Source organism: Streptomyces marincola (assembly GCF_020410765.1).
GTDB lineage: Bacteria > Actinomycetota > Actinomycetes > Streptomycetales > Streptomycetaceae > Streptomyces > Streptomyces marincola.
The window spans coordinates 3925001-3982197 of sequence record NZ_CP084541.1 but is presented as its reverse complement, the minus strand read 5'-3'; the positions used below and the strand labels follow the sequence as shown (position 1 = coordinate 3982197).

Annotated in this window: 52 protein-coding genes and 2 rRNA genes (1 of these 54 cut by a window edge); 21 read left to right on the top strand and 33 right to left on the bottom strand. The window is 73.1% G+C overall.

The annotated features are described in order from the left end of the window. Positions 1-57: 57 nt before the first annotated feature. Together LC193_RS17465 and LC193_RS17460 are read right to left on the bottom strand one after the other, a co-directional pair. Positions 58-1242 carry a GDSL-type esterase/lipase family protein gene (locus LC193_RS17465; protein WP_226075298.1) on the bottom strand — a complete coding sequence of 395 codons (1185 nt, stop codon included), beginning with the start codon at positions 1240-1242 and terminating at the stop codon, positions 58-60. A gap of 92 nt (positions 1243-1334) precedes the next feature. After that, a complete protein-coding gene (locus LC193_RS17460) occupies positions 1335-1904 on the bottom strand; it encodes a TetR/AcrR family transcriptional regulator (RefSeq protein ID WP_226075296.1) in 570 nt (189 codons plus the stop codon). A gap of 148 nt (positions 1905-2052) precedes the next feature. Here LC193_RS17460 and LC193_RS17455 point away from each other — a divergent pair, with 148 nt between their 5' ends. The 7 genes from LC193_RS17455 to LC193_RS17425 all read left to right on the top strand — a co-directional run bounded on the left by LC193_RS17455 (position 2053) and on the right by LC193_RS17425 (position 10890). Beyond that, complete coding sequence (locus tag LC193_RS17455) at positions 2053-2412, top strand: helix-turn-helix domain-containing protein (RefSeq protein ID WP_226075294.1); 360 nt, start codon at positions 2053-2055, stop codon at positions 2410-2412. 1 nt (position 2413) lies between these two features. Then, entirely contained in the window at positions 2414-2959 is a 546-nt protein-coding gene (locus LC193_RS17450; protein WP_226075292.1) for a hypothetical protein, read from the top strand. Between the two features lie 106 nt (positions 2960-3065). Further along, positions 3066-3398 carry a DUF2516 family protein gene (locus tag LC193_RS17445; RefSeq protein ID WP_226078699.1) on the top strand — a complete coding sequence of 111 codons (333 nt, stop codon included), beginning with the start codon at positions 3066-3068 and terminating at the stop codon, positions 3396-3398. Between the two features lie 109 nt (positions 3399-3507). After that, positions 3508-4128, top strand: coding sequence for a DUF47 domain-containing protein (locus LC193_RS17440; protein WP_086159113.1), 621 nt, complete (start codon positions 3508-3510; stop codon positions 4126-4128). A gap of 7 nt (positions 4129-4135) precedes the next feature. Next, positions 4136-5134: an inorganic phosphate transporter gene (locus tag LC193_RS17435; protein WP_226075290.1), complete on the top strand. Its 999-nt coding sequence runs from the start codon at positions 4136-4138 to the stop codon at positions 5132-5134. 173 nt (positions 5135-5307) lie between these two features. After that, positions 5308-7392 (top strand): hypothetical protein, encoded by a 2085-nt coding sequence (locus LC193_RS17430; RefSeq protein WP_226075288.1) that lies wholly within the window; start codon positions 5308-5310, stop codon positions 7390-7392. A gap of 192 nt (positions 7393-7584) precedes the next feature. After that, entirely contained in the window at positions 7585-10890 is a 3306-nt protein-coding gene (locus LC193_RS17425) for a S8 family serine peptidase (protein WP_226075286.1), read from the top strand. Between the two features lie 36 nt (positions 10891-10926). Here LC193_RS17425 and pstB read toward each other — a convergent pair whose 3' ends face one another. Genes pstB through pstS form a run of 4 tightly spaced genes read right to left on the bottom strand, consistent with a single transcriptional unit; the run spans position 10927 to position 14948 of the window. Continuing rightward, positions 10927-11706, bottom strand: coding sequence for a phosphate ABC transporter ATP-binding protein PstB (pstB, locus tag LC193_RS17420; RefSeq protein ID WP_086159116.1), 780 nt, complete (start codon positions 11704-11706; stop codon positions 10927-10929). Positions 11707-11755: 49 nt separating this feature from the next. After that, positions 11756-12886 carry a phosphate ABC transporter permease PstA gene (gene pstA / locus LC193_RS17415; RefSeq protein WP_404819432.1) on the bottom strand — a complete coding sequence of 377 codons (1131 nt, stop codon included), beginning with the start codon at positions 12884-12886 and terminating at the stop codon, positions 11756-11758. Beyond that, a complete protein-coding gene (gene pstC, locus LC193_RS17410; protein ID WP_226075282.1) occupies positions 12883-13827 on the bottom strand; it encodes a phosphate ABC transporter permease subunit PstC in 945 nt (314 codons plus the stop codon). Before pstC ends, pstA begins: the two co-directional genes overlap by 4 nt. Positions 13828-13847: 20 nt before the next feature. Continuing rightward, a complete protein-coding gene (gene pstS, locus LC193_RS17405; RefSeq protein WP_226075280.1) occupies positions 13848-14948 on the bottom strand; it encodes a phosphate ABC transporter substrate-binding protein PstS in 1101 nt (366 codons plus the stop codon). A gap of 195 nt (positions 14949-15143) precedes the next feature. On the opposite strand from pstS, the gene LC193_RS17400 reads away from it, so the two are divergent. Further along, entirely contained in the window at positions 15144-15503 is a 360-nt protein-coding gene (locus tag LC193_RS17400) for a metal-sensitive transcriptional regulator (RefSeq protein WP_226075278.1), read from the top strand. A gap of 21 nt (positions 15504-15524) precedes the next feature. Here LC193_RS17400 and LC193_RS17395 read toward each other — a convergent pair whose 3' ends face one another. Next, on the bottom strand, positions 15525-16355 hold the full coding sequence (locus LC193_RS17395; protein WP_226075276.1) for a hypothetical protein: 831 nt from the start codon (positions 16353-16355) through the stop codon (positions 15525-15527). 66 nt (positions 16356-16421) lie between these two features. On the opposite strand from LC193_RS17395, the gene LC193_RS17390 reads away from it, so the two are divergent. Further along, entirely contained in the window at positions 16422-16592 is a 171-nt protein-coding gene (locus LC193_RS17390; protein ID WP_226075273.1) for a hypothetical protein, read from the top strand. 29 nt (positions 16593-16621) lie between these two features. On the opposite strand, the gene LC193_RS17385 is transcribed toward LC193_RS17390, so the two are convergent. Both LC193_RS17385 and LC193_RS17380 read right to left on the bottom strand, forming a co-directional pair. Then, positions 16622-17416: a phosphatase PAP2 family protein gene (locus tag LC193_RS17385; protein ID WP_226075271.1), complete on the bottom strand. Its 795-nt coding sequence runs from the start codon at positions 17414-17416 to the stop codon at positions 16622-16624. Positions 17417-17626: 210 nt separating this feature from the next. Beyond that, complete coding sequence (locus tag LC193_RS17380; RefSeq protein WP_226075269.1) at positions 17627-18610, bottom strand: C40 family peptidase; 984 nt, start codon at positions 18608-18610, stop codon at positions 17627-17629. Between the two features lie 358 nt (positions 18611-18968). Between LC193_RS17380 and LC193_RS17375 the strand changes: the two genes are divergently transcribed. The 3 genes from LC193_RS17375 to LC193_RS17365 all read left to right on the top strand — a co-directional run bounded on the left by LC193_RS17375 (position 18969) and on the right by LC193_RS17365 (position 20885). Further along, on the top strand, positions 18969-19277 hold the full coding sequence (locus tag LC193_RS17375; protein ID WP_086162132.1) for a hypothetical protein: 309 nt from the start codon (positions 18969-18971) through the stop codon (positions 19275-19277). A 10-nt stretch (positions 19278-19287) separates the two neighbouring features. After that, on the top strand, positions 19288-20373 hold the full coding sequence (locus LC193_RS17370; protein ID WP_226075267.1) for a PQQ-dependent sugar dehydrogenase: 1086 nt from the start codon (positions 19288-19290) through the stop codon (positions 20371-20373). A gap of 266 nt (positions 20374-20639) precedes the next feature. Next, the gene (locus tag LC193_RS17365; protein ID WP_226075265.1) at positions 20640-20885 is read left to right on the top strand and encodes a DUF397 domain-containing protein; all 246 of its coding nucleotides are present in this window, start codon (positions 20640-20642) and stop codon (positions 20883-20885) included. A 60-nt stretch (positions 20886-20945) separates the two neighbouring features. On the opposite strand, the gene mqnP is transcribed toward LC193_RS17365, so the two are convergent. Further along, on the bottom strand, positions 20946-21866 hold the full coding sequence (gene mqnP / locus LC193_RS17360; protein ID WP_226075263.1) for a menaquinone biosynthesis prenyltransferase MqnP: 921 nt from the start codon (positions 21864-21866) through the stop codon (positions 20946-20948). Beyond that, positions 21863-23314 carry a menaquinone biosynthesis decarboxylase gene (locus LC193_RS17355; protein WP_226075261.1) on the bottom strand — a complete coding sequence of 484 codons (1452 nt, stop codon included), beginning with the start codon at positions 23312-23314 and terminating at the stop codon, positions 21863-21865. The genes mqnP and LC193_RS17355 overlap by 4 nt, the downstream gene beginning before the upstream one ends. An 88-nt stretch (positions 23315-23402) precedes the next feature. On the opposite strand from LC193_RS17355, the gene LC193_RS17350 reads away from it, so the two are divergent. Beyond that, positions 23403-23837, top strand: coding sequence for a PLD nuclease N-terminal domain-containing protein (locus LC193_RS17350; protein WP_226075259.1), 435 nt, complete (start codon positions 23403-23405; stop codon positions 23835-23837). Between the two features lie 216 nt (positions 23838-24053). Here LC193_RS17350 and ccsB read toward each other — a convergent pair whose 3' ends face one another. From ccsB to hemL, 6 genes are all read right to left on the bottom strand, one after another. After that, complete coding sequence (gene ccsB / locus LC193_RS17345; protein WP_226075257.1) at positions 24054-25154, bottom strand: c-type cytochrome biogenesis protein CcsB; 1101 nt, start codon at positions 25152-25154, stop codon at positions 24054-24056. Beyond that, positions 25151-27160 carry a cytochrome c biogenesis protein ResB gene (gene resB / locus LC193_RS17340; protein ID WP_226075255.1) on the bottom strand — a complete coding sequence of 670 codons (2010 nt, stop codon included), beginning with the start codon at positions 27158-27160 and terminating at the stop codon, positions 25151-25153. The genes ccsB and resB overlap by 4 nt, the downstream gene beginning before the upstream one ends. Positions 27161-27165: 5 nt before the next feature. After that, the gene (locus tag LC193_RS17335; protein ID WP_404819539.1) at positions 27166-27918 is read right to left on the bottom strand and encodes a cytochrome c biogenesis CcdA family protein; all 753 of its coding nucleotides are present in this window, start codon (positions 27916-27918) and stop codon (positions 27166-27168) included. Position 27919: 1 nt separating this feature from the next. Continuing rightward, positions 27920-28510: a TlpA family protein disulfide reductase gene (locus LC193_RS17330; protein ID WP_226075253.1), complete on the bottom strand. Its 591-nt coding sequence runs from the start codon at positions 28508-28510 to the stop codon at positions 27920-27922. Positions 28511-28621: 111 nt separating this feature from the next. Beyond that, a complete protein-coding gene (locus LC193_RS17325) occupies positions 28622-29299 on the bottom strand; it encodes a histidine phosphatase family protein (RefSeq protein ID WP_226075251.1) in 678 nt (225 codons plus the stop codon). A 35-nt stretch (positions 29300-29334) separates the two neighbouring features. Next, entirely contained in the window at positions 29335-30651 is a 1317-nt protein-coding gene (gene hemL / locus LC193_RS17320; protein ID WP_226075250.1) for a glutamate-1-semialdehyde 2,1-aminomutase, read from the bottom strand. A 118-nt stretch (positions 30652-30769) separates the two neighbouring features. Between hemL and LC193_RS17315 the strand changes: the two genes are divergently transcribed. From LC193_RS17315 to LC193_RS17300, 4 genes are all read left to right on the top strand, one after another. Continuing rightward, the gene (locus LC193_RS17315; protein ID WP_226075249.1) at positions 30770-31342 is read left to right on the top strand and encodes a hypothetical protein; all 573 of its coding nucleotides are present in this window, start codon (positions 30770-30772) and stop codon (positions 31340-31342) included. Positions 31343-31485: 143 nt separating this feature from the next. Beyond that, positions 31486-32169, top strand: coding sequence for a hypothetical protein (locus LC193_RS17310; protein WP_226075248.1), 684 nt, complete (start codon positions 31486-31488; stop codon positions 32167-32169). An 80-nt stretch (positions 32170-32249) separates the two neighbouring features. Beyond that, the gene (locus tag LC193_RS17305; RefSeq protein ID WP_226075247.1) at positions 32250-33068 is read left to right on the top strand and encodes a DUF3558 domain-containing protein; all 819 of its coding nucleotides are present in this window, start codon (positions 32250-32252) and stop codon (positions 33066-33068) included. A 181-nt stretch (positions 33069-33249) separates the two neighbouring features. Continuing rightward, entirely contained in the window at positions 33250-34752 is a 1503-nt protein-coding gene (locus tag LC193_RS17300) for a DUF2637 domain-containing protein (protein WP_226075246.1), read from the top strand. A 71-nt stretch (positions 34753-34823) separates the two neighbouring features. Here the strand turns inward: LC193_RS17300 and lysS are convergent, their stop codons facing one another. Then, positions 34824-36548: a lysine--tRNA ligase gene (gene lysS / locus LC193_RS17295; RefSeq protein ID WP_226075245.1), complete on the bottom strand. Its 1725-nt coding sequence runs from the start codon at positions 36546-36548 to the stop codon at positions 34824-34826. Between the two features lie 688 nt (positions 36549-37236). Here lysS and LC193_RS17290 point away from each other — a divergent pair. Continuing rightward, positions 37237-38442, top strand: coding sequence for a S8 family peptidase (locus LC193_RS17290; protein ID WP_404819431.1), 1206 nt, complete (start codon positions 37237-37239; stop codon positions 38440-38442). Between the two features lie 104 nt (positions 38443-38546). On the opposite strand, the gene LC193_RS17285 is transcribed toward LC193_RS17290, so the two are convergent. From LC193_RS17285 to LC193_RS17250, 8 genes are all read right to left on the bottom strand, one after another. Next, positions 38547-39671 (bottom strand): serine hydrolase domain-containing protein, encoded by a 1125-nt coding sequence (locus LC193_RS17285; protein WP_226075243.1) that lies wholly within the window; start codon positions 39669-39671, stop codon positions 38547-38549. Then, complete coding sequence (locus tag LC193_RS17280) at positions 39668-40447, bottom strand: SDR family NAD(P)-dependent oxidoreductase (RefSeq protein WP_226075241.1); 780 nt, start codon at positions 40445-40447, stop codon at positions 39668-39670. Before LC193_RS17280 ends, LC193_RS17285 begins: the two co-directional genes overlap by 4 nt. Positions 40448-40616: 169 nt before the next feature. Then, positions 40617-41609 (bottom strand): porphobilinogen synthase, encoded by a 993-nt coding sequence (hemB, locus tag LC193_RS17275; protein WP_226075239.1) that lies wholly within the window; start codon positions 41607-41609, stop codon positions 40617-40619. After that, complete coding sequence (locus LC193_RS17270; RefSeq protein WP_226075238.1) at positions 41606-43327, bottom strand: bifunctional uroporphyrinogen-III C-methyltransferase/uroporphyrinogen-III synthase; 1722 nt, start codon at positions 43325-43327, stop codon at positions 41606-41608. The genes hemB and LC193_RS17270 overlap by 4 nt, the downstream gene beginning before the upstream one ends. After that, entirely contained in the window at positions 43324-44283 is a 960-nt protein-coding gene (gene hemC, locus LC193_RS17265; protein WP_226075237.1) for a hydroxymethylbilane synthase, read from the bottom strand. The genes LC193_RS17270 and hemC overlap by 4 nt, the downstream gene beginning before the upstream one ends. Continuing rightward, positions 44280-45632, bottom strand: coding sequence for a glutamyl-tRNA reductase (locus LC193_RS17260; RefSeq protein ID WP_226075236.1), 1353 nt, complete (start codon positions 45630-45632; stop codon positions 44280-44282). Before LC193_RS17260 ends, hemC begins: the two co-directional genes overlap by 4 nt. Continuing rightward, on the bottom strand, positions 45629-46411 hold the full coding sequence (locus LC193_RS17255; RefSeq protein ID WP_226075235.1) for a redox-sensing transcriptional repressor Rex: 783 nt from the start codon (positions 46409-46411) through the stop codon (positions 45629-45631). Before LC193_RS17255 ends, LC193_RS17260 begins: the two co-directional genes overlap by 4 nt. Before the next feature lie 285 nt (positions 46412-46696). Then, entirely contained in the window at positions 46697-46996 is a 300-nt protein-coding gene (locus tag LC193_RS17250) for a glutaredoxin family protein (protein ID WP_086162134.1), read from the bottom strand. 84 nt (positions 46997-47080) lie between these two features. Here LC193_RS17250 and LC193_RS17245 point away from each other — a divergent pair, with 84 nt between their 5' ends. The 3 genes from LC193_RS17245 (at position 47081) to LC193_RS17235 (ending at position 50617) form a co-directional block, all read left to right on the top strand. Continuing rightward, entirely contained in the window at positions 47081-48016 is a 936-nt protein-coding gene (locus LC193_RS17245; RefSeq protein WP_226075234.1) for an HAD family hydrolase, read from the top strand. 258 nt (positions 48017-48274) lie between these two features. Further along, complete coding sequence (locus LC193_RS17240) at positions 48275-49057, top strand: ECF subfamily RNA polymerase sigma factor, BldN family (protein WP_086159171.1); 783 nt, start codon at positions 48275-48277, stop codon at positions 49055-49057. A gap of 219 nt (positions 49058-49276) precedes the next feature. Then, on the top strand, positions 49277-50617 hold the full coding sequence (locus LC193_RS17235) for a DUF5667 domain-containing protein (protein ID WP_226075232.1): 1341 nt from the start codon (positions 49277-49279) through the stop codon (positions 50615-50617). 132 nt (positions 50618-50749) lie between these two features. On the opposite strand, the gene LC193_RS17230 is transcribed toward LC193_RS17235, so the two are convergent. The 7 genes from LC193_RS17230 to LC193_RS17200 all read right to left on the bottom strand — a co-directional run. Continuing rightward, on the bottom strand, positions 50750-51721 hold the full coding sequence (locus tag LC193_RS17230) for a lysophospholipid acyltransferase family protein (protein WP_226075230.1): 972 nt from the start codon (positions 51719-51721) through the stop codon (positions 50750-50752). After that, positions 51714-52751 (bottom strand): NAD-dependent epimerase/dehydratase family protein, encoded by a 1038-nt coding sequence (locus LC193_RS17225; protein WP_226075228.1) that lies wholly within the window; start codon positions 52749-52751, stop codon positions 51714-51716. The genes LC193_RS17230 and LC193_RS17225 overlap by 8 nt, the downstream gene beginning before the upstream one ends. A 71-nt stretch (positions 52752-52822) precedes the next feature. Further along, on the bottom strand, positions 52823-52912 hold the full coding sequence (locus tag LC193_RS17220; protein WP_438363660.1) for a 30S ribosomal protein bS22: 90 nt from the start codon (positions 52910-52912) through the stop codon (positions 52823-52825). 138 nt (positions 52913-53050) lie between these two features. Beyond that, the gene (locus LC193_RS17215) at positions 53051-53260 is read right to left on the bottom strand and encodes a helix-turn-helix domain-containing protein (RefSeq protein WP_019431885.1); all 210 of its coding nucleotides are present in this window, start codon (positions 53258-53260) and stop codon (positions 53051-53053) included. A gap of 636 nt (positions 53261-53896) precedes the next feature. After that, complete coding sequence (locus tag LC193_RS17210) at positions 53897-55066, bottom strand: acetoin utilization protein AcuC (RefSeq protein WP_226075226.1); 1170 nt, start codon at positions 55064-55066, stop codon at positions 53897-53899. An 80-nt stretch (positions 55067-55146) separates the two neighbouring features. Then, positions 55147-55263 (bottom strand): 5S ribosomal RNA (gene rrf, locus LC193_RS17205). A gap of 54 nt (positions 55264-55317) precedes the next feature. After that, positions 55318-57197 (bottom strand): 23S ribosomal RNA (locus tag LC193_RS17200); it runs 1233 nt beyond the window's last position.

Genomic DNA, 57197 nt, shown 5'->3' with positions numbered 1-57197 from the left:
CGGGCGTTTTCCGGCCACCGGGCGGGCGGCCCGCCGGGCGGACCGGCCGCGGCCGGGTCAGGCGCCGGGAACGGCGAGGGCGCCGTTCGCCCCGAACGCCAGCCGCGCGAAGCGCTCTCCCACGCGCCGGTGCGCCGCCGCGTCCGGGTGCAGCTGGTCGGGCAGGGGCAGCTCCGCGAAGTCGGCCGGCCCGTACAGCTCGCGGCCGTCGAGGTGGTGCAGGTGCGGGTCCTCGGCCGCGCGCCGCTCCACCACGCGGGACAGCTCCTCGCGGATGACGGCCAGCGTGAGCTTGCCGGCCGCGCGTTCCGACGGGTCGCCGGCCGCGCGGAACTCCAGCCGCCCGGCGCTCAGACCTGCGGGGTCCGGCTCGCTGGGGCCCGGTGTGTCCTCGTGGATCGGGCAGTACAGCGGGGAGACGACCAGGAGCGGGGCGGTCGGGTGGCCCTCGCGGACGGTGTCGAGGAAGCCGTGCACGGCCGGGCCGAAGGCACGCAGCCGCATCAGGTCGGCGTTGACCAGGTTGATGCCGATCTTGAGGCTGATCAGGTCGGCCGGGGCGTCCCGCATGGCGCGTGCGGTGAACGGGTCGAGCAGGGCGCCGCCGCCGAACCCGAGGTTGACCAGTTCGACGCCGCCGAGCGAGGCGGCCAGCGCGGGCCACGTGCCCGCGGGGCTCTGCGCGCCCGAGCCGTGGCTGATGGAACTCCCGTGGTGCAGCCACACCGCGCGGCCCCGGTCCGGCGCGGGCCCGACCGGGGCGTCGGTGCGCAGGGCGAGGAGTTCCGTCGTCTCGTCGTGCGGCAGCCAGATCTCCACGTCCTTGTCCCGGGCGGGCAGGCCGGTGAAACGGAGGGTGCCGGGCGGGCCGGGTTCGCGCGCCATGGCCCAGGTCGCCATGTCGATGGTCAGGGTGTCACCGCCCGGCACGGTGCCCCGGCCCGCCGGCCGCCCGTCGACGAACAGCTCGTACACGCCGTCAGGGCGTGGCGGCCCGCCGGCGTACACGCGCTTGACCGGCAGCGCGTCGAGTGCGACGACCGTGGCCCGGGTGCGGAACGCCAGCCGGACCCCCGAGGGTTGGGATTCGGCCATGGCGAGCTGCCCGTCGTCGCACTGCGCGCGGGCCCGGGCGGGCAGCCGGTGCGGCAGCAGGCCGCGCCCGGTGTGCTCCGCGTCGAGCGCGCCGCGCAGCAGGTCCCGGGTGACGGGGGTGGTGATGAGGTCGTGGTCGGTGCGCATCGTTCTCGCCTGTCGTCGGTGTGGCCGGAACGGTCCTGGGCCGTCGAACGCGCCCCCGGAAGGTCCCGGCCGGTCGGGGGCGCGCGGCCGGGTCAGGGCGCGGGCCAGGTGCGGAGCAGGGCGTCGAGGGCGTCGATGACCCGCTCCCACGTCTCCTGCGAGTCGGGGGCGCTGTGGCTGAAGCCGCCGCGCGACTCCAGGTCGACGTAGCCGCGCAGGACGCTGCCCAGGAGCCGGACGGCGTGCGTCCGGTCCGGCTCGGGCAGGTCGTAGCCGCGCAGGAGCGCGCGCGTCATCCGCGCGTGCCTGCCGCCCGCGCTCGCCGCCGCCTCCTCCGGGTCGAGCCTGATGTTGGCGGCGGCCCAGCGGCCCGGGTGCTCGCGGGCGTAGTCGCGGTAGGCGTTCGCGTAGGCGGCCAGGGCCTCCTTGCCCGCCCGCCCCGCCAGCGCCTCGGCGGCCCGGTCCGCGATCTCCTCAAGGGCGAGCAGGGCGATCCTGGTCCTGAGGTCCCGCGAGTTCCGCAGGTGCGCGTACAGGCTCGCGACCTTGACGTCGAAGCGCCGGGCGAGCGCGGAGACGGTCACCTGGTCGAACCCGGCCTCGTCGGCCAGCTCGGCCCCCGCCCGCGTCAGACGTTCAGCACTCAATCCGACCCGTACCACAACACTCCCCTTCTCAGCCTTAAGCAACCATGCCACCGCCTAACACCTTTAGGCAAATGACCGATCCACTCGAACGGCCCCGAGGACCCGCGCGCGCGGCGGCAAGCGGTCGCTTGCAATCGTTAGCGCCGTGCCGCACCCTGGAGGGGTGACGTCACTCGGTGTCGGCAACCTCGGCGAGTTCCTGCGCGAGCAGCGGCGGCAGGCGCAGCTGTCCCTGCGGCAGCTCGCCGACGCGGCCGGGGTCTCGAACCCGTACCTCAGCCAGATCGAGCGCGGGCTGCGCAAGCCGAGCGCGGAGATCCTCCAGCAGATCGCCAAGGGCCTGCGGATCTCCGCCGAGACGCTGTACGTGCAGGCCGGCATCCTCGACGAGCGGAGCCAGGACGCCGACGCGAAGCCGCCCCCCGGGGTGCGCGACGCGGTGCTCGCCGACCCGGGACTCACCGAGCAGCAGAAGCAGGCGCTGCTCCAGATCTACGACTCGTTCCGCAAGGAGAACCCCTGAGATGGCCATGACGGACGACCTCCGCAAGACCCTGACCAGCAGCAACGCCATCTACTTCGCCGCGGGGACGGCCGACCTGGCCGCCGAGAAGCTGCGCGAGCTGCCCGCGGCCGTCGACCGGCTGCGGGCCGAGGCGCCGCACCGGCTGCCGAAGCTGCGCGAGCAGGCGCAGAGCGTCGCTCTCCAGGGCGTGGGCGTGGCGCTCGAATACGCGGTGAAGGCGCGCGAGGCGTACGACGAGCTGGCGGAACGGGGCAGGACCGTCGTCGAGCGCCGGCGCGGCGAGCCGGCCGACGAGCCCGAGGTGACCGTCGAGCGCGCCGAGCAGCCGCGGTCCGGCGGCCCCGCGGACGCCTCCGGCACGCCCGTGACCGAGCCCGTGACCGAGCCCGTGACGGAACCGGTCACCGAGCCCGTGACGGAACCCGTGGCGGAGCAGGCGGCCGGCCCCGAAGGCGACGAGACCGCGACCGGGCCGCAGAAGCCGCGGGCCCGCAAGGCCGCGCCCCGCAAGGCGGCGCCGAAGAAGATGCCCCCGCAGGCCTGAGCGACGGCCGCGCCCGCCGGCCGGGGACCGCGGGACATTACGCGGGTGGTGTCCCGGCCGGTAGCGTGGGTAGGGACGTCAGCGTACCGACATGGTGGTGGACAGCATGCTTATGCAAGGCTTCAGCTCGATCGTGAGCCTCATCTTCCTGGGGCTGTTGGTCCTCAGCGTGTACGCCCTGGTCAACGCCGCGCTTCAGCGCGAGGACGCCTACCGCGCGGCCGACAAGCAGACCAAGCCGTTCTGGCTCGTCCTCCTGGGCGTCACGGTCGCCGTCCAGCTGCTGATCCCGTGGCTCCTCCTGGTGCTCGCCGGCGCCATCGCGACCATCGTGTACCTCGTGGACGTGCGTCCTGCCCTCCAGTCGGTGTCCGGTCGCGGGCGCGGCGGGTGGAGCAGCAGCGACGGCCCCTACGGCCCGTACAACGGGGGCCGCTGAGCGCGGGGAGGCGGACCTGGACCGGGTCGCACGGCGGGGGTTAGCCGTGGCTTGTTTCTGCCCTTAGCATCATCGGGGACACCCGCTGATGAACGCCTGAGGAACTGCCGTGCGCTTTCGCCTGACGCCCCGGGAGACGAGCTTCTACGAGCTGTTCGCCACCGCGGCCGACAACGTTCTCAGTGGCTCGAAACTGCTGATGGAACTGCTCGGAGCCGATGCCGCTACGCGCGTCGACATCGCGGACCGGATGCGCGCGGCCGAGCACGCGGGCGACGACGCGACGCACGCGATCTTCCACCAGCTGAACTCGTCGTTCGTGACCCCCTTCGACCGGGAGGACATCTACCGCCTCGCCGCCCGGCTCGACGACATCATGGACTTCATGGAGGAGGCCGTCGACCTCGTCGTCCTGTACGAGATCGACGAGCTGCCCAAGGGCGTCGAGCAGCAGATCGAGGTGCTCGGCCGGGCCGCGGAGCTGACCGCGGAGGCCATGCCGCGGCTGCGCACGATGCGCGACCTGAACGAGTACTGGATCGAGGTGAACCGCCTGGAGAACCAGGCGGACCAGATCCACCGCAGACTGCTCGCCCACTTGTTCAGCGGCGGCTACGAGGCCATAGAGGTCATGAAGCTGAAGCAGGTCGTCGACGTGCTCGAAGAGGCGGCCGACGCGTTCGAGTCGGTGGCCAACACGGTGGAGACCATCGTGGTCAAGGAGTCCTGAGCCCGCCGTGGAGACCCTGTCCCTGGCGGTCGTCGTCGGCGCCGCGCTGTTCTTCACCCTCACCAACGGCTTCCGCGACTCGGCCGGCGCGGTCGCGACCTCGATCTCAACCCGCTCCCTGACCCCCCGGGTCGCGCTCGCGATGGCCGCATTCATGAACCTGGCGGGCGCGTTCCTCGGCCAGGGCGTCGCGGAGACCGTCAGCGAGGACCTGATCGATCCCCCCGCCGGCGAGCAGGGCCTGATGATCCTGTTCGCCGCGCTCCTCGGGGCCATCGCGTGGAACCTGGCGGCCTGGTGCCTCGGCCTGCCCTCGTCCTCGTCGCAGGCCCTGTTCGGCGGCCTGGTCGGCGCGGCGCTCGCCGGGGCGGCGACGGTGCACTGGGACGGCGTGCTGACGAGTGTCGTGCTGCCGATGGTCCTCTTCCCCGCCATCGGCCTGCTCGCCGGCTACCTGGTGATGGTCGGCATCCTGTGGGCGTTCCGCGGCGCGGGGCCGCACCGGGCGCAACGCGGCTTCCGCATGGCGCAGACCGTCTCCGCGGCCGGCATGGCGCTCGGCCACGGGCTCCAGGACGCGCAGAAGACGATGGGCGTGGTCGTGCTGGCCCTGGTCGTCGCGGATGCCGAGGGGGAGGGCGGCGGCATACCGGTCTGGGTCAGGATCACGTGTGCCGCGATGCTCGCGCTCGGCACGTACCTGGGCGGGTGGCGGATCATGCGGACGTCCGGCCGCCGCGTCATCGAACTCGACCCGCCGCGCGGCTTCGCCGCGGAGACGACGGCCGCCTCGGTGCTGTACGCGGCCTCCTACCTGTTCCACGCGCCGGTCTCCACGACGCACGTCCTCACCGCCGCGATCATGGGTTCCGGGGCGACGCGGCGGCTGAGCGCGGTGCGCTGGCAGGTCGCGAAGAACATCGTGCTCGGGTGGTGCGTCACCATGCCGGCCGCGGCGGCCCTGGCCGCCGCCGGCTACGGGCTCGTGCGGCTCGTGGTGCCCTGAGCCCGCGCGGCGCGCCGACGCCGGGCCCGCCGGGGCGCGCCCCGGCGCGCGGGCGTGAGGGAACTCGCGCCCGCCCGCGGACAACACTCGCGAGAGGGCGGCTCACCGTTTCCGCCCCGCTTCTCTCGTTGGGAGTTCCCATGCTGCGAGCAGGACGACCACGCCGAACGCGCGTGAGCGCGGTGGCGGTCGCCGCCGCCGCCGCGCTGATCGCGGGCGCGACGGGCCCGGCCACCGGGGCCACCGGCGCCGCGAGCCCCGCGACCGGCGCCACGCGTCTCGCGACCGGAGGCGCGAGCCCGGCCGCCGGGGCCGCGGCCGTCACCCTGATCACCGGCGACCGCGTCACCCTCGACGCCGCGGGCGACGTCACCGGCGTGCGCCACGCGCCCGGCCGCGAGGCCGTCCCCCTGCACGTCCTCGACACCGGCACGACCACCCACGTCGTCCCCGCGGACGCCCTGCCCCTGCTGCACGCGGGAACGCTCGACCGCCGCCTCTTCGACACCGCGCGACTCGCCCGCGCGCAGGCCCACGGCTCCGGACGCCTCCCGCTCGTCCTCTCCTGGGATGACGGCCGGTCCCGCCCCCTCGGCCTCCCGGCCGGCACCTCGTCCGACGCCGGAGACGGCGAGGCCGTCGCCGTTCCCGTCCCCGGAACCGACGACCTCTGGACCGCCCTCACCGAGCCCGCCTCCGGTACCCACGCCCTGACCGCCGCGCCCGGCCTCGCCCGGATCGCCCTCGGCGGCGACGGGGACGCCGGCGGGGAAGCCGTCCGCCCGGAGCCGCCCGCGCACCGCGCCGCGCGGTCGTTGACCCTGTCCGTCAAGGCCACCGACAGGACCGGCGCGCCCGCCGCCGACTGGCACGCGCTGGTGACCGACCTGGCGACGATGGAGGTCCACTACCTGTCGGGCCCCGAGGGCGGCGCCTCCCTCTCGCTGCCTCCCGGGGAGTACGCCGTGGAGACCACGGTCTCCCTGCGGAACGCGGCGGGTGAGGTGACCGGCGTCGACTGGCTCGTGCGGCCGACGCTGTCGCTCACCGAGGACACGGCCGTGCGCGCCGACGCCGCGACGGCAGAAGAGATCGTGATGACCGTTCCCGACGACGCGGCCGAGCCGCGCGAACTGCTCGTCGGCTGGACGCTGGACGGCCCCGCGGGCACCAGCAGCTCCGCCCAGGGCGTGGGCCGCCTGCCCGACGGTTTCCGGACCGCGCAGCTCGGCCCGCCCGCCACCGACCGGCGGGTGTCGAGCGCCGCCCACGCGGTCTGGGAGGCGGAGGGCACCGAGTACCACAGCGCGGACCTGCGGGCAGGCTCCTTCTACACGGGGCTGACCGACCACCCGGGACCCGACATGTTCACGACCGTCACCGTCGAGGAGGGGTCGTCGCTGCCGGGCAGGACCGGCAGGCTGTCGGCCCTCTTCTCGGGGACCGGGTGGGCGATGTTCACCGGCGAGCACGCGCTGCCGCGCACGGGCAAGGTGCTCCTCGACGCCGAGGAGGGGCAGTGGCGGCAGCAGTTCGAGCAGTTCACCCCCGGCCGGCCCGACATCCTCGCGGGCGGCATCTCCGAGTGGACCGCGCACGAACCGGGCGGCGGTTCCACGGCCACGTTCAACGTCGGCGTGTTCGGCCCGGTGCGGGATGGCGACCGGCTGTCCGGCCGGATCAACCCGTTCTCCGACGGGGGCGGCCACATCGGCCACAGCGTCCACGCCAGTGGCCGCACCACGCTGTACCGCGACGGCGAGGAGTTCGCCACCGAGGACGAGCACCTGGACGGCGTGCGCTTCCTGCTGCCGCCGGAGAAGGCGGGGTACGAGCTGGTGACGACCGTCTCGCGAGGCGCGGACGAGGCCGCGCGCGCCGCGTCGGTGAGCACGGAGATCACGGCCTCGTTCGCCTTCACCTCGGCGGCCCCGGCAGCGGGGCAATCGGGTGCGATCCCGGTCAACATGGTGCGTTTCTCACCGAAGTTGGCACCGGACAGCACCTCACCCGCGGGCACGACGGTGACCGTTCCCGTGACCGTGCGGAGCGCGGGCCCGGTCGGCGACCTGGCCTCGCTCGCCGTCTCCTGGTCGGCCGACGGCGGCGAGACGTGGACCGGGGTGCCGGTCGAGGACGGCGCCGTGCGCATCCCCAACCCCGAGGCGGGCGGCACCGTCTCGCTGCGCGCCGAGGTCGAGGACACGGCGGGCAACGCCACAGGGCTTGACATCATCGACGCCTACCGAACGGCCTGACCCCGCGCCGGCCCGCCCGCCGCGCGTGCCGGTTCGCTACGGCACAACTCGTTTGCTCGCCAAGCCGGTTCACAATTTCCTCACCCATCCCCCGCCCACCACCAGGGTCCCGGGAGCGGCTTCACGGACAGGGTTACGACAGGGGAACAAGCGACTTCCCCCGCCCACACCTCTGCCCTGAAGGGGTTTGCGATGAAGCAACCAGGAAGACCGCGGCGGTCGCGTGCCGCCGTGGCGGCGGCCGCCGTGGCGGCAGGCGCGCTGGCCGCGGGCGCCACCGGGCCGGCCGCCGCGCGGCCCGCCGCCGCCACCGTCTCCGCCGACGCGACCGGTGCCCGGGCCGCCGGCGCGGGTCTCGTCACGCTCATCACCGGCGACCGCGTCGCCGTCGACGACGCCGGCGAGGTCACCGGCGTCATCCGCGCGCCGGGGCGCGAATCCATACCCCTGCGCATCCTCGAATCCGGCCCCGGCACGCACGTCGTCCCGGCCGACGCGCTGCCCCTGCTGGCCCAGGGGACGCTGGACCGGCGCCTGTTCGACGTCGCGGAACTGAGCCGCGAGCAGTACCGCGCCAAGGGCGGGCTGCCGTTGATCGTCACCTACGAGAACGACCGGCCGCGCGCCCTCCAGGACACCGGGGGCACCCGCCTCGACGCCATCAACGGCGAGGCCTTCACCGTGCCCGAGGGCGAGCAGGCGGGCCTGTGGGGCACGCTGACCGAGCCCGCGGGCGACGCGCGCACGCTGGCCGCCGCGCCCGGCATCGAGAGCATCGCGCTCGACGGCATCGTCGCCAAGTCCCTGGCGGAGAGCGTTCCGCAGATCGGGGCGCCCGAGGCGTGGGAGGCCGGCCACGACGGCACGGGCACCACGATCGCGGTGCTCGACACCGGGATCGACGAGCAGCACCCCGACCTCGTCGGCCAGGTCGTCGCCGAGGAGAACTTCTCCGACGCGGCCGACGCCGAGGACCGCGACGGCCACGGCACCCACGTGGCCTCCACGGCCGCGGGCACGGGCGCCCACTCCGACGGCGCCTACCGCGGCGTCGCCCCCGGCGCCCGGCTCCTCAACGGCAAGGTCCTCGACGACTTCGGCTTCGGCTCCGAATCCGGCATCATCGCCGGGATGGAGTGGGCCGTCGAGCAGGGCGCCGACGTCGTCAACATGAGCCTCGGCGGCCCGGCGGGCAGCACGATCGACCCCATGGAAGAGGCCGTCAACACCCTCTCCGCCGCCTCCGACACCCTCTTCGTCATCGCGGCGGGCAACAGCGGACCGGCGCCGGGGACCGTCGGCTCCCCGGGAACGGCCGACGCCGCCCTCACCCTCGGCGCCGTCGACAAGAGCGACGCGCTCGCCGACTTCTCCTCCGTCGGCCCCCGCACCCGCGACGGCGCCGTCAAGCCCGACATCACCGCGCCCGGCGCCGACATCGGCGCCGCGGGTGCCGAGAACGCCGCCATCTGGGACTACGGCGACCCCGTCGCCGACGGCTACGTCGCCATCTCGGGCACCTCCATGGCCACCCCGCACGCGGCGGGAGCCGCCGCGCTGCTCGCCCAGGCCAACCCCGACTGGACCGGCGAGCAGATCAAGGCCGCCCTCACCTCCTCCGCCCGCCCGGCCGAGGGCTACAGCGCGTTCCAGCAGGGCGCCGGCCGCGTCGACGTGCCGGCCGCGCTGGCGCAGACGGTCACCGCCGACCCGGTGTCGCTGACCTTCGGCACCGTGCCCTGGCCGCACGAGGACGCCGAACCCGTCACCAAGGACCTGACGTACACCAACCACGGCGACACCGACGTCACCCTCGCCCTGTCGGCCACCGGCACCGACCCGGAGGGCAACCCGGCTCCCGAGGGCATGTTCGCGCTTGAGGCCGCCGAGGTCACCGTGCCCGCCCGCGGCACCGCCACCGTCCGCGCCACCGCGGACACCACCCACGGCGGCGACCTGTACGGCACCTACAGCACCCACGTCACCGCGACCGGCGAGAACGGCGAACGCGTCGTCACCGCGGGCGCGGTGGTGCGCGAGGAGCAGATGTTCGAGGTGACCGTCGAGGCCACCGACCGCGACGGCACGCCGGCCGACGCCTGGTGGGCCACGCTGATCGACCTGGAGACCGGCTCGTTCCACGATGTGCCCGCCGAGGGGGGCAGCGGCACGGTCCGGGTGCCGGGGGGCGAGTACCAGGTGGACGCCACCGTGTTCCAGCGCGACGAGGAGGGCGCGGACACCGGCGTCGACTGGCTCGTGCAGCCGACGCTGTCCGTCACGCAGGACACGGCCGTGCGGGCGGACGCCACCACCGCCGAGGAGATCTCGATGACGCTGGCCGAGGAGGCCGCGCCGCTCTCCCTGGTGGCCGGGTACCGGCTGGAGCACCACGGCGAGCCCGTGTACGAGTCGGCGTGGTCGATCGACGGGATGCCGGAAGGTCTGCGCACCGCGCAGATCGGCGAGCCCGGCGAGGGCTGGGGCATCTCCGGCTACGCCGCCGCCACGTGGGAAGGCGAGGAGGCCACATACCACGGCGTGCACACGCAGGAGGGCTCGTTCTACACCGGGCTGTCCGACCGCACCGAGACGGCGGACCTGGCGTCCGTCACCCTCCACGCGGGTGCCTCGCTGCCCGGTATGACCGGTGCGCTGTTCTCGTTCTCCTCGCTCGTGCCGTGGGCCGGGGCCTACAACACCCCGCTGCCGCGGACCGAGCAGGTGTTCGTGGACGCCCTGGACGGGGAGTGGGCCCATGAGCTCATGGTGGACAACGCGAACGGGTCCCTCGTCGGGATTCACATGTCGGACTCCGTGGCCTACGAGCCGGGCAGCAGCCACGAGAAGACGCTCGGCGTCGGCGTGTTCGGCCCGGCGCTCGGGGAGGACGACGGCCTGGTCCGTTTCGGCGACACGCTGAGCGGCCGGATCAACCCGTTCACGGACGGCCAGGGCAACGCGGGCGACAGCCTGTACGACGAGGCGGGCACGACGCTGTACCGCGACGGCGAGGAGTTCGCCACGGCGGCCGACCCGCTGGACTTCGTCGCGTTCGAACTGCCCCCCGAGGAGGCGGACTACGAGCTGGTGACGACGGTCACCAGGAGCCCCGAAGGACCCGAGCCGATCGCCTCGGTGAGCACGCGGGTGACGTGGTCGGCCGCGTTCACCTCGGCCGCGGGCCCGGAGGACGGGCCGGTGCGGGTGCCGGCCGGCGTGGTCAGGTTCACGCCGGAACTGGCGCTCGACAGCACGTCGCCCGCGGGTGAGACGGTGACCGTTCCCGTGACCGTGCAGGGCGCCGACGGCGCGTCGCTGACCGTGTCCGTCTCGACGGACGGCGGCGGGACGTGGACCGAGGCGCCGGTCGAGGACGGCGCCGTGCGGGTCGCCAACCCCGAGGCCGGCGGCAGCGTGTCGTTCCGCGCCGAGCTCGGGGGCGCGGCGGGCACCACCGTGACCCAGGAGATCATCGACGCCTACCGGACGGCCTGAGCCGTCCGCGGCTGACCCGCCCGCGCGCCGGGCGGGTCAGCCGAAGCGGCCGGAGATGTAGTCCTCGGTGGCCTGCACGGACGGGTTGGAGAAGATCCGCTGCGTGTCGTCGACCTCGATCAGCCGGCCGGGCTCGCCGATGGCGGCGAGGTTGAAGAACGCGGTGCGGTCCGAGACGCGGGCCGCCTGCTGCATGTTGTGGGTGACGATGACGATGGTGAACCGCTCCTTCATCTTGTCGATGAGGTCCTCGATGGCGAGGGTGGAGATCGGGTCGAGCGCGGAGCACGGCTCGTCCATCAGCAGCACCTCGGGCTCGACGGCCGTGGCCCTGGCGATGCACAGCCGCTGCTGCTGGCCGCCGGAGAGGCCGGAACCCGGCTTGTCGAGCCGGTCCTTGACCTCGTTCCACAGGTTGGCGCCGCGCAGGTTCTTCTCGACGATGTCGTCGAGCTCCGACTTGCGGTACCTGATGCCGTTCAGCTTGAGCCCGGCCGCCACGTTGTCGTAGATCGACATGGTGGGGAACGGGTTCGGCCGCTGGAAGACCATGCCGACCGTGCGGCGCACCGACACGGGGTCGACGCCGGGGCCGTACAGGTCCTCGTCGTCCAGCAGCACCTTGCCCTCGACGCGCCCGCTGGGGGTGACCTCGTGCATGCGGTTCAGCGTGCGCAGGAAGGTCGACTTGCCGCAGCCGGACGGGCCGATGAACGCGGTCACCGACCGCGGTTCCACCTGGAGGCTAATGCCCTCGATCGCCTTGTGGGAGCCGTAGTACGCGGTGAGTCCTTGGACGTCGATGCGCTTGGCCATGGTGGGGCTTCTCTCTTCTTCCGCTCTCGTCGGTCTGGCAGCGGCGCTGTCAGCGTCCGGTCTTCGGGGCCTTCCAGCGGGCGATGCCGCGGGCGACCAGGTTGAGGATCATCACGAAGGCGATCAGCACCAGCGCCGCCGCCCACGCCCGGTCGTACGCCTGCTCCGTGCCGTAGGCCCACTGCTCGTAGACGTACAGCGGCAGGGAGGACTGGGCTCCCTCGAAGGCGTTGGCGTTGATCATGCTGTTGCCGAACACCAGCAGGATGATCGGGGCCGTCTCCCCGGCGATGCGGGCCAGGGCCAGCATGACGCCGGTGGTGATGCCGCCGATCGCCGTCGGCAGGACGACCTTGAGGATGGTGCGCCACTTGGGCACGCCCATCGCCAGGGACGCCTCGCGCAGCTCGTTCGGCACCAGCTTGAGCATCTCCTCCGTCGACCTGACCACGATCGGCATCATCAGGATGGCCAGCGCCATGGCGCCGGCGAAGCCCGAGTACCCGAAGTCGAGCATCATGATCCACAGGCTGAGGATGAACAGGCCGGCGACGATCGACGGGATGCCGGTCATGACGTCGACGAAGAAGGTGATCGCACGCGCCAGCCGCCCGCGCCCGTACTCCACGAGGTAGACGGCGGTCAGCAGGCCGAGCGGCAGGGCGATCAGGGAGGCGAGCAGCACCTGCTGCACCGTGCCGAGGATCGCGTGGTAGATGCCGCCGCCGGCCTGCCAGCTCAGCACGCCGTTCATCGAGTGGGTCAGGAAGTACCAGTCGACGCCGGGCAGGCCGCGGGCCACGGTCTCCCATACGAGGGAGGCGAGCGGCAGCACCGCCACGACGAAGCAGGCCCACACCAGGATGGCGGCCATGCGGTCGGCGGCGTAGCGGCGGCCCTCGATCACCGCGGACAGCCAGAACGTCGCGCCGACGAACACCAGGGCCGCGATCAGCCCCCACTGCACGCGGCTGTCGAGGCCGCCGACCAGGCCGACGGCCACCCCGACGGCGAGCGAGCCGACGGCCAGGGCGCCGACGCCCCAGCGGGGCAGCCGCGCCGGCCGGAGCGTGACGCGCCCGGCGTGCCCCTCGGACGCGGGGGCGGGCGCGGCGGTCGTGCGGTCGTTCACGGCGTCGTCTCCTCGGTGCGGTCCTTCCGGCCGGATGCGCGGGCTCATGCGTTGGCTCCCGAGTACTCCTTGCGGCGGGCGATGATCAGCCGGGCCGCCCCGTTGACGAGGAGGGTGAGCAGGAACAGCACGAGGCCCGAGGCGATCAGCGCGTCGCGGCCCATCGAGCCGGCCTCCTTGAACTGGCTGGCGATGTTCTGCGCGAACGTGCCGCCGCCGGACTCCAGCAGGCTGGCGTTGATCAGGAAGCTCGGGGACAGCACGGTGGCGACCGCCATGGTCTCGCCGAGCGCGCGGCCGAGACCGAGCATGGAGGCGCTGATCACGCCGGAGCGCCCGAAGGGCAGGACCGTCATCTTGATGACCTCCCAGCGGGTCGCGCCCAGCGCCAGGGCCGCCTCCTGGTTGGCCTTCGGGGTCTGGAGGAACACCTCGCGGGTGACGCTGGTGATGATCGGCAGGATCATGATCGCCAGCAGGATGCCCACGGTCATGAGGGAGCGCGCCGGGGTGCCGTCGTACGCGAAGACCCCGGTCCAGCCGAAGAACTGGTCGAGCCACTCGAAGAGGCCCGTCATGTGCGGCACGAGGAACAGCGCGCCCCACAGGCCGTAGATGATGCTGGGCACGGCGGCGAGCAGGTCGACGACGTACCCGATCGTGGTGGCCACCCGGCGCGGCGCGTAGTGCGAGATGAACAGCGCGATGCCGACCGCGACCGGCACGGCGAGCGTCATCGCGATCACGGAGCTGACCACGGTGCCGAACAGCAGGACCGCGATGCCGAAGAACGGCGGGTCGGCGTTGGCGTCCCAGGCGAAGGTGGTGAGGAAGTTGCCCTCGTTGGCCCGGATGGCGACGACCGCGCGGATCGACAGGAAGACCGCGATGGCGGCCATGACGGTCAGCAGCGCGATCCCCGAGCCCTTGGAGAGGCCACTGAAGATCCGGTCGCCCAGGCGCGTGGTGCTCTTGGTGTCAGACGGCATGAGTGCTGTGGTCCTCGTCCTCAGTCCATCGCTTCGACGCGCTGGCGCACCTGCTGGATGATGTCCCCGGAGATCGGCGCGTAGTCGATCTCGCCGAGCGCCCGCTGGCCCTCCTCGCCGGCCGTGTAGGTGAGGAACGCCTTGGCCAGGTCGAGGGTCGCCGGGTCGTTGCCGCGGTCGCACGCGATCTCGTACGTCACCAGCACGATCGGGTAGACGCCGGGCTCGCGCGTGGCGTAGTCGAGTTCGAGGGCCAGGTCGCCGTCCTCGCCGATGACCTCGGCCTGGGCGATGGCGTTCGAGGAGTTCTCGACGCTCGCCTCGACCGGCTCGTCCGCGCCGGTGTCGAGGCGGACGGTGTCCAGGTCGTTCTGGTGGGCGTAGGACAGCTCGAAGTAGGAGATGGCGCCCGGGTTCTGCTGCACCATGCCGACCAGCCCTGAGGAGCCGTCGGCGGACTGGCCGCCCTGGCCGCGCCACGCCTTGTCCGGCTCGTAGGGCCACGCCTCGGGGGCGGCGGCGTTGAGGTAGGACGTGAAGTTGTCCGTGGTGCCCGAGCCGTCGGAGCGGTGGAACGGCGTGATCGGGATGTCGGGCAGCTCGGCGTCCGGGTTCAGCTCGGCGATCGCGGGATCGTTCCAGCGGCTGATGCGCGAGTCGAAGATCAGCGCCAGGGTCTCCGCGTCGAGGACCAGGTCGTCGACGCCCGGCACGTGGTGGGCGACGGCGATCGGGCCGGCCACCATCGGCAGGTGGATGGCGCGCCCGCCGTCGCGGCACACCGCGCGGGACTCCTCGATCTCGGCCTCGCTCATCAGCGAGTCCGAGCCGGCGAAGGCCGTGGTGCCCTGGAGGAACTCCTGGACGCCGGCGCCCGAGCCGGTCGCCTTGTAGTTGATCTGGCTGTCTTCACAATTGGCCTGGTAGGTGTTCACCCAGACCTCCATCGCGTTCGCCTGCGCACTCGAACCCGAGGCGAGCAGCGTGCCGCTCGGCGCGCAGTCGAGGTTCTCCACGGAGAAGTCGACCGCGCCGGGAAGGCCCGAGTTGTCGTCCGTGCCGCAGGCAGTGAGGAGTACCAGAGCGCCGGAGCCGAGCACCGCGCCGAGGCGTAGCTTCACTGTCGTTCAGTCCTTCCCGTCGCCGTTCGCACCCGAAAGTAGGTTGATCAGGTGAAGTAGGTGACGGTCATAAGTGAATAGAAGATGAACCTGAGTGGGCAGGCGGGTTGCCTGAAGGCTGCACGATACTGCGTGGCCCCTGTCCATTCGTTACGCTATACCCGTCAGGGGTATAAGAGTCCCGGGAGGGCCCATATGACCACAGCCGAGGCGGTAACGCCCGAAAAGGACGGCTCCGAGCGCGGCGCCGCCTCCGGCACCCCGCACAGCGGGCCGCACGGCTACAGCAAGGACAAGGACGCGCACCTGAAGCGGCTGCGCCGCATCGAGGGCCAGGTGCGCGGCCTCCAGCGCATGGTCGAGGAGGACACCTACTGCATCGACATACTGACGCAGGTCTCCGCCTCCACCAAGGCGCTCCAGTCCTTCGCCCTCCAGCTGCTTGAGGAGCACCTGCGGCACTGCGTGGCCCGCGCCGCGGAGGAAGGCGGCCCGGAGATCGACGCCAAGGTCGAGGAGGCCACCGCGGCCATCGCGCGCCTGCTGCGCACCTGAGGCGGACCGGGACCGCGGCGGTCAGCCCACGGCTCCGGCGAAGACCTCGTCCGCCGCCGGCAGCACCACGTCCACCGGAGCGCCGAAGTCGTACAGCACCACGGTCGAGGTCACCTCGACCCCCTGCCCGGCGCCGCCCGCGAACACGAAGTCGTGCCGCATCCGGTGCGGCAGCCCCCGCTCGTCGAGGAACACGTCGAACGGCACCCGCGTCCGCGCGAAGCCCCCCACGGCGGCGGCCAGCTGCTCCCTCGTCTCCCCCGATGCCGCCGCTGCCGCCGCGGCGATGTCCGTCACACCCCGGTAGTGCCGCAGCGGCCTCCCGTTCATGCGCACGGGACCCAGGTCGGTGGCCGACCGCACCCCGCGCAGCAGCTCGGCGGCGGTGATCGGGTCGGTGGCCCCGCCGGTGACCAGGTTCCCGTCCGGCAGCTCGGCGACGTCGATCCGCACCCACTTGTCCGCCGGCACGCCCGCGCCCCGGTTCTTCATGAACAGCCGGCCCGGCACGAACACCTCGGTCACCCGCCCGCCCTCGGGCAGCCGCACCCGCAGCTCGCCCCTGCGGGCCGTGTAGTCGAACGCGCCCCGGCCGTCCAGCGTGATCCGCGTGCCGCCCGAGGCCATCTCCATCGCCGTCCGCGCCTGCGAGCTGCCCACGTCCGCGAGCGCGTCGGCGGCCTCCCGGACGGCCGCCCTCGGGTCGCCCTCGGCCGCCGCGCCCGTGCCCGAGCACCCGGCGGCGGCCAGCAGGGCCACCAGGAGACCGACCGCACGGGAGCGGGCGCCCCGGCCGCCCGGTGCCGTCACCTGTCTCGGCTCGCGCCGCCGCACCATCATGGTCTGCGACACCCCCAGCACCGTGGTCCGTCCTCCCACCGCCTAACGAGGCCCGCGGGCGGCCGTTACGGTAGGGGGGTGCGCGTCGAGAGTGAACAGGGGCGGTCCGCCGCGCCGGGGCACCAGGTGGTGCTCACGGAACGTGGCCCGTTCGTCGCCCCCCGCTGCTCCTGTGGATGGTACGGCCCGGCCCGCCGCTCCCGGCCCCTGGCGCGTGACGAGGCCGCCGCGCACGTCGCCGTCGGCTGAGCGGGCGCGGCCGGTCCGTTCGTCCGCTCTCAGGTGGCCAGGCGGCCCTGCGGGGCCGGCTCCGGGTGCTCCGGGTGCTCCGGGACTTCAGGCCGCCGCTCGCCGCGCTCCCCCGCGTCGCCGTGGTCCCGCTCGTCCCCCGGCTCGGAACGGCCGCCCTCCGGCTCGTGGCGGGCGCCCGCCACGGCGGGGGCCGTGCCGGACCGCGGGCCGGGGGCCAGCCAGCCGAGCCAGGCGGTGCCCGCGCAGGCGCGGGCCAGCGGCGTCAGGGCGGCCAGGGCGAGCGGGGCGAGCAGCAGCGCCACCGCCGTTCCGAGCGCGAAGCCGCCGATGACGTCGCTCGGGTAGTGCACGCCGACCAGGACCCGGGCGAAGCCCTGGATCAGCGCGAGCCCGAGCGCCAGCGCGCCGAGCCCGCGGTGGACGAGGAAGAGGGCCACCGCGATGGCCATCGCGACCCCGGCGTGGTCGCTGACGAAGGAGTAGCCCTCCTTGCCCTCGACCAGGACGTTGAGCCCCTCGTGCCGCTCGGCGGGGCGCGGCCTGGCCACGAACTCGCGGATGGGCGCGTTCGCCAGGTAGGCCGCGGCCCCTGCGATGCCGGCCCAGGCCGTGCCCGCCACCGCCTGCGGCGCGTCCGGCCTGCGGCGCACCAGCAGCCAGGCGACGGCCACGAGGAGCACGAGCGCGACGGGGATGCCCCACTCACCGAGGAAGGTGACGGCGCGTTCGGCCCAGCCGGGCAGCGGGTCGGCGAGCCCGTTGATGTCGTAGAGGACGTCCAGCTCGACATCGGGGTTGTCGAGGTTTTCCAGTCCAGCCATGTGCCGTTGCGGCCCCTTCATGCGGTGGGGGGACCTTGCCGGGGGCGGCAAGGCGGAGGAGCCCCTTGTTCCGGTACAGGTAACGCCAGAAACATCCCCTGGCGTGCCGAGGTCCATCGAATGACGGCCGCAGCGTTATCGAACAGCAACGCGCCGCCGTGGTTCAGCGGGCAAGCGTTGGGCAGGGGTTCGCCCGCTGTGACGCAGGCGTCACCCCGCCACGGGGCGCGTGGCTCCGAAGTAGTCAGGGGTGTCGATCGGGTCGAACCGGATCGTCGCCCCGGTGTACGGGGCGTCGATCATGTACCCGCCGCCGACATAGATGCCGACGTGGTAGATGCTCCGTGGGTCGTCGAGATCATACGCGAAGAACACCAGGTCACCGGGCAGCAGTTCGTCGCGCCCCGGGTGCGGTCCTGCGGTCCACTGGTCGTTGGCGACGCGCGGCAGCTCGATGCCCGCGGCCTCGTAGGCGGCCTTGGTCAGACCGGAGCAGTCGAACCGGCCGCCGTCCTCCGGCGTGCCGTCACCGCCCCACAGGTACGGCGTGCCGAGGTGTTCCTGGGCGAAGTGCACGGCCTCCGCGGCCTGTTCGAGCGGCGGCAGCGGCTCCGCCTCCGCGGGCGGCGCGGCGAAGGCGGCCTCGGCGCTGCGGATGATGCGCACGTAGTTCCGCGTCTCCTCGTACGGCGGGACCCCGTTGTACTGGATGACCGCGTAGGGACCGGCGTTGTAGGCCGCCAGCATGTTGTCCACCGGGTCGCCCGGCACGTCCTTGACGTACTCGGCGAGCGAGCAGTCGTAGGAGGCGGCGGACGGGATGGCGTCCATGGGGTCCCACACGTCGGCCCTGCCGTCCCCGTTGGCGTCGAGGCCGTGGGTGGCCCAGGTGCTGGGGATGAACTGCGCGATGCCCTGCGCGTTGGCGTGGCTCTGCACATCGGGCTGCCAGCCGCTCTCCTGGCCGAGCTGGGCCGCGAGTATCGCGGGGGACAACGTCTCGCACATGTTGCCCCAGCGCTCCACGAGGGGGGCGTACTCGGGCGGCACGGTGCCCTCGGCCAGCCGACCGTCGCCGCGCCCGGCGCCGCCGGGCGACCCGGTGCTCGCGGTGTAGACACCGACGACGAGGAAGGCGACGAAGAGACCGAGAACGCCAAGGCCGCCGCCCGCCACCCATACGATCCGCCGCATCGGTCACGCCCTCCCGCAACTACAGTGCCCCGCCAGCACTATGACACGGCGACGAGGCCGCGGCCCAGCACACCGGGCGGCTCGCGAACGGCAGTTCGCGGCCCGACGCGGCGTGAGCCTCGTCACCCGGCGGATGCGGAACGCCGCGCCGCGCGGGCCCGCGGCGCCGCCTCGGCCGCGCGCCCGCGGGCCGCCGGCGGCGGTTCGCGGCCGGTCACCGGCCCGGCGCGCCGGGGAGGCGCGGCGTCCGGGGCGGAGGGACGGTCAGAAAGGCACTCACGCGCGGTCCTCGTCCGTCAGCGCGGCGTGGCACAATCCGGAGAGAGCACCGTTGGCAGCCAGTTGGGTGGTGAGTTCGGTGGACGAGGAAGAACAGCCAGGCGACATCAACAACATCATCGGGGGCATCGCCCCCGACTGGGGCCCGTTCGGTGCGGTGGGCGACTCGGCCCGGACGATGATCCAGGTGATCATGGCGCTGGCCATCCTCATCTGCCTCGGCATCGCGATCTGGGGCGCGGCCAAGCAGCGCATCGGATCGACGGCGATGCGCGACTCGTTCAGCGCCGAGCAGGGCAAGGGCCTGATCGTGGCCGGCCTGACCGGGGTCTTCATCATCGGATCGCTGGGCACGCTGTTCACCATCATCTACGGCATGTCCATCTAGGCAGTTGCGCATGCGGGGATGGCACCTGGCGGGCCGCGTCGCGGCCCTCGCGGTGACGGGCGCCCTCGCCGCCGGCTGCGCGGTCGGCCCCGCGGCCGACCGGGCGCGGCAGGAGGCGCCGCCCGCGCTCCCCGCGCCGACGGACGTCCCGGCGCCGCCGGTGCCGGGCGACGGCGCGCCCGGGGAGACCGCGCCGGGGCCGAGTCCGGCGCCGGCCACAGGTGACGCCACCGAGACCGGCACCGAGGCCACCGGCCTCGGCACGGCCTGCTGCGTCGCGGGACTCCCGGACAGCGAGGACCTGCTGGTGGGCGCCGGGGACACCGTCCTGCTCCATGACGCCGACGCCCCGGGGGAGTTGGCCGAGGTCGGTACCGTGCCCGGCAGGCTGCTCGGCCTCGCCGTGCCACCCCGCGCGACCGGCAGCTACGTGAACGTCGTGGCCTACTATGCAGGACCGGCCGGCGGGGAGATCGCGAGCTTCCGCTTCTACCCGGATCGCGCCTGGCAGAGCTGGGGCGGCACGCCGGTCCCGCTCCTCGACGACCCCATACCCCTCGCGGGCGGCGGGGAGCGCGGCGGCGGGGTGCTGGCGTTCGGGCCGGACGGGATGCTGTACGCGGGGACCGGCGACGCCGGTGACCCGGCGCTCGCCGCCGACGAGACGTCCCTGGCCGGCAAGATCCTGCGCATCGACCCCAACGGCAGCCAGCCGCCGGTGATGCACTCCCCCGGCGCCTACACCGACGTGCGCGGCCTCGCGTGGGACGGCGACCGGATGTGGGCGGTCGACGCCGTCGACGGCGGGGGCGCGCGCCTGTACTCGGTGGTGCCCGAGGGGCAGCCGGTGCCGGTGTGGGAGGAGCCCGGCGCCGCGCCCGCGGGGCTCGCCGCCGCCCGCGGATCGCTGTGGATGCCCGCGGGCGAGGAGGACGGGAGCCTGTGGCGCGTTCCGTTGAACGGCGGCACCGGCCTGGTCGCCGACCCCCGGCCGGTGCTCGACGTGCGGGGGCCGCGCGGGATCTTCCCCGCCCCGGGCGACGGCGTGCTGCGGCTGCTCGCGGGCGACGCCCTGACGCGGCTCGGCGTCAGCTAGACCGGCCGCCGGCGGCGGAAAGCGGCACGGTGAGAACGGACGTGGCCGTTTCACGTGAGGCGGGGTCTCGTAGCGCGCCGCGGTGGCGTTCTCCGCGAACAGGCGCCGCGCCGGTGCGTGGTTCGCGCTTCAACGGGGCGCCCGGCCGCGCCGGTTGGCGATCGGGCCCCATCCTCTTCGCGCGCCGCGCGCAGTAGCGTGGTGCCGTTCGAACGGGCCGGTGCCCGGCTGCGCGGGCCGGGCGGAGGGGACGGAGGACGGCGGGCATGCCGCGAACGGATGCGGAACGGCCGGAGACCCACGCGGAGCGTCTTGAGTGGGTGCGGGCCGAGGCCGAGGGCGCCGGGGACGGTCATGGTTTCGAAGTGGCGGCGGGGGAAGGGGACTTGATCCACATCCGGCAGTCGGACGAACCCGGCCGCATCGTGACCACGACACGCGCCAAGTGGGACGCGTTCGTCCTCGGCGTCCGGAACAACGAGTTCGACCACTTCGTCGAGCCCTGGTCCTGAGCGGCAGCGCGCCCCGGCCTGCCGCGCGCTCCCGGGGCGCCCCGGGAGCGCGCGCAGGCGTCAGAACGTCAGGCCCCGCACCAGCAGATCGGCCAGCGCGCACACGAACAGGCTGATCCCCACGAAGCCGTTGACCGTGAAGAACGCGCGGTTCAGGCGGCTGAGGTCGTGCGGCCCGACGATGCTGTGCTCGTACGCGAAGGCGATGGCGACCACGCCGAGGCCGACCCACAGCAACGGCCCGCCGCCGGTCGCCGCCGCGTACCAGGCCAGCAGGCCGAGCGTGACGACGTGGCAGGCGCGCGCGCCGTTCAGCGCGCCCGCGATGCCGAAGCGCGCCGGTACGGAACGCACGCCGCCCGCGCGGTCGGACGCCACGTCCTGGCACGCGTAGATCAGGTCGAAGCCGCCGATCCACAGGCCGACGGCGAGGCCGAGCAGCACGGCCTCCCAGGACCAGGCGCCCGTGACGGCGAGCCATCCGCCGATGGGGCCCATGGCCTGCGCGAGCCCGAGGATGGCGTGCGGGAAGTCCGTGAACCGCTTTCCGTAGGGGTAGACGACCATGGGCACGACGGCGACCGGCGCGAGCACCAGGCACAGGGGGTTGAGCAGCGCCGCCGCGCCGAGGAACGCGGCCAGCGCGATCAGCGCGCCGGTCCACGCGGTGCGCACGGACACCGCGCCGGTGACGATCTCCCGGCCCGCGGTGCGCGGGTTGCGGGCGTCGATCTCGCGGTCGATGACGCGGTTCGCGGCCATCGCGAACGTGCGCAGGCCGACCATGGCGACGGTGACCAGGAGCAGCGTGCCCCACTGGACGCCGCCGTCCTCAAGGAACATCGCGGTCAGGGAGGCGATGTAGGCGAACGGCAGCGCGAACACGGAGTGTTCGATCATCACCAGCCGCAGGAACGCCCGCACCCGCCCGGTGGCGGCCCCGCCGGAGCCGCCGGTGACGGGCGACGCCTCGGCCGTCACAGCCCGTATTCCTTCCAGCGGCGCGTGACGCGCTCCGCGATGTCCGGGTCCGACCTGATCTCCTGGGGCCAGCCGCCGTCGCGCGTGTACCCCTCCTCCGGCCACTTGGCGGTGGCGTCGATGCCCGCCTTGCCGCCCCAGAACTGCTGGTAGGAGGCGTGGTCGAGGTGGTCGACCGGGCCCTCGGTGAGCAGGACGTCGCGCGCGTAGTCCACGTTGCCCAGGGCGCGCCAGGCCACTTCGTGCAGGTCGTGGACGTCGCAGTCGGCGTCGACGACGATGATCAGCTTGGTCAGGGACATCATGTGCGCGCCCCAGACCGCCGACATCACCTTCTGCGCGTGCTTGGGGTACTTCTTGTCGATCGACAGGATCGCGCAGTTGTGGAAGCCGCCGGCCTCGGGCAGGTGGTAGTCCACGATGTCCGGAATGATGATCTTCAGCAGCGGCAGGAAGAAGCGCTCCGTCGCCCGGCCGAGCGGCCCGTCCTCGGTGGGCGGCCGGCCCACGACGATCGACTGGAACACCGGCCGCTTGCGCATCGTCACGCAGTCGATGGTCAGCGCGGGGAACGGCTCCTGCGGCGTGTAGAAGCCGGTGTGGTCGCCGTAGGGGCCTTCGGGGAGCATCCGACCGGGTTCGAGCCAGCCCTCGATGACGACCTCGGCCTGCGCGGGCACCTGGAGCGGCACGGTCACGCAGTCCACCATCTCGACGCGCTTGCCCGCGAGGAAGCCGGCGAACAGGTACTCGTCGATGTCGCCGGGCAGCGGCGCGGTGGACGCATAGGTGACGGCGGGCGGGCAGCCGAACGCGATGGCGACCGGCAGCTTCTCGCCGCGCCGCGCGGCGACCTGGTAGTGGTTGCGGCTGTCCTTGTGGATCTGCCAGTGCATGCCGATGGTCCGCCGGTCGTGCCGCTGGAGCCGGTAGAGACCGAGGTTGCGCACACCGGACTCGGGGTCCTTGGTGTGGGTCAGGCCCAGGTTGAAGAACGCGCCGCCGTCCTCTGGCCACGTGAAGAGGGCGGGCAGCCGTTCGAGGTCCACGTCGTCCCCGCGCAGCACGACCTCCTGCACGGGCGCGTTCTTGACCTTCTTGGGCGGCAGGTGGGAGACCGCGCCGAGTTTCCCGAACGCCTCCTTGAATCCGACGAAACCCTGCGGAAGCTCGGGCTTCAGCAGCCCGCCGATCTTTTCCCCGATCTCGTCGTAGGAGCCGATACCCAGGGCTTTCAGCAGGCGACGGTCGGTGCCGAAGACGTTCATGGCCAGGGGCAGGTCGGAGCCCTTGACATTTTCGAAGAGCAGCGCGGGACCGCCCGCCTTGTTGACGCGGTCGGTGATTTCCCCCACTTCCAGGTGCGGATCGACCTCGGCCTTCACCCGCTTGAGGTCGCCATCCCTCTCCAGGGCCTTCAGCAGGGCACGGAGGTCGTCGTATGCCATGCCGCTCAGTATTGCCGACGCATTACCCTGGGGTTCAGTCAGGGGGCCTCACCCTGGGGCCCGGCTCGAAACGTCCAGGGGGACTACCATGCTGAGGGTGCTGCTGTTCCTGGTACCGCTGGCGCTGGCCATCTACGCCCTGGTGGACTGCATCAGTTCCAAGGATGAGGACGTCAGGCATCTGCCGAAACTGGTGTGGATTCTGCTCATCGTGCTGGCCTGGTTGATCGGGCCGCTCGCATGGATCTTCGTGGGGCGGCGCCGCAGCGTGCCCCGGCTCGGCGGCGCGGGCCGCCGGGGCGGTGGCGGCTGGGTCGCCCCGGACGACAACCCCGAGTTCCTCCGCTCGCTCGACGAGGGGCGCCCGCGCCCGCGCGGCGACGGCAAGGACGCGGACCGGAAGGCCGCCCCCGACGACAAGGGCCTGCCGGAGAACTGGGAGGAGGACCTGCGCCGCCGCGAGGAGGAGCTGCGGCAGCGCGACGGCGACGAGGAGAACCCCCCGGGCGGCAAGGACCGCTGACCGCGAAGCCCCACCGACCACTGGGGAACCCGACCGGACTCTTCGGACTTTCTCGGACTTCCCCGTTTCCCTCGATTCCCCCGATTCCCCCCGACGTTTCCGGCCCACTGACCGACGGAAGGCCGGGCGCCGATCACGGCGCCCGGCCTTCCGTCGTTCCGCCGCCGTCCGGCCCCGGCCGCCGGGCGGGTCACCGGCGGCCGGTCGGTCGGCGGCTCAGACGCCGCCGTAGGAGTGGAGGCTGTCGAAGAAGATGTTCACGCCGTAGTAGTTGATCAGGAACGCGACGAACCCCGCGATGGCCAGGTAGGCGGCCTTGCGGCCCTTCCAGCCCACGGTGACCCGCGCGTGCAGGTAGCCGGCGTAGGCGACCCAGGTGATGAACGACCACACCTCCTTGGGGTCCCACCCCCAGTACCGGCCCCAGGCGCTCTCGGCCCAGATCGCGCCCGCGATGATCGTGAACGTCCACACCGGGAACACGGCCGCGTTGATGCGGTAGGCGAACTTGTCGAGCGAGACCGAGGACGGCAGCCGTTCCAGGACCGACGCGGTCAGCGGCCGGGGCGTGCCGCCCGCGGCGATCTTCGCCTCGTAGCGGTCGCGTGCCAGGAACAGCACGCTGCCGACCGCGCCCACGTAGAACAGGCCGCCGCAGATGATCGCCAGCGGCACGTGGATCCACATCCACACCGAGTCGAGCGCGGGCACCAGCTGCGCGCTCTCCGTGTACAGCACGGTGGTCGCGAGCCCGAGGTCGAGCAGCACGGTGGTGACCAGGGGCAGGCCCAGCCAGCGGACGTTGCGCCGGGCGGCCAGCAGCGCGAGGAACACACCGACGATCACCATGGAGAACGCGGTGGAGAACTCGTACATGTTGCCCCACGGGCCGCGTTCCACCGAGATCGCGCGGATGACCACCGCGCTCAGGTGCATGGCGAACGCGAGCGCCGTCAGGGAGATGGCGATCCGCCCGTACGTGTCGCCGCGCAGGTCGCCGTTCGCCGCGCCGGGGCCGTCGGGCACCGCGTCCCTGGCCGGGGTGGCGGAGCGGGTGACGACCTTGGGCGGGTCGAGCACGCTGGTGCCGCCGGCCGTGCGGACGGTGACCGCCGGCTGCCGCGCCGCGGCGCCGGCGGCCTCCGCCCCGGCCTCGTCGGCCGTCAGGGCGGCGGCGGTGCGGCCGACCTTGCTGCGGCTGCCGAAGATCCATTCGGCGGTGAAGGCGAGGAACGCGAGGGCGTAGACGGCCATCGACGAGTAGACCAGGAGATTGCTGAGGTCGGCGAGGCTCTCGTCGGCTGCGGCGAGAATCATGGGCGTGCTCCTTCCGCGGCTGCGGAGTCGGCGGATCCTGCGGGTTCTGCTGTCTCGGTGCGCTCGGCGTGCTCGGCGGGTCCAACGGGCTCGGCGGGCTCGGCCGGTCCGGCTGCGCCGCCGTCCCCACCGCCCGGTCCCCGGTCCCGGTCGCCGTCGTCAGGGCCCGGGTCACCGTTCCCCGGTCCCCGGCCCCCCTCGTCCGGGCCGCCGTCCTCGTCCGGGTCCGGCAGGACGGGCGCGCTGGTCGTGAGTGCCGCCGCGAGGGCGGCCAGCTCGTGCGGCAGCTTGGCGGACTCGGTGCGGCCGAGCGAGGCCATCTCGACGACCGTGCGGCCGTCGGCGCCCGTCCTGGCCCGCACCCACACCCGGCGCCGCTGGAGCAGCAGCGACCCGGCGAGGCCGGCCACGGCGGCCAGCGCGCCGCCGAGCGCCCACTCGTTGCCGGCCTTGGTGGTGATCTGGAAGCTGGCCCACTCGTCGAAACGCTCGAAGGTGAGCGTGCCGAGGCCGTCGGGCAGTTCCATCGACTCGCCCGGCATCAGGTTGAAGCGCAGCAGGTCGCCGCTCGCGTCGACCAGCTGCTCCATGTTCGTGGTGTCCAGCTGGTAGACGTTCTGCGACAGGCCCGAGTTGATGCCGAGGTCGCCGCGGAACGCGTTGAGCGTGAGCACCGGCAGGTCGGGCTCGGGGAACGTCGAGTGCGGGCCGCGCACCTCGTCGATGTTGTAGGTGGGGTTGAAGAAGCCCTGGAAGCCCAGCTGGTCGCGTTCGCCGTCCGGGCCCACGTAGTTGCCGACCTTGATCACGCCGGTCGAGGTCAGCCCGGCGTCCTGCGGGAGGAACGGCACCGGCCCGCTGAACGTCACCTCGCCCTGCCCGTCGGTGACCGTGACGACCGGGGCGTAGCCGTGGCCGAGCAGGCGCACGCGGGAGTCGCCGACGTGCAGCGGGTGGTTCGGCTCGATGGACGCGGAGGTCTCGTTGCCCTCGGCGTCCCAGTACGTGACGTCCGCGCGGAACTCGGTCGGGGTGCCCATGTCGACGCGCTCGCGCGAGAAGTCGGCGTGGAAGTCGTCCAGGCGGAAGCCGAACGGCTCCAGGTCGTTCACGTCGAAGAGCGTGCCCGACTCGTAGTCGTCGTACTGCGGGAGGACGTTGGAGAAGCCCTGGTCCTGCACGATCAGCTTGCCGCCCTCTGAGTAGTACAGCCGCCCGGCGGCGAAGGCGATGAGCATGACGATCAGCGACAGGTGGAAGACGAGGTTGCCCGCCTCGCGCAGGTAGCCCTTCTCCGCGGCCACGTGGGCGCCGCCCGGCGCGTCGTCGGCGCGCGTGGTGCGGAAGCGCCGGCGCGCGAGCAGCGTGTGCGCGGCGCCGACGACGTCCTCGGGCGCCGCGTCGGTGCGCCACGTGGTGTAGGCGGGCATGCGGCTGAGCCGGCGCGGGGCGCGCGGCGGCCGGCCGCGCAGCTGGCCGACGAACTGCCAGGTGCGCGGGACGATGCAGCCGATCAGGGAGACGAACAGCAGGATGTAGATCGCGGAGAACCACACCGACGAGTAGACGTCGAACAGCTGGAGCCGGTCGTAGACGTCGGAGAGGCCGGGGTTGTTCTCGCGGAAGTCCGCCACGAGCACGGCGTCGACGCCGTTCTGCGGGATCAGCGAGCCGGGGATCGAGGCGAGCGCGAGCAGGAACAGCAGGATCAGCGCGACCCGCATCGACGTCAGCTGGCGCCAGAACCAGCGCGCCCAGCCGGTGGCCTCGCGGCCGAACCAGGCCAGCGCCCCGCGCGCGCCCGGCTCGCGCGCGCCCCCGAACGTTCCGCTGCCGCCCGTCGCGGGCTCGTCGCGCTCCTCGACGGGCGCGGTGGACAGCCCGGCGGCGGCGTCGGCCTCGTCCGCGGCGGAGGCGGTCGCGGTCGCGGTCGCCGTACCGGTGCTGGTGCCGGTACCGGTGCCCGGCTCCCCGCGGCGGCCCGCGGTGTGCTCGTCGTCGCTCATGGCTGTCAGATCCAAACGCTGAAGTCGGTGGACCAAATCTGCATCTCGTAGACGAGGTCGCCCCACAGCCCCGTGACGAGCAGCAGCCCGGTGGCGACGAGCATGCCGCCGCCCAGCCGCATCACCCACACGTAGTGGCGCTTGACCCAGCCGAACGCGCCGAGCGTGCGGCGGAACGCGAGCGCCGCCACGATGAACGGCAGCCCGAGGCCGAGGCAGTAGGCGAACGAGAGCAGCGCGCCGCGGCCCGCGGTGGCCTCGGTGAACGCCAGGGCCTGCACGGCGGACAGGGTCGGGCCGATGCAGGGCGTCCAGCCGATGCCGAAGACGATGCCGAGCATCGGCGCCCCGGCGAGGCCGACGGCCGGCCGGGTGTGGAAACGGAACTCGCGCCGCGCCAGCCGCGGCATCAGCCCGGTGAACAGCAGTCCGAGGATGATCGTCAGCACGCCGACGATCCGGGTCAGGACCTCCTGGTGCTCCAGCAGCTCGGCGCCCACGCCGCCGAAGAAGGCGCCCATGGAGACGAAGACGGCCGAGAAGCCGAGGACGAACAGCAGGGCGCCGGTGAACATGCGCCCGCGCCTGGCGTCCTTCAGGTCGGCGCCGCCGACACCGGTCACGTAGCTGAGGTAGCCGGGCACCAGGGGCAGCACGCAGGGCGAGAAGAACGACACGAGACCGCCGAAGACGGCGAGCGGCAGCGCGAGCAGCAGCGCGCCGCTCAGCACCGTCTCGTTGTAGCCGTTCACACCCAGGTCACCCTTCCTGGAGCACGGGGTCGAGCGCCTCGGTCAGCCGCTCCTCGCTGAGCGCGGTGAGCGCCCTGGCCGCGATGCGGCCCTCCCGGTCGATGATGAGGGTGGAGGGGATGGCCTGCGGGTTGAGGCTGCCGCGCGGGAATTCGAGGAGCAGCCGCCCGTCCGGGTCGTAGAGGCTGGGGTAGGGCACGCCGTGCGTCTCCTCGAACTCGGCCGCGTTCACGCGCGAGTTGTCGCGGGTGTTGATGCCGACGAACTGAACGCCCTGGTCGGCGGTGGCCTCCGCGACCCGGACCAGGTCGTCCGCCTCCGCGATGCAGGGCGCGCACCACGAGCCCCAGACGTTGAGCACGATCACCTGGCCGCGGAAGTCGGAGAGCGCGAGCCGCTCCCCCTCGATGGTCTCGCCCGCCAGGTCGGGGGCCTCCTCGCGGTCCGCCGCGGCCACGTGCGTGATGTCGCCGCTCCCCTGGACGAAATTGGTGTCGCCGCCCGAGGGCCCGGCGCCGTCAGCGGTGCAGGCCGTGAGCGCGAACGCCCCCGTCGCGGCGGCGGCCAGCGCCACCCTGGCAGACCGGAACTGGATCATGTGAAAAGTTTCCCATGCGTGTCGCAGCGATCTTCTCCGCCCCCCTTGTCCGGATTGCTGTCCGGATTGCCGCCCCGGTCCTCCCGCTTCCTGCCCAGGTCGCCGGCCCGGTCAGGCGCCGTAGCCGCGCGCGCCCTTCACGGGACGTGCGCCGGCCCGCAGGTGCGCGGGGACCAGGTCGAGGGCCGGTTCCGTGTAGGTGATCGACACGATGTCGTCCCCCACGAAGGTGAAGCTGGTCAACGAGGCGAGCGTGCACTGCCGCTTGCGCGGGTCGTGCCACAGCCGGCGGCGTTCCACCGAGCTGCGCAGCATCCAGATCGGCAGCTGGTGGCTGACGGCCACCGCCTCGTGCCCGCGCGCCGCGTCCCGCGCGGCGCCGAGCGCGGCGCGCATGCGCGCGACCTGCTCGGCGTAGGGCTCGCCCCACGAGGGCCGGAACGGGTTGCGCAGCAGCGGCCAGTTCGCCGGGCGGCGCAGCGCGCCGTCGCCGACGCCGAACTCCTTGCCCTGGAACGCGTTCTCCGCCTCGATCAGCCGCACGTCGGTGGCCACCTCGACCCCGTGGGAGCGCGCGATCGGCTCGGCCGTCTCGCGCGCCCGTTCCAGGGTGGAGGCGACGACGTGCGTGATGTCGCGCCCGGCCAGGTGCTCGGCCACCCGTTCCGCCATGCGCACCCCGAGGCCGGACAGGTGGAAGCCGGGCAGCCGCCCGTACAGGACGCCCTCGGGGTTCTCCACCTCGCCGTGCCGCATCACGTGGACGACGGTGCGTTCGTTGCCGCTCATCTCTCCGTTCCCGTCCGGTATCCCGCCGGGGCCGCTCACGCCTCGGCCTCGGCCGCCGCCCGCGCCGCGGCGGGCAGGGCCGCGGCGATCCGCTCCATGGCCCGCGCGTCGTGCGCGGTGGACACGAACCACGCCTCGAACGCGGACGGCGGCAGGTGCACCCCGCCCGCGAGCATGGCGTGGAAGAACGCGGTGAACCGGTGCGTCTCCTGCGCCTTGGCGGACGCGAAGTCGGTGACCGGCTCATCGCGGAAGAACACGGAGAACATGTTGCCCGCCGCCGACACGGTGTGCGCGACGCCCTCCCTGTCCAGCGCCTGCCCGACCAGCGCCCGCAGCTCCGCCGAGGTCGCGTCGAGCCGCGCGTAGGCGGCGTCGTCGAGCAGCCGCAGCTGCGCGAGGCCGGCCGCGACGGCCACGGGGTTCCCCGAAAGCGTCCCGGCCTGGTAGACGGGCCCCTCGGGGGCCAGCTGGGCCATCACCTCGGCCCGCCCGCCGAACGCCGCGGCGGGGAACCCGCCGCCCATCACCTTGCCGAACGTGATCAGGTCGGGCACGACGCCCTCGATGCCGAACCAGCCCTGCCTGCCGACGCGGAACCCGGTCATCACCTCGTCGGAGATCAGGAGCGCGCCGTGCTCGCGGCACAGGTCGGCCAGGCCCTGGGTGAAGCCCTCGCGCGGCGGCACGACGCCCATGTTGCCCGGCACCGCCTCGGTGATCACGCACGCGATCTCGCCCGGGTGGGCCTCGAACGCCGCGCGCACCGCCGGCAGGTCGTTGTAGGGCAGCACCACCGTCTCGCCGGCCTGCGCGCCGGTGACGCCGGGCGTGTCGGGCAGTCCGAACGTCGCCACGCCCGAGCCGGCGGCGGCGAGCAGCGCGTCGACGTGCCCGTGGTAGCAGCCGGCGAACTTGATCACCTTGGCCCGGCCCGTGAAGCCGCGGGCCAGCCGGATCGCGGACATGGTGGCCTCGGTGCCCGAGGAGACCAGCCGCACCCGGTCGACCGGGACCACGCGGCCGACGATCTCCTCGGCCAGCTCCACCTCGCCCGGCGTGGGCGTTCCGAAGGAGGTGCCGCGGGCGACGGCGGCGAGCGCCGCCTCGGTGACGGCCGGGTGGGCGTGGCCCAGGATCATCGGCCCCCACGAGCACACCAGGTCCACGTACTCCCGGCCGTCCGCGTCGGTCAGGTAGGGGCCACGGCCCGACACCATGAACCGGGGCGTACCGCCCACGGCGCCGTAGGCGCGGACCGGAGAGTTCACGCCGCCGGGCGTGACGCGGGCGGCACGGGCGAAGAGCGTCTGGGAGACTGAGGCTTCGTAGGATTGGGTCACGCGGTCCATGGTGACATTCAGCCCCTCACAGCTCGGTATCAGGGCGTTTCGCGGGCGTCTGGCGGGGGAGGTGTCTGAAACGATGATCGGATCGCGCGGCGGGGGTCGCGAACAGTCAGGTGGTGACATGCAGCGCGGAGGCGAAATCGGCGAGGGGACCGGGGGTCCCGGACCTGAACCCACACCGCGCGCGCGGTCCCGACGCGGGCGGCACCGCAGGAAGGCGGAGAGCGGCGACTTCGAACTCCGTGGCCGGGGCGGACGCATGGCCGTGACGTACAAGTACTTCGGCGCGCCCGACGGCGCGACCGCGGCCCGCGTTCCGCTGTCGATGCGGCCCGAGGAGCTGGGCGGCGACGAGCTGGGCCAGGGCATGTTCACGCGCATCAAGCCGGAGACGATGGCGGCGATGGTGCTCACCGGCATCGAGGGCATACCGCTGCACCGCGTGCCCCCGCTCGAACTTGTCGTCCTGCACCCCGACTACGCCGTCGTGAAATTGCCCACAACGGTCGTCGACCCGCTGCGCGGCGTCGGCGAGGAGAGCGTGGGCGCCGCCGCGTTCATCTGGTCGACGGTCCCCGACCGGAGCGGGCCGAGCGACGCGTTCGGCGTCTACAAGCTCCTCCACGAGTGGCAGGACTTCTCCCGCCGCCTGCACGAGGCGGGCCACCAGCCGTACTGCCTGGTCTGGCCCTGACCCGCCCGTTCCCCGGCCGGCCGCCGGGGAGATTCCCGGCATAGGCCCCGTACCCGAAGTCCCGGCGGACGGGTGGGCGATCTCTGCGGTAGACATGTGCCTGACGCCGCGAGTGATGCCGAGTACACCCCGGGAGGCGACGCGTGCAGCGCACCATGGCCGCGAGGTGGGCCGGGCTGGTCCTGGCCGCCGTGTGCGGGCTCACCGCGTGCAGTGGGAACGGCGGCGGCGAGGACACCACGGGCGCGGGACCGCCGGGCGGCTCGGCCGGCTCCGCGCAGCCGGGACGGTACTCGGGCCTGCCCGAGCCGTGCGGCGCGGTCGGCGCCGACATCCTGCGCGAGCTGCTGCCGGGCGCCGAGGCCGAGGTGTACGCGGGCGAGCCGATGGTGACCTACGACACCGGGCGCCGCGTCGGCTGCGAGTGGAACAACACCGCCGAGACCGCCACCCAGCGTCTTTCCGTCGACTACCAGCGCGTCGTCTCCTACGACGCGGACGTCAGCGACGACGACCAGGCCGCGCTCGACTTCGGCGAACGCGCCTCCGAGGCCGGCATCCCCTCGGCCGCCCCGCCGCCCACCGACCCGCTCGCGCCGCGTCCGCTCGACGGCATCGGCCAGGACGCGTTCATCGACGACCGGCAGACCGCGTCGGAGCCGGGGGAACGGCGCGAGATCACCCTCGCCTTCCGCAACGCCAACGTGATCGTCACCGTCACCTACGCCGTCTCCACCACGCTCCCAGAACCGCCGCTCGACAGCGAGCAGCTCCAGCAGCGCACCCGCGACGTGGCCCAGCGGCTGGCCGAGGGCCTCGACGGATGAGCGCGCGCCTGCCCGGGCGGCGCGAGCGGTCCGGCGTACCGTGGCCTGGCAACGTAACCGGTGACTGGAGCCAAGAAACCATGGACCCCAACGCCTCGCGGCCCGCCCCGAGACTCGCCGTGCGCGCCCTCGCGTGGGCGGCCCTGCCCGTCTTCCTCGTGGCCGGCTGCTCCTCGGACTCGGGCGACGACACCACGGACGACGAACCGGCGCCGTCCGCCTCCCCGACCCCCGAGCCCGTGCGGTTCGCCGCGCTTCCCGAGCCGTGCTCGACGCTCGGCGAGGACACCGTCGGCGACATCGTGCCCGAGGCCGACCCGGCCGCGGGCGAGACGCTCAGCTCCAGCGACACCTCGACGTCCGGCGCCTGCCTGTGGAGCGGCCTCGACGACTACCAGTTCCGTTCGCTGACCGTGGCGCTGCGCCGCTTCGACTCCGACGTGACCATCGGCAGCGGCGACGAGCGCGCCGAGGAGTACCTGCGGCAGATGTCGGACGAGGTCACCGGGGACGAGGCCAACCGGGACGTGGAGGCGGCCGACCTCGGCGACACCGGCGAGAGCGCCGTCACCATCGCCTACACCGTCACCAAGGAGACGGAGGAGGAGGGCGAGCAGGACTACCGGCAGCACCGGGTGGCCGCCCGCACCGGCAACGTCGTGGTGACCGTCGACTACGCGGGCGCCGGCTTCGAGGGCGACGACATGCCGGGCGCCGACACCGTTCGGGAGGCGGCGGAGGCCGCCGCCCGCGAGGCGGTCGCGGCCGTCGACGCCTCGGAGAACGCCGAGGGCGGCGCGGGCGACGGTCAGGAGCAGGGCGGCGAGGAGGGTCGCGAGGAAGGCGGCGCCGGGGAGGACGAGGCGGGCGACGAGCCGCCGAGCACGGACGACGTCTGACGCCCCGCCACCGGGGCGCCCCGGTGGCGGCGTTGCCGCCGCTGGTTGCCATCCCCGCCGTCGCCGCCCCGCCGGGACCGCCCCGCCGCCGGGCGACCGGGGCGGGGCGCGGCCATCTCCGCACACGTGTGCCAGTCTTGGGCCGCGAACGCTTACCAGTCGAGCCCGAGGGGGACCGCGCGTGGCCGCGATCAAGCTGACACGCTCACACCGCATACTCGTCGGCATCATCCTCGCCGGGGCCGTCCTGATCGCCGCCATCGGCTTCGCCGGTTCCTACGCCGCGGTCCGCGAACTGGCCGAGGAGAAGGACTTCGGCGCGTTCGCGCCGTTCTTCCCGATCGGCATCGACGCGGGCATCGTCGTCCTGCTCGCCCTGGACCTGCTGCTGACGTGGCTGCGCATCCCCTTCCCCCTGCTGCGGCAGACCGCGTGGCTGCTGACGGCGGCCACGATCGCGTTCAACGGCGCCTCCGCGTGGGGCGATCCCCTGGCCGTGGGCATGCACGGCATCATCCCGGTGCTGTTCGTCATCACCGTCGAGGCCGCCAGGCACGCCATCGGCCGGGTCGCGGACATCACGGCGGACAAGCACATGGAAGGCGTGCGGATCTGGCGCTGGTTCCTGTCCCCGCTGCCCACGTTCCGGCTGTGGCGGCGGATGAAGCTATGGGAGCTGCGGTCGTATGAAGAGGTCATCGGCATGGAACGGGACCGCCTCGTCTACCAGGCGCGGCTGCGGGCCGACTACGGGCGCGCCTGGCGCCGGCGGGCACCGGTCGAGGCCCGGATGCCCCTGAAGCTGGCGCGCTACGGAGTCCCGCTGCACGAAACCGCGCCGGCCGCGCTCGCGGCGGCGGGCGCGCCGCCCGCCCTGCCGGGGCCCGCGCGGCGGGACGGCGGGACCGGCCGGCAGGCGGACGCGGTGCCGGACGAGCCGCCGCCGGGCGCGGACGGCACGCCGGCCTGGGACGGCGGTCCTGGGCCGCGGCAGGGCGCGGCCGTGCCGGCCTGGTTCGCCGCCGCCCAGGTCCAGCGGCCGGCGCAGGAACGCGGCGGGCCGCCGCACGCCGCCTGGTCCGAGGGCGAGCCCGCGCACGCGCCGGCGCCCGCGACCGAGGCCGCGCCCGTTCAAGCGCCGCGCCCCGAGCCGCACCCCGAGCCGCACCCCATGCCCGTTCCCGCATCCGTGCCCGTGCCCGGGTCCGGCCCGCGACCGCTGCCCGTGCCCGAGCCGGAGCCCGTGCCGGACAGCGAGGCAGTCACCGTGCCCGTGGGCCCGGGGCGGCGGCGGAACCTGGGCAACGTCCCCGTGGCGCCCCGCCCGGCGGACCGCGAAGCGGCGCCGGAACGCCGCGCCCCCGCGCCGGCGCCCGCCGCCGGGGCCGCGCCCGTTCCCGAGCCGCGCCAGGGCCGGGGCCAGGCGCAGGGCCAGGGCCGGGCGCGGGAGCAGCGGGCCAGGTCGCGGGCGGGTGCGGCGCCCGACGACACCTATTACGCGGCGTACCGCGAGTACATACTCGAACAGGGCGCGCACCCCAACGCCCGGCAGCTCTCCCGCTTCCTGCACCAGCGCCACGGCACGACCGACGCCGACGGCTCGCTGCTGAGCGAGCAGTACCTGCGGGAGTTCACGCGCGGCTTCCGCGAGCGCTACAACGCCGAGATGGGCACCGGCGGCTGACGCGCGCGCCCGCCGCCGGTGCCCGGTGCCCAAGCCCCGGTGCCCGGTTCCCGCCCGGGCCCGTGCCCGGTTCAGTCGCCGGCGCCGCCGAGCAGGACGCGCACCCGGTCCGCGCCGACCGCGAGCAGCAGCGTCGGCAGCCGCGGCCCGGTGTCCCGGCCGACGAGCAGCCGGTACAGCAGCGCGAAGAACGCGCGCTGCGCCGCCTTGAGCTCCGGCGTGGGCTTGGCGTCGGGCGGCAGCCCCGCCCGCATCTTCGGCACCCCGTACACGAGCGTCGTCAGCCCGTCGAGCGACCAGTGGTCCGCGAGGCCGTCGAGCAGCAGCCGCAGCGACGCGCGTTCCTCGGGCCCGAGCGAGGCCAGCAGGTCCGCGTCGGGCGCGGTCCGCACCTGGGTGCGCTGCTCGGGCGGCAGGTGCGCGCTCACCCAGTGGGCCGCGCGGTCAAGGCGCGGCCGGGTCTGGTCGAGGGAGCGCACCGGGTGCTCCGGGTCGAGGTCGGTCAGGATGCGGAGCGTCTGCTCCTCGTCCCCGGTCGTGACGTCCACCACGGAGGCCAGCGTCCGGAACGGCAACGGCCGCGGTGTGACGGGCAGTTCACCAGCCGCGGTGCCGACGGCCCTGGTGTGGGCCGCGAGGTCGGCCGGCTGCGCGGTGCCCTCGGCGACCCGGCGGCCCAGCGCGTCCCACTCGTCGTAGGTCCGCTGGAGCTCGCCGTCGAAGGCGATCTTGAACGACTGGTTCGGCCGGCGCCGCGCGTACAGCCAGCGCAGCACCGGGGCCTCCATGATCTCCAGCGCGTCCGCCGCCGTCGGCACGCCGCCCTTCGAGCTGGACATCTTCGCCATGCCGCTGATCCCGACGAACGCGTACATCGGGCCGATCGGCCGCGTGCCCCCGAAGATCTCGGACACCAGCTGCCCGCCCACGACCCACGAGGAGCCCGGGGAGTGGTGGTCGACGCCCGCGGGCTCGAAGATCACGCCCTCGTACGCCCAGCGCATCGGCCAGTCGACCTTCCACACCAGCTTGCCCCGGTCGTGCTCGGACAGCTTGACCGTTTCGCCGTGGCCGCACGCGCACGTGTAGGCGAGTTCGGTCGTGTCGTCGTCGTACGCGGTCACCGTCGTCAGGTCGCGTTCGCACACCGAGCAGTACGGCTTGTACGGGTAGTACCCGGCGCCGCCCGCGCTGCCGTCGTCCTCCACGGCCGCGCCCGAGCCCTCGACGGCGGCCCGTTCGGCCTCGTCGGCCAGCTCCTGCGGGTCGGGGGCCTGGGCCGCCTGCTTCGTGCGGTACCGGCCGAGCACGGCGTCGATGCGGCGCCGCTCGCGCATCGCGAACAGGATCTGCTCGCGGTAGGCCCCCGCGGTGTACTGCGCGGTCTGGCTGATCGACCGCACCTCGATGCCCAGTTCGCCGAGGGCGGCGAGCAGGGGCGCCTTGAAGTGCTCGGCCCAGGTGGCGTGCGGGCTGCCGGGGGGCGCGGGCACCGAGGTGAGCGGCTTGCCGATGTGCTCGCTCCACGACGGGTCGATGCCGGCGGGCACCTTGCGGAACCGGTCGTAGTCGTCCCAGGACAGCAGGTGTTCGCAGGGGATGCCGCGCCGCTTGATCTCGTCGGCCACGAGGTGGGGGACCATGATCTCGCGCAGGTTGCCCAGGTGGATCGGCCCGGACGGGCTGATCCCCGAGGCGCACACGACGGGTTTGCCGGGGGCGCGACGCTCCGCCTCGGCGATGACCTCGTCCGCGAGTCGGGAGACCCAGTCGGTTTCCGGGCTGGTAGGAGCCACTGTTCGGCACTTCCTTCGGGTGTTGGCTGACGGGTGCCATTGTCCCACCCGTCGCACGGCCCACGGCACCGGATGAACGCCCACCGGCGCCGGCGCGCCGGGACCCGCGCCCGCGGCCCGCGCGCGCCCGGACGGCGCGCGTGGCGCGTTCCCGCCCGTACCGTGCCGGGGTCGTGCGCGCGCGGCGCGCGAGGCCGACAGGACCCGGGCCACTCGGCCCCCACGATTCCCTCTTTCCGCGCACATGACACACGCGCCGGACGCGCGCCGCGCACCCCGCCCGCACCCCGGGTCCACACGCCGGTCCCGTGTTCGCATGCAATTTCCGGCCCGTTCCGCATCCCGCCACCCGCGCCGCGCGGCCGGGCCCGCGAACGGCCGTCCGCGCGCCGCCGGGGCGGCCGGCACGGCTTCCCGCCTGCCCGCAGGGGTTCCTGGCGCCGGGGGCCGACCCCGGCGAGCGGGGCACGGACGGGCCGCCCCTACCGCGACAGCCACGTTTCCACCACACACCACGCTATGACGTTTACATGACAAACAGATGTCAACCCAGAATGCGCCCTTGCCGGTTTCCTCTGCTTCGGCGAACCTTTCGTGCTGACGGCTTGTGAGATGTCATGAGCACATCGCATGTCCCGTCCCCCGCTCAACGCACCACCAATGAGCCACTTCTGAGGAGGACCCCTCAATGGCAGTGATGCGTCACCCCCGCTCCGTCGCCACGGCGACCGCCGCCGTCCTCGCCCTGGGCATCGGCGTCGCCCTGCCGGCCTCGGCGGCCGACACGGACGACGGCTTCGACGTCCGCGCGCTGATAGCCAACGCCGACGCGCCCGGCACGATCGACAACAGCTACATCGTGCGCCTGCACGAGACGGCGCTCGACGCCGGCTCCGAGCGCGCCGAGGACCTGGCGGAACGTTACGGCGCCCAGGTCACCGACACGTTCGAGCTGACCCTCAACGGCTACGCCATCTCCGCGACCGAGGACGAGGCCGCGGCCCTCGCGGCCCACCCTGCCGTCTCCGAGGTCGTGCAGAACGAGACCGTCGAGATCGCCGCCACGCAGTCCAACCCGCCCTCCTGGGGTCTGGACCGCATCGACCAGCCCAGCCTGCCCCTGAACAACTCCTTCACCTACCCCGACCACGGCGGCGCCGGCGTCACCGTCTACGTCGTCGACACCGGAATCCGGTACTCGCACGTCGACTTCGAGGGCCGCGCGTCGTTCGGCTTCGACGCCTTCGGCGGCAACGGCAACGACGGCAACGGCCACGGCACGCACGTCGCGGGCACCGCGGCGGGCGCGTCGTACGGCGTCGCCAAGGACGCCTCGCTGGTGTCCGTCAAGGTCCTCAACGACGCGGGCTCGGGCACCACCGCGTCCGTCGCCGGCGGCGTCGAGTGGGTCACGGCCAACGCCGACGGCCCCTCGGTCGCGAACCTCAGCCTCGGTGGCGGCGCCAACACCACCATCGACGCGGCCGTCCGCGCCTCCGTCGCCTCGGGCGTGACCTACGCCGTGGCCGCGGGCAACAGCTACGGCGCCAACGCGGGCAACTACTCCCCGGCCCGGGTGGCCGAGGCCATCACCGTCGCGTCGAGCACGAGCACCGACGCCAGGTCGTCGTTCTCCAACATCGGTTCGGTCGTGGACATCTACGCGCCCGGCACCAGCATCACCTCGGCCTGGAGCACCAGCAACACCGCGACGAACACCATCTCCGGCACCTCCATGGCCTCCCCGCACGTGGCGGGCGCGGCCGCGCTCCACCTCGCCGAGAACCCCTCGGCGTCGCCCGCGGCCGTCCGCAACGCGCTCGTGGCCGACTCCGTCCCGGTCGTCACCAACGCGGGCAGCGGCACCACGAACCGCCTGCTCCAGATCGGCTGACCCACCCCGCGTCCGCGACCCCGCGTCGCGCGCGGAACGGCAGGCCCACGGCGCTCCCGCAGCCGTGGGCCTGCCCCGCGTCCGCGACACCCGGGGCTCCGCCGCTACGGGAGCGCGAGGGCGCGCGCCAGCGCACGCGCCGCCGCGCGCCGGCAGGCGTTCCCCGTGCCGCGCTCGCGCGTCGGGTGCACGCGGTTCGTCAGCAGCACGAGCAGCGCGCCGTTCGCGGGGTCGGCGACCAGGCTGGTACCGGTGAACCCGGTGTGCCCGAACGCGGTCGGCGAGGCGAGCGGCCCCATCCAGTCCGGCTGGTCCAGCTGCCAGCCCAGCCCGCGCGCCGCCCCGGGCCCGAGGCCCGCGTTGTGGTCGGTCAGCATCAGGCGCGCCCACTCCGCTCCGAGCAGGCGCGTGCCGCCGTACCGGCCGCCGCCCAGCATCGCCTGCCCGAGCACCGCGAGGTCCCGCGCGGTCGAGAAGATCCCGGCGTGCCCGGCGACACCGCCCAGGTGGAACGCGTTCTCGTCGTGCACGGTGCCGCGCACGATCCCGCGCCCGGTCCACGGCTGGAACTCGGTGGCCGCGATCCGCGGCACGCTCGCCCGTCCGGGCAGGTAGCCGGTGTCGGCCAGCCCGAGCGGCCCGGTGACCAGGTCGGCCACCAGCCGGTCGAGCGGCAGTCCCGCCGCCGCCTCGGCCGCCGCGCCGACCGCGATCAGCCCCAGGTCGGAGTACAGGTAGCGGCCCCGCGGTCCGACCGGGCACGCCGCGACGGCGGCGAGCCGCTCCGCGCGCCCCCCGTACGGCCCGAGGTCGGTCTCCGGCGCGAGGCCGCCGGTGTGCGTGAGCAGGGCGCGCGGCGGAACGGGCGGGAAGCCGGGGAGCGCGCGCGACACGGGCGCGTCCAGGTCCAGCACGCCGCGCTCGGCGAGCGCGACGGCGACGAGCGCCGTGAACACCTTCGTCAGCGACGCCACGTCGAACACGGTGTCCGGCGTCATCGGCACCCGTTCCGCCTCGGGCAGCGGAACGGGCCGGCCCTCGTGCTCCCCGTAGGCCACCGCCCAGCCGCCCGCGGCGTGTTCGAGGATCTCGCCGTCCCGCGCGCCGAGCACCACGAACCCGGCCGCGACCGGCTCGGGGCCGGCCAGGAACGGCTCGACCGCGTCCGCGAGGCCCACTCCCCCGCCGGCGCCCGGCCGCAGCACGGGCGCCGGGCCGGGCTCGTTCACGCCCCGGGCCGGGCGCCGGGCGCCGGCTCCCTGTGCACCTTGCTGTTGGACGCCTGGGCGCGCGGGCGCAGCACCAGCAGGTCGACGTTCACGTGCGGCGGCCTGGTGACCGCCCACGCGATGGTGTCCGCGACGTCCTCCGCGGTCAGCGGCTCGGCCACGCCCTCGTACACGCGCGCCGCCCGCTCCTCGTCGCCGCGGAAGCGCACCAGCGAGAACTCGTCGGTGCGCACCATGCCGGGCGCGATCTCGATGACGCGCACCGGCCGGTCGACGATTTCGAGGCGCAGCGTCTGCGCCACCGCGTGCACGCCGTGCTTGGCCGCCACGTACCCGCCGCCGCCCTCGTACACGCCGAGGCCGGCCGTCGAGGACACCACGAGCACGGTTCCCGCGCCCGACGCCTCAAGCGCGGGCAGCAGGGCCTGGGTCATGTGCAGCACGCCGAGCACGTTCACCTCGTACATGGCGCGCCAGTCGGCCGGGTCCGCCTCCGCGACCGGCTCCATGCCGAGCGCGCCGCCGGCGTTGTTGACCAGCACGTCGCACCGGTCGAGGCCGGCCGCGAACGCGTCGACCGCCGCCCGGTCGGTCACATCCAGCGTGCGGGCCTCGGCGGCGTGGCCGGCCCGCGTCAGCTCGTCCGCGAGCGCGTCGACCCGGTCGGTCCTGCGGGCGGCGAGCACCACGCGGAACCCCGCGGCGGCCAGCCGCCGCGCGGTCGCGGCCCCGATGCCGCTGCCGGCCCCGGTGATGACGGCGGTGGGGGTGGACACGTGCGCCTCCTGACGTCGGTGGACCGCGGGCTCCGCGGCGTTCGGCCCTCTCGTGGCACCACCATGATGACCGGACCCCCGTTCGGGCGGCGCGGCGCCCCGGTCGCGTCGCGCGGGCCCGGACGGGCCCGCGCGGGCACCCCGCGCGGCGGGAACGCGCCCGGCCCGGTCAGCCGGCGGCGGCCCGCAGCCGCCGCGCGTGCTCGGTCGCCCAGTAGGTGAGGACCAGGCCGGCCCCGGCCCGCACGAACGCCGTCAGCGTCTCGTCGATCGCCCGCTCCCGGTCGATCCAGCCGCGTTCCGCCGCCGCCTCGACCATCGCGTACTCGCCGGAGATCTGGTAGGCGGCCACGGGAACGGGGGACGCGTCGGCGACCGCCCGCAGGATGTCCAGGTAGGGCAGGCCCGGCTTGACCATCACCAGGTCGGCGCCCTCCGCGACGTCGAGTTCCAGCTCGCGCAGCGCCTCGCGGGCGTTCGGCGGGTCCTGCTGGTACGTCCTGCGGTCGCCCTTCAGCGAGGAGTTCACCGCCTCGCGGAACGGCCCGTAGAACGCGGACGCGTACTTCGCCGTGTACGCCATGAGCGCCACGTCCTGGTGGCCCGCCGCGTCCAGGGCCCGGCGCACGTGGCCGACCTGGCCGTCCATCATGCCGCTCGGGCCGAGCACGTGGGCGCCCGCCTCGGCCTGCACCACGGCCATCTCGGCGTACCGCTCCAGCGTCGCGTCGTTGTCCACCCGGCCGGCCGCGTCGAGCACGCCGCAGTGACCGTGGTCGGTGACCTCGTCGAGGCACAGGTCGGCCATCACGACCAGCGCGTCGCCCACCTCCTCGCGCACCGCGCGCAGCCCGCGCTGGAGGATGCCGTCCGGGTCGGTGCCGGGCGAGCCGACCGCGTCCTTCTTCGCCTCGTCCGGCACCCCGAACAGCATGATGCCGCTGACGCCCGCGTCCGCCGCCTCGGCCGCCGCCTCGCGCAGCGAGTCGACCGAGTGCTGGACCACCCCCGGCATGGAGCCGATCGGCACCGGCTCGTCGACGTCCTCGCGGACGAACGCCGGCAGGATCAGGTTCGCGGGGTGCAGCCGGTGCTCCGCGACCATGCGCCGCATCGCCGGCGTGGTCCGCAGCCGCCTCGGCCGGACCTGGGGAAAGCTCATGGCGTTCGCGTCCTCCTGCGCTGCGGCCTCTTCTCGCTCGGCCGCTTCAGTACCTCACCGGCCTCAAGGGCCGCCTGCCGCCTGCGCGCGCCGAACTCCGCCAGCGCCTCGGCCAGCCGGTGCACCGAGGGCTCGGGGGACATCACGTCGACCCGCAGGCCGTGCTCCTCCGCCGTCCGCGCGGTGGCCGGGCCGATGCAGGCGATCACCGTGACGTTGTGCGGCTTGCCCGCGATGCCCACCAGGTTCCGCACGGTGCTCGACGAGGTGAAGAGCACCGCGTCGAACCCGCCGCCCTTGATCGCCTCACGGGTCGCCGCCGGCGGCGGCGAGGCGCGCACGGTCCGGTACGCGGTGACGTCGTCGACCTCCCAGCCCAGCTCGACCAGGCCCGCGACCAGCGTCTCGGTCGCGATGTCGGCGCGCGGCAGGAACACCCGGTCGATCGGGTCGAACACCGGGTCGTACGGGGGCCAGTCCTCAAGCAGCCCGGCCGCCGACTGCTCGCCGCTGGGCACCAGGTCGGGGCGCACCCCGAAGCGCAGCAGCGCGCGGGCGGTCTGCTCACCGACGGCGGCGACCTTTATCCCGGCGAACGCCCGCGCGTCGAGGCCGTACTCCTCGAACTTCTCGCGGATCGCGCGCACCGCGTTGACCGAGGTGAACGCGATCCACTCGTAGCGGCCCGTGACCAGGCCCTTGACGGCCCGGTCCATCTGCTGCGGCGTGCGCGGCGGCTCGACGGCGATCGTCGGCACCTCGCTCGGCACCGCGCCGTAGGACCGCAACTGGTCGGAGAGCGACGCCGCCTGCTCCTTCGTGCGCGGCACCAGCACCTTCCAGCCGAACAGCGGCTTGGACTCGAACCACGCCAACTGCTCGCGCTGCGCCGGCGCGCTGCGTTCCCCGACGACGGCTATCACCGGCCGGTCGCCCTCCGCGGAGGGCAGCACCTTGGCGGACTTCAGGGCCCGCTCCACCGTGCCGAGCGTCGCGGACCACGTGCGCTGCCGCGTGGTGGTCCCGGCGACGGTCACCGACAGCGGCGTGTCCGGCTTGCGGCCCGCGGCGATCAGCCGGGTCGCGGTCACGGCCACGGACTCCAGGGTCGTGGACACCACGGCCGTCGCGTCGCTCGCGCCGACCTCGGTCCAGCAACGGTCGTCAGCGGTCAGCCCGTTGACGAACCGCACGTCCCCGCCCTCCGGGTCGCGCAGCGGAACGCCCGCGTAGGCGGCCACGCCGACGGCCTGCGCGATGCCGGGGACCACCTCGAACGTGATGCCCTCGGCCGCGAGCGCCAGCATGTCGGCGGTGGCGTCGGTGTCCATGCCGGGGTCGCCCGCGACGGCACGGACCACCCGCTTGCCGCCCCGCGCGGCCCGCATGACAAGATCGGCCACATCGCCGGTTCCGCAGGGCTCCGGTTCCCCCCCGTCCGCGGCGGAGCCGGGCGCGTCGCCGTCGTCCGCGCCCTGGAGCGGGGTGTGGGTGCCCGGCTTGACGTGCCCGCGCACCACTTCGAACGCCTCGGCGTCGGCGATCAGGACATCGGCCTGCGCCAGTACGTCGACTGCGCGCAACGTCAGCAGACCCGGATCGCCGGGTCCGGCACCGAGGAAGGTGACGTGCCCGTGAGCGGTCCCGGTCGGCTGCGCGGCGTCGCCGGACGGCTGTGCGCGGGCGGCGTGCGTGGTATCTGCGGTGGTGGGGCTCAATGTGCTCGCTCCCCCATAAGACCGGCCGCGCCCTTGGCGAGCATCTCTTCGGCGAGCTCGCGGCCGATGGCCGCCGCCTCGTCGGCGGACCCCGGGGCGGGGCCGGTGGTGGACAGCTGCACCAGCGTGGAACCGTCGGTTGTGCCGACGGCGCCGCACAGGCGCATTTCGGTGACGTCCCGCTCGGCCGAGAGGTCGGCGAGGGCGCCCACCGGGGCGCTGCAACCGGCCTCAAGAGCGGCGAGCAGGGTGCGTTCGGCGGTCACGGCGACCCGGGTGTGGGGGTCGTCGAGGCCGCCGAGCGCGGCGGCGAGGTCCGCGTTCGACGCGGCGCACTCGATCGCCAGTGCCCCCTGGCCGGGGGCGGGCAGCATGAGGTCGGGCGCGAGGAGTTCGGTGATCTCCCCCTGCCGCCCGAGCCGGTGGAGCCCCGCGGAGGCGAGCACCACGGCGTCCAGTTCACCGGAACGGACGTACCCGATGCGGGTGTCGACGTTCCCGCGGATCGGGACCGTCTCGATCTCGCAGCCGAGCGCGCGGGCCCAGGCGTTCAGCTGCGCCATGCGGCGCGGCGAACCCGTGCCGACGCGCGCCCGCCCGCCGGCCACCGCGAGGCGCTCGAACGTCAGCCCGTCGCGCGCGACCAGGGCGTCCCTCGGATCGGCGCGCCGGGGCACGGCGGCGAGGGCCAGCGTGTCCGGCTGCGAGGTCGGCAGGTCCTTCAGGGAGTGCACGGCGAAGTCCACCTCGCCGGCGAGCAGCGCGTCGCGCAGGGCCGAGACGAACACCCCGGTGCCGCCGATCTGTGCCAGCGCCTCCCGTGAGACGTCCCCGTAGGTGGTGATCTCCACCAGCTCGACCGGGCGCCCCGTCAACCGGGTGACCTGCTCGGCGACGCCCCTTGACTGCGCCATGGCGAGCAGGCTGCGCCGCGTTCCGAGCCGCAGGGCCTTCATGACCGCTCCTGTTCCGGGTTGCGGACGGCGGCGACCGTCCTGTGATCGAGGTCGAACAGCTGCCGGAGTGCGGCGGCGTACTGGTCGCCGCCCGGCTCCCCCGCCAGCTCCTTGACGCGCACGGTCGGCGCGTGCAGCAACTTGTCCACGACGCGGCGCACGGTCCTGGTGATCTCGCCGCGCTCCTTGTCACCGAGTTCGGGCAGCCGGCCGTGCAGCCTGGTCAGCTCGGCGGCGACCACGTCGGAGGCCATGGCCCGCAGCGCGACGACGGTCGGCGTGATGTGCGCGGCGCGGCGCGCGGCGCACAGGGCCGCCGCCTCGTCCGCGACGATCCGGCGCACCGCGTCCACGTCGGCGGCCATCGGCGCGTCGGCGGACGCGTCGGCGAGCGATTCGATGTCGACCAGCGTGACCCCGGGCAGCCCGTGCACGGCGGCGTCCACGTCCCTCGGCATGGCGAGGTCGAGGATGGCCAGGTCGCCGCGGTCGCGCTCGCCCCGCGCGTGCGCCACCGCCTCTGCGGTCAGGACCAGGCCGGAGGCGCCGGTGCAGGACACCACGACGTCGGCGAGCGCCAGCTCGGCCGCGACGGAGATCGCGTTGATCGGAACGGCCCGCGCCTTGAGGCCGTCCTGGCCGAGCGCGGCGGCGAGCCGTTCCGCGCGCTCCAGCGTCCGGTTGGCGATCACCAGTTCGGCCACACCGGTGCGGGCGAGGGTCGTCGCGGCGAGCGAGGACATCGAACCCGCGCCGATGACCAGGGCGCGCGCGCCGCGCAGCCGGCCCGGCACGTCGCCGCCCGGCGCGAGCTGCTGGAGGCCGAACGTGACCAGCGACTGCCCGGCCCGGTCGATGCCGGTCTCGCTGTGGGCGCGCTTGCCGACCCGCAGCGCCTGCTGGAACAGCTCGTTCAGCAGGCGGCCCGCGGTCTGCTCGTCCTGCGCGTGCGCCAGCGCGGACTTGATCTGCCCGAGGATCTGGCCCTCTCCGACCACCATCGAGTCGAGGCCGCAGGCCACGCCGAACAGGTGGGTGACGGCCCGCTCCTCGTAGTGCACGTACAGGTAGGGCTGCAACTCCTCAAGCGGAACGCCGCTGTGCCGGGCGAGCAGGCCGGACAGCTGCGAGACCCCGCTGTGGAACCGGTCGGCCTCGGCGTACAGCTCGATCCGGTTGCACGTGGAGAGCACCGCGGCCTCGGCCACGGCGGCGCCCTCGACGACGGCGCTCGCCGTGCCGACGGCGTCCCGCAGCAGCTTGCCGCGCGCGTCCTCGGGCAGCGCGGCCCGCTCCAGCAAGCTGACCGGCGCGCTGCGGTGGCTGAGCCCGATCACGAGCAGAGTCATGCCGGCATCACCACCGGGAGGTCGCCGTCGGGGTCCTGGCCGCGGCGCGCCGCACCCGGCTCGGGCGCGGGCAGGCCGGGGGCGGCCAGGCCGGGCGCGGGCTCCGCGGTCAGCTCCTCGGCCGCCTTGCGCTGCTCGTGGAACGCGAGGATCTGCAACTCGATGGACAGGTCGACCTTGCGCACGTCCACACCGTCGGGAACGGTCAGCACGGTGGGCGCGAAGTTCAGGATGGAGGTGACGCCGGCGGCGACGAGGCGGTCGCACACCTGCTGCGCGGCTCCGCCCGGCGTCGTGATGACGCCGATCGAGACGCCGTTGGTGTCGATGATGGCCTCCAGCTCGTCCACGTGCTGCACGGCCATGCCGGCGACCTGCTTCCCGGTCATGGAGGAGTCGGCGTCGATCAGGGCGGCGACGCGGAAGCCGCGCGAGGCGAACCCGCCGTAGTTGGCGAGCGCGGCACCGAGGTTGCCGATGCCGACGATGACGACGGGCCAGTCCTGGGTGAGGCCCAGTTCGCGGGAGATCTGGTAGACGAGGTATTCCACGTCGTAGCCGACGCCGCGCGTGCCGTAGCTGCCCAGGTAGGAGAAGTCCTTGCGCAGCTTCGCCGAGTTCACGCCGGCCGCCCCGGCCAGTTCCTCCGAGGAGACCGTGGGCACCGAGCGCTCGGAGAGCGCCGTCAGCGCCCGCAGGTACAGCGGAAGCCGGGCGACGGTCGCCTCGGGAATGCCACGGCTACGGTTCGCCGGTCGGTGGTTTCGGCCAGTTGCCACGGTGCTCCTGCCGGTCGGGCCAAGCGGAGGGCGGGTGTGCACGGCGCGTGCGCCGGGACCGCTCCGTCGCGCCCAGGCTATGTCTTTGTGAACGCGTGCACAAAGATGGTGTCCGTTTTGCCCGCCCAAAGTGACCGGAGCCACATGTGACGACAAGGACACCCGGTCACACTCCTCACGTATGCCTCCCGCGCCGCGAACCCGGGCGGACGCCCGTGCGGCAACCCGGGCGGAACCCGGGAAAAACCGCAGGAAAAGCGACTGCGCATCGTAGCCCGAACCGGGTCACGCGCCCAAGGCCCGGCGCAGCCGATCGGGGTCGACGCGCCAGAAGTCGTGCTGCTCCCCGTCCACCAGGACCACCGGGATCTGCTCCCAGTACCTGCGGTGCAGCTCCTCGTCCCTGGTGATGTCCTTCTCCTCCCACGCCGCGCCGGTCCGCTCGCACACCTCGGCGACCACGCGGCGCGCGTCGTCGCACAGGTGGCAGCCCGGCTTGCCGATCAGGGTGACGAGGCGTTCGTGGGGCGGACGCGCGGGAGCGCGCGCCGGGGTTCTGCGGGACAGGCGGGGCAACAGGGTCATGGTGCCCATTGTGCCGCCCCCCGCCACCCGGGTGTCATGCCCGCGCAACCGGAATCACCGCAGGCACTGGCTATGCTCGGGGACATGGCCAGGCCACGCCTTTCCGCGTCCGACCCGCCCCCGGCCGAGGCCCGCCGGAGCTGGTTCACGCCCCGCAAGCGGGTGCGCACCAAGCGCAGCGAGCTGGCCGGGCAGGCGTCGGCGCAGGCCGCGCGCGAGACCGCGGAGCCGGTCTTCCCCGCGCCCGGGGACCCGAAGGCCGCGGCGTTCTTCGACCTGGACAACACCGTGATGCAGGGCGCGGCGATCTTCCACCTGGGCCGCGGCCTGTACAAGCGGAAGTTCTTCCGCAAGCGCGAGCTGGCGAAGTTCGCCTGGCAGCAGGCGTACTTCAGGCTGGCCGGCGCCGAGAACGCGGGGCACATGGCGGACGCGCGGGACAGCGCGCTCTCGATCGTCGCCGGGCACCGCGCCGCCGAGCTGATGGAGATCGGCGAGGAGATCTACGACGAGTACATGGCGGGGCGCATCTGGCCGGGCACGCGGGCGCTCGCCCAGGCGCACCTCGACGCCGGGCAGCGGGTCTGGCTGGTCACCGCCGCGCCCGTCGAGACGGCCACGATCATCGCCCGGCGGCTCGGCCTGACCGGCGCGCTCGGCACGGTCGCCGAGTCCGTCGGCGGCGTCTACACGGGCCGGCTCGTCGGGGAACCGCTGCACGGCCCGGCGAAGGCGGCGGCCGTGCAGGCGCTCGCCGAGGCCGAGGACCTGGACCTCGAACGCTGCGCCGCCTACAGCGACTCGGCCAACGACATCCCGCTGCTGTCGCTCGTCGGATATCCGTACGCGATCAATCCCGACCGCAGGCTGCGCGCACACGCGCGCGAAATGGGCTGGCGGTTGCGCGACTACAGGACCGGCCGCAAAGCGGTGCGCGTCGGGGTGCCCGCTGCGGCCGGCGCGGGCGCCGTCGCAGGTGGCGCGGTGGCCGCACTGGCGATCCAACGGCGCCGCAGGTAACCGGGACCGGCCGCGTTCCGCCTCCGCACCCTCGTGCGAACGATCAAACTCGGTCACCGCTTTGGCAAATCAGATCATTATGCGATCAACCTTGCCATGGCGTATGCGTGGCGCACCGGACACAAACGGTAACACTGCAAACCGAATCGGCGATTTTCGCAACTAGGCGTAGCGCTCTCAGCACGAAGGGTTATTCTCCTCAGACGCATGTGACGGAACCGCCACTGCACGTGTTGAAGCTCTGCCTCTGGGAGTCCCGTGTACCCACACGTCGGGGTTGACGCCTCGGGCCTGGCTACGCTGCGCACATCGGTCATCGACCGGCTGCGCGCCCTCGTCCCCACCGCGTACGCCGTCCCCACCCTCGCCGCACCTGTCCCCGCAGGCCCCGCCTACACCCTGGCCGACGGCACCGCCGGCACCGTCACCGCGGGCAGACGCGCCCGGTCCGGTGCCGCGGGCACCTCCGCGGCCAGGCCCGCGGCACCCAGCGACAGCCGCCGCATGATGGACCTGGTCGAGCGGGCGCAGGCCGGCGAGGCGGAGGCGTTCGGCTGCCTCTACGACCACTACTCCGACACCGTCTACCGGTACATCTACTACCGCGTCGGCGGTCGCGCGACCGCCGAGGACCTCACCAGCGAGACCTTCCTGCGCGCCCTGCGGCGCATCGGCACGTTCACCTGGCAGGGGCGGGACTTCGGGGCGTGGCTGGTCACCATCGCGCGCAACCTGGTGGCCGATCACTTCAAGTCCAGCCGCTTCCGCCTCGAAGTCACCACGGGCGAGATGCTGGACGCCAACGAGGTGGAGCGCAGCCCCGAGGAGTCCGTTCTCGAATCACTCGCCAACTCGGCCCTCCTCGACGCCGTTCGCAAGCTCAACCCCCAACAGCAGGAATGCGTCACGCTCCGGTTCCTCCAGGGTCTGTCCGTCGCGGAGACCGCCCGCGTCATGGGGAAGAACGAGGGGGCGATCAAGACGTTGCAGTACCGCGCGGTACGGACCCTCGCCCGGCTGCTTCCCGACGACGCGCGGTGACCGGCGCGCCGCGCACGCCAGGTGACCACCCGCCGCCAATCAGTCACATAATCTGCCAGCCGTAACCCGAGTGCGTCTCCGCTCGTTGTCGGGTTCGCAGGCTCTCTACGACCAGGTTCCGCGCAGGTCCCCCGCCACTCGATCGGGTGTACCTGGGCGGCACCAGAAACTTCTGTCCGCAGTGGGGAGTCCTTCGTGTGACGAGAGGAGGTGCCGCCCGTGATCGGATCCGTATCGGCGAGCCGCCGGGCCAACGCCTTCGCCCATCTCCTCGACGAGTCGCGGCCCGACCGGCCGCGGCCCGCCGACGAGGAGACGGCGGTGGGCCCGACCGGGGCCGGGGGCGAGCAGGCCGCCCTGCTGTCGGTCGTGGACAGGCTGGCGTCCGTGCCGCGCCCCGAGCTGACGGCCGAGACCAAGTCCGCGCAGCGCGCCCTGCTCGTCGCCGCGATGGCGGCTGCGAGCGAGTCGGCCGCCTCCCCGGCGGACGCAGTCGGCGCCCGGGGCGCGGCCGGGGGTGCCACCCAGGAGACGCCGGCCCCCGCGCCGGCCGGCACGCCCCCCGGGCCGCGCACGCGGGGCGCGGACCCGGTGCCCGGGCAGCGCCGCGCGCGGGGCGCGAGCGGCACGCACCGCGCCGTCCGGGGCAGCGGCTTCGCCCGGCTCAGGCCCAGGACCCGGCTCACCAAGGGACTCGCCGCCGGCGGCCTGACCATGGGCGTCGCGGCGGGCGCGTTCGGCGGTGTCGCGGCGGCGAGCACCGACGCGCTCCCCGGCGACACCCTCTACGGGCTCAAGCGCGGCATGGAGGACCTGCGGCTCGACTTCACCAGCGGTGACGCCGACCGCGGCCGGGTCTACCTCGACCACGCCTCCACCCGGCTGAACGAGGCGAGGCGGCTGCTCGACCGCGGCCGGTCCGGCGACCTCGACCACGAGGACCTCGACGCCATCCGCCGCGCCCTGGCCAGCATGCGGGACGACGCCGCCGAGGGGCACCGGCTGCTCAGCCGGGCCTACCAGGCGGACGGCTCCATCGACCCGATGCAGTCGCTGTCCGCGTTCTCGGAGAGCCACCGCGTCACCTGGGCCGAGGTCCGCAGCCAACTGCCCGTGCAGCTGCGGGACGTCGGCGACGACGTCAGCGACGTCTTCGACGCGATGGACCAGGAGACCGCGCCCCTCCAGCGGCTGTTCCCGCAGGACCCGCGGGAGGCCACATCGGCCGAGGCACCGCCGGGACCCGCGGCCCGCCCGCCCTCGGCCCCGGAGCCGCCCGCCCCGGCCGGCCCCTCCGCCGGGGACGACACGCGCGACGGCCAGGGCACACCCGAGGGCGAGACGCCGCGCCCCGAGGAGACCGAGGGGGAACGCCGCGGTCTGCTCGACGGCCCGGGGCTCCTCGATCCCGCGCTGCCCGCTCCCGACGCCACCGACGACCGTTCGCCGGCCGGCCCCTCCGCCTCCGACGACCCGCTGCCCGAGCCCGACATCACCATCCCGCCCCTCGTCGACGACCTGCTCCCCGGCCTCGGACTCGACGTCGACCGGGACCGCTGACCGCGACCCACCGCCCGGACGCGTGCCGCACCCGGCACACGCGGAGCCACGGCCGAACCGGCCGGGCTCGCACACCGCGGACCGGTACGGCAACGGCCCGGCGTTGCCGTACTCCCGCCCGCGAGAAAGTTCCTAGAAGAACACGGACCGCCGGGCCACCAGCAGCTTGTACAGCGTGTGCTGGATCGTCTCCCGGACCTGGTCCGTCAGCTGGAACATCAGCATCGGATCCTCCGCCGCCTCCGGCGGGTGCCCCGCGGTCTCGATCGGCTCGCCCAGCTGGATCGTCCACTTCGTCGGCAGCGGCACCGCGCCCAGCGGGCCCAGCCAGGGGAACGTGGGCGTGACGGGGAAGTACGGGAGGTTCAGCAGGCGCGCCATCACCCGCGAGTTCCCCAGCATCGGGTGTATCTCCTCGGCGCCGACGATCGAGCACGGCACGATCGGCACCCCCGCACGCAACGCCGTGGCGACGAACCCGCCGCGCCCGAAGCGCTGGAGCTTGTACCGCTCGGCGAACGGCTTCCCCAGCCCCTTGAAGCCCTCGGGCATCACCCCGACGAGCTCACCGCGTTCGAGCAGTTCCTGGGCGTCCTCGGCGCACGCGAGCGTGTGCCCCGCCTTCCGGGCCAGCTCGTTGACCACCGGCAGCTGGAACACCAAGTCGGCCGCGAGCAGCCGCAGGTGCCGGTCGGCCGGGTGGTGGTCGCGCACGGCGACCTGGAGCATCAGGCCGTCCCACGGCAGCGTGCCCGAGTGGTTGGCGACCAGGAGCGCGCCGCCCTCGGCCGGCACGTGCTCCATGCCCCGGACCTCGACCCGGAAGTACCGCTCGAACACCGGCCGCAGCACCGTCAGCAGGACCTCGTCCGTCAGCTCGGCGTCGTAGCCGAAGTCGTCGACCTCGTACTCACCGGTGAGGCGGCGCCGCAGGAACGCGAACGTGCGCGCGAGCGCCCGGTCGAGCCCGTCGCCCGCGCCGCTCGCCCCCGGCGGCGGGGGCGGCGCCGGCGGCGGCTCGCCGGGCGCACCGCCCGGCACCTCGCCCCGGCCGCGGCCCCGCCGGCCGCCGTCACCGATCGGAATGACTTTCGCGTCAGCCACGGCGCAGCACCTCCTCGATCCGGTCGACAGCCGCGGCGACGCCTTCCGGCCGCAGCGGGCCGGGGCCGTGCACCGCCGCGAACGCGGCGAACGTCTCCGCCGTCGTGTACGCCAGGGGACCGCCCATGGCCTCCCGGAGCCGCGCCGTGCGCACCACCCGGCCGTGCACGAGCGACGTGAGCTGCTCGGCCGAGACGCCCCGCAAGCCCAGCGCGCCGAAGGCCGACCCGACCCACGGCGCGAACGGCCGCGCGACGGGCAGCGTCGGCCGCCCGAGCCGCCGCGCCGCCTGCGAGAGCAGCAGCACCCCGTCACCCGCCACGTTGTAGACGCCGGGGCCGATGGCGTCCGGCCCGCCCGGCTCCCGCACGGCGCGGGCCAGCACGTCCAGCACGTCGTCCTCGTGGACGAACTGGAGCCTGGGGTCGTAACCGAGCACCGTCGGCAGCACCGGCAGCCGGAAGTACGCGGCCAGCCGCGAGTCCGCCGCGGGACCGAGGACGTGCGCGCAGCGCAGCACGGTCACCCGGACATCGGGGCAGCGCCTGGCGAAGCCCCTGACATAGCCCTCGAACTCGACGACATCCTGGGGGAACCCGCCGCCCGCGGGCGCCCGCAGCCGGGTCGTCTCGGTGAACACCGCCGGGTCACGGGCGGCCGTTCCGTAGATCTGCGTGCTCGACTTGACGACGACGGCACGCAGCCCCGGCACCTTCTGGCAGGCGCCGAGCAGCTGGAGCGTGCCCAGCACGTTGACTTCCTTGACCGCGGCGCGGCCACCGCCGCCGGGCCCCGGCGTGCCGTGCACGTCCAGGTGCACCACCGTGTCGACGGCGTGCTCGGCGAGCACCGTCACGATCGACGGCTGCCTGATGTCGGCGCGCACGAACTCCGCACCGCCCAACGGATGCGCGGGCGACCGGCTGTCCACGCCGATGACGCGGTCGACGCCGGGGTCTGCGCGCAGGTGCCGGACGAAGCGCCCGCTGAGCTGCCGGGCCGCACCGGTCACCAGCACGGTCTTGCCCACGACCCTCCCCTGACGACGCGCAGGCCCTCCCGCCCGAAATCGGGGCGGGAGGGCCGATCAGCGACGCTCGCTCACTTCTTGTTGCGGCGCTGGACGCGGGTGCGCTTGAGCAACTTGCGGTGCTTCTTCTTCGCCATCCGCTTGCGCCGCTTTTTGATCACAGAGCCCACGACTACCCTCGCTCACTTCGCTTACTCGGTGCGGGGCGTCCGAGCCCACACGACCTACATGGGGCCCAGCCTACCGGTCACCGGGTGATACGGGTTAATCGAGGGTCGAACGACGGGCCCGGCCGTCCGTCAAGCGCTTTCGACGCCCACGAACGACTCCCGGAGGTACTCATGAACGGCCTGCTCGGGAACCCGGAAGGACCTTCCCACCCGGATCGCGGGCAGATGACCGGCGTGCACCAGGCGGTACACAGTCATCTTGGAGACTCGCATCACCGCGGCGACCTCCGCCACGGTCAGGAACTTGGCCTCGCTCAGAAGCCTTTCACCAGCAGCCATGTCACACCTGACCTTCCGCACATGTCGGACACCGGCTTCCCCTCCGGTGACTCCCTCTCGCATGTGCGCTCCTCCCCAGATTAGGTGCGGGTGATGCGAGTGGGGAAGAGGTGCCTCAACCGGCCTTTTTCAGCGAGCTCGGCCTTACCGTGACGAAGAAGCCCGATTGAGCACATAGCGTGTGACGGGCGGGAGTTGGCGGACGGCGCCGCGGCGTTCACGTCCGGCAACCGTCAACGGGACTCTGCCCGCGCCGCCCCGCGCGGACACCGGGGCCGCCCCGCGTCGGCGGCGTGACCGTCCGGAACCTGCCTGACCTGCGTCGGTGACGACGGAACGCCCCGCGGGGCCGCGCGTTCCACCGGGCGTCCCCCGGTCCCCGACGGCCCGCGTGACGGCGCGGCTGATGGCGTGTGAGAATCCTGTCGCGGGCGCGCCCGCCGCGCACCGGCCGCCCCCGCGCCATCCGGTGCCGCGCCGGCCGGCACCCGCATGTGACGTAGGCGGAATCGGGTCGTTATGTCGATACATCCCCCATCCGTCCTGCTGAGCCGGGTACCGATCGCCGCCTGGCCCTGCCCGGTCGGTGTGGCGTAGGCGCCAGGCGTTCGACGCCGGTGCCCGGGGCGGAGCAGGTCAGGGCAGCAGCCCGTGCAGCGGGTACACCGCACGCCGGGTCGCGATGACCGCTTGGTCGGCCGCGTCGGCCGGGTCGTAGCCGTCCGCCCAGGCACGCCACCGCGGCTCCCTGCCGTCCGTCATCCGCCACGGGCCGCCGGCCCTGGTCAGCGCGTGGACGGTGTGCCGCCAGGCGTCGGGCACGTGCGTCTCCGGGGCGACGGGGGCGTGTGCCGCCGTCGCGACCAGGTGCGTCCAGCTGCGCGGCACGACATCCGCGACGGCGTAGCCGCCACCGCCGAGCGCGAGCCACCGGCCTCCGGCGTGTTCGTGGGCCCACGTGTGGCACGTCTCCATGGCCGCGCGCTGCGCGTCGAGACTGAGCGCGAGGTGCGCCAGGGGGTCCTCGACGTGGGTGTCCGCGCCGTGCTGGGTCACCAGGACCTGGGGGCGGAAGGCCGAGAGCAGTTCGGGCACGACGGCGTGCAGGGCCCGCAACCACGCCTCGTCCGCCGTGCCCGCGGGCAGCGCGACGTTGGCCGCGCAGCCGGGGGCGTCGGGGCCGCCGGTCTCCTCGGGGCGCCCGGTGCCGGGGAAGAGCGTCCTCGGGTGCTCGTGCAGCGAGACGGTGAGGACGCGCGGGTCGTTCCAGAACGCGTCCTGGACCCCGTCCCCGTGATGCACGTCGGTGTCGAGGTACGCGACGCGCTCGGCACCGAGTTCGAGGAGGTGCGCGATGGCCAGCGCGGCGTCGTTGTAGACGCAGAAGCCGGACGCGCGGGCCGGCATCGCGTGGTGCAGCCCGCCGGCGAAGTTGACGGCGTGCGGGGTGACGCCGCGCCAGACGTCTTCCGCGGCGGCCACGGACTGGCCGGCGATGAGCGCCGACACCTCGTGCATGCCGGCGAACGCCGGGGTGTCGGCCGTGCCGAGCCCGGCCCGCGCGTCCGCCTCGGCGGGGGCCCGGGAGGCGTGCCGGACGGCGGCGATGTAGTCGGGGTGGTGGACGAGGCGGAGCGTGTCCTCCCCCGCGGCGGGGGCGGCCACGACGTCCACGCGCTCGTCGAGGCCGAGTGCTTCGACGAGCCTCATCGTCAGGGTCAGCCGCACCGGGTCCATGGGGTGCCCGGGGCCGAAGTCGTAGCGCGTGACGCCTTCGTCCCACATCAGCCGTGCCGCAACGCTCATGAGGTCACGGTAGCGGATATGACTGTGGGCCCTGTAGGAAGGACGTATTCCTCCCAACAGGGCCCACACATCAAATAATTGTCCGGCGGCGTCCTACTCTCCCACACGGTCCCCCATGCAGTACCATCGGCGCTGGAGGGCTTAGCTTCCGGGTTCGGAATGTAACCGGGCGTTTCCCCTCCGCCATGACCACCGGAACCCTGAAAGGGCACCAGCCGCCGGCCGAGAATTCACAGTGGACGCGAGCATCTGAGGACAAGCCCTCGGCCTATTAGTACCGGTCAACTCCACCTGTCACCAGGCTTCCATCTCCGGCCTATCAACCCTGTCGTCTCCAGGGAGCCTTACCCCATCAAGTGGGTGGGAGTCCTCATCTCGAAGCAGGCTTCCCGCTTAGATGCTTTCAGCGGTTATCCCTCCCGAACGTAGCCAACCAGCCATGCCCTTGGCAGAACAACTGGCACACCAGAGGTTCGTCCGTCCCGGTCCTCTCGTACTAGGGACAGCCCTTCTCAAGACTCCAACGCGCACAGCGGATAGGGACCGAACTGTCTCACGACGTTCTAAACCCAGCTCGCGTACCGCTTTAATGGGCGAACAGCCCAACCCTTGGGACCAACTCCAGCCCCAGGATGCGACGAGCCGACATCGAGGTGCCAAACCATCCCGTCGATACGGACTCTTGGGGAAGATCAGCCTGTTATCCCCGGGGTACCTTTTATCCGATGAGCGACGGCGCTCCCACAAGCCACCGCCGGATCACTAGTCCCTGCTTTCGCACCTGCTCGACCCGCCAGTCTCACAGTCAAGCTCCCTTGTGCACTTACACTCACCACCTGATAACCAACCAGGCTGAGGGAACCTTTGGGCGCCTCCGTTACTCTTTAGGAGGCAACCGCCCCAGTTAAACTACCCACCAGACACTGTCCCCGATCCGGATCACGGACCCAGGTTAGACATCCAGCACGATCAGAGTGGTATTTCAACAACGACTCCACCCAGGCTGGCGCCCGAGCTTCACAGTCTCCCACCTATCCTACACAAACCGAACCGAACACCAATATCAAGCTATAGTAAAGGTCCCGGGGTCTTTCCGTCCTGCTGCGCGAAACGAGCATCTTTACTCGTACTGCAATTTCACCGGGCCTATGGTTGAGACAGCCGAGAAGTCGTTACGCCATTCGTGCAGGTCGGAACTTACCCGACAAGGAATTTCGCTACCTTAGGATGGTTATAGTTACCACCGCCGTTTACTGGCGCTTAAGTTCCCAGCTTCGCCATCCCGAAAGACAGCTAACCAGTCCCCTTAACGTTCCAGCACCGGGCAGGCGTCAGTCCGTATACATCGCCTTACAGCTTCGCACGGACCTGTGTTTTTAGTAAACAGTCGCTTCTCGCTGGTCTCTGCGGCCACCCCCAGCTCCAGGCGTAAAGCCCATCACCAGAAGCGGCCCCCCTTCTCCCGAAGTTACGGGGGCAATTTGCCGAGTTCCTTAACCATAGTTCACCCGAACGCCTCGGTATACTCTACCTGACTACCTGAGTCGGTTTCGGGTACGGGCCACCATGAAACATCGCTAGAGGCTTTTCTCGACAGCATAGGATCGTCCACTTCACCACAATCGGCTCGGCATCAGGTCTCACCCTCATGTCGCACGGATTTACCTGCACGACGGGCCACACCCTTACCCCGGGACAACCACCGCCCGGGCTGGACTACCTTCCTGCGTCACCCCATCACTCACCTACTACCCCCTCGGGTCACCGGCTCCACCACTCCCAGAAGTGTCAAAGACACCACCAGGCGGCTTCACGGGCTTAGCATCAGAAGATTCAGCGCTTGCGCTCCACGGCGGGTACCGGAATATCAACCGGTTGTCCATCGACTACGCCTGTCGGCCTCGCCTTAGGTCCCGACTTACCCTGGGCAGATCAGCTTGACCCAGGAACCCTTAGTCAATCGGCGCACACGTTTCCCACGTGTGAATCGCTACTCATGCCTGCATTCTCACTCGTGAACCGTCCACAACACGCTTCCGCGGCTGCTTCACCCAGCACACGACGCTCCCCTACCCACCACACACAAGGTGCGGCGACACGACTTCGGCGGTGTACTTGAGCCCCGCTACAT

Excerpts from the sequence above, each read along its gene's own strand:
- LC193_RS17465 (WP_226075298.1), bottom strand. The coding sequence starts at position 1,242 with ATGCGCACCGACCACGACCTCATCACCACCCCCGTCACCCGGGACCTG.
- LC193_RS17450 (WP_226075292.1), top strand. The coding sequence starts at position 2,414 with ATGGCCATGACGGACGACCTCCGCAAGACCCTGACCAGCAGCAACGCC.
- LC193_RS17445 (WP_226078699.1), top strand. The coding sequence starts at position 3,066 with ATGCTTATGCAAGGCTTCAGCTCGATCGTGAGCCTCATCTTCCTGGGG.
- LC193_RS17425 (WP_226075286.1), top strand. The coding sequence starts at position 7,585 with ATGAAGCAACCAGGAAGACCGCGGCGGTCGCGTGCCGCCGTGGCGGCG.
- pstB (WP_086159116.1), bottom strand. The coding sequence starts at position 11,706 with ATGGCCAAGCGCATCGACGTCCAAGGACTCACCGCGTACTACGGCTCC.
- pstA (WP_404819432.1), bottom strand. The coding sequence starts at position 12,886 with ATGAGCCCGCGCATCCGGCCGGAAGGACCGCACCGAGGAGACGACGCC.
- pstC (WP_226075282.1), bottom strand. The coding sequence starts at position 13,827 with ATGCCGTCTGACACCAAGAGCACCACGCGCCTGGGCGACCGGATCTTC.
- LC193_RS17400 (WP_226075278.1), top strand. The coding sequence starts at position 15,144 with ATGACCACAGCCGAGGCGGTAACGCCCGAAAAGGACGGCTCCGAGCGC.
- LC193_RS17385 (WP_226075271.1), bottom strand. The coding sequence starts at position 17,416 with ATGGCTGGACTGGAAAACCTCGACAACCCCGATGTCGAGCTGGACGTC.
- LC193_RS17380 (WP_226075269.1), bottom strand. The coding sequence starts at position 18,610 with ATGCGGCGGATCGTATGGGTGGCGGGCGGCGGCCTTGGCGTTCTCGGT.
- LC193_RS17370 (WP_226075267.1), top strand. The coding sequence starts at position 19,288 with ATGCGGGGATGGCACCTGGCGGGCCGCGTCGCGGCCCTCGCGGTGACG.
- LC193_RS17365 (WP_226075265.1), top strand. The coding sequence starts at position 20,640 with ATGCCGCGAACGGATGCGGAACGGCCGGAGACCCACGCGGAGCGTCTT.
- LC193_RS17355 (WP_226075261.1), bottom strand. The coding sequence starts at position 23,314 with ATGGCATACGACGACCTCCGTGCCCTGCTGAAGGCCCTGGAGAGGGAT.
- LC193_RS17350 (WP_226075259.1), top strand. The coding sequence starts at position 23,403 with ATGCTGAGGGTGCTGCTGTTCCTGGTACCGCTGGCGCTGGCCATCTAC.
- ccsB (WP_226075257.1), bottom strand. The coding sequence starts at position 25,154 with ATGATTCTCGCCGCAGCCGACGAGAGCCTCGCCGACCTCAGCAATCTC.
- resB (WP_226075255.1), bottom strand. The coding sequence starts at position 27,160 with ATGAGCGACGACGAGCACACCGCGGGCCGCCGCGGGGAGCCGGGCACC.
- LC193_RS17330 (WP_226075253.1), bottom strand. The coding sequence starts at position 28,510 with ATGATCCAGTTCCGGTCTGCCAGGGTGGCGCTGGCCGCCGCCGCGACG.
- LC193_RS17325 (WP_226075251.1), bottom strand. The coding sequence starts at position 29,299 with ATGAGCGGCAACGAACGCACCGTCGTCCACGTGATGCGGCACGGCGAG.
- hemL (WP_226075250.1), bottom strand. The coding sequence starts at position 30,651 with ATGGACCGCGTGACCCAATCCTACGAAGCCTCAGTCTCCCAGACGCTC.
- LC193_RS17315 (WP_226075249.1), top strand. The coding sequence starts at position 30,770 with ATGCAGCGCGGAGGCGAAATCGGCGAGGGGACCGGGGGTCCCGGACCT.
- LC193_RS17305 (WP_226075247.1), top strand. The coding sequence starts at position 32,250 with ATGGACCCCAACGCCTCGCGGCCCGCCCCGAGACTCGCCGTGCGCGCC.
- LC193_RS17290 (WP_404819431.1), top strand. The coding sequence starts at position 37,237 with ATGGCAGTGATGCGTCACCCCCGCTCCGTCGCCACGGCGACCGCCGCC.
- hemB (WP_226075239.1), bottom strand. The coding sequence starts at position 41,609 with ATGAGCTTTCCCCAGGTCCGGCCGAGGCGGCTGCGGACCACGCCGGCG.
- hemC (WP_226075237.1), bottom strand. The coding sequence starts at position 44,283 with ATGAAGGCCCTGCGGCTCGGAACGCGGCGCAGCCTGCTCGCCATGGCG.
- LC193_RS17260 (WP_226075236.1), bottom strand. The coding sequence starts at position 45,632 with ATGACTCTGCTCGTGATCGGGCTCAGCCACCGCAGCGCGCCGGTCAGC.
- LC193_RS17250 (WP_086162134.1), bottom strand. The coding sequence starts at position 46,996 with ATGACCCTGTTGCCCCGCCTGTCCCGCAGAACCCCGGCGCGCGCTCCC.
- LC193_RS17245 (WP_226075234.1), top strand. The coding sequence starts at position 47,081 with ATGGCCAGGCCACGCCTTTCCGCGTCCGACCCGCCCCCGGCCGAGGCC.
- LC193_RS17215 (WP_019431885.1), bottom strand. The coding sequence starts at position 53,260 with ATGGCTGCTGGTGAAAGGCTTCTGAGCGAGGCCAAGTTCCTGACCGTG.
- LC193_RS17210 (WP_226075226.1), bottom strand. The coding sequence starts at position 55,066 with ATGAGCGTTGCGGCACGGCTGATGTGGGACGAAGGCGTCACGCGCTAC.